Here is a 53,990-nt window from a genome sequence, read left to right on the forward strand (position 1 = left end):
GGAACCAAGCGAAGACATTCGCGCGGTAGCTGGAAAAGCGTACAAATTTAGAGTGCCAGAAATACTGGGATGAATAGGGTACCGAGAAAAGTTTGACACAAACAATAAGCATTCGGAGATTGAATCCTATGTCTCTTAAGGTTATACTTAATAACTGATAATGATTATTATTATTATAAGACTATCATACTATAAATCTCATATTTTTTAAGTGAAGGGATCAGCAGGACTATGACTTATAGAAAGAAAGACAGGGCGCCAAGTAAAATTGATGAACAAAAGAAACATAAGCCCATAAATAGTCTCGTTGTCATCGTCTTAGGACTCGTTGCCTTGCTTTTTGCTTTTGGTTTCTCCGTCGCTTATGGGGCAGCTGATATACAACTCAGTACGGTTTGGAAAGCAATCGTTGCCTTCAATCCTGATATTTCTACGCATCAAGTCATCCGCGAAATAAGAATCCCTAGGTCTTTAGCCGCTGTGTTAGTGGGGGCCTTTTTAGCAGTTGCCGGAACCATCATGCAAGGACTCACGCAAAATCCGCTGGCTTCACCGTCCATCATGGGTGTTACGGATGGGGCTGCCTTTGCGATTGTCTTAGTTCTGGCCTTTGCCTCCAGCCCTTCCAATTTCGTTATATCCTTAATTGCTTTTATCGGAGCGGGAATGGGGGTTGCATTGGTTTTCGCCATTGGAGCTTTATCCAAAAGTGGCTTAACTCCTGTCAAGCTCACCTTGGCTGGGGTTGCTGTAGGAACGTTGCTGCGATCAATCTCATCAGCCATCGCCTTACAGAAGGATGTCGCTAAGAACATGAGCTTTTGGTATGCGGGAGGCTTAGATGGCACAACCTGGACGAGTATTCATATATTAATAGTAGCTGGCTTCATCGGCTTCCTCTTAGCTGGCTTCATTGCCCATTCGATGACTTTATTAAGTCTGGGTGATGAAGTGTCTACAGGGCTTGGTCAAAACACAACGGTAGTCAAAGTCATTGGCGCCATTGTCGTCCTCGTTCTTACCGGCTCAGCCGTGGCTGTTGCCGGAACAGTAGGGTTTATCGGACTTGTCGTGCCACATATCACGCGCTTTTTGATTGGTCACGATTATCGCACACTTCTCCCGGCATCTGCAGTGCTCGGTAGCCTGCTGCTGGTCCTTTCTGACTTAGTGGCACGAATGATCAATAACCCCTACGAAACACCTGTGGGAGCTATCACAGCAGCGATTGGAGTTCCATTTTTCTTATACCTCGCTCGCAGTGAGAGGAGGGGATTATGATGGCAAAAGAAAAGGGCGTAAAAAAAAGCCGTTATACCCAACTCATTATTCTGCTCGTGGTCCTCATCTTGGTCGTCTTTTTTGTAAGTCTAAATTTAGGGGCGATTCGCATTGCACCGCTTAATGTTATGAAGACGCTCATAGGGTTAGGGTCGTCTCAGGATCAACTGGTCCTATTTGATTTCCGTCTACCTGAGATTATCCTTGCTTTACTTATTGGTGCAGGGCTCGCCGTTTCAGGGGCTGTTCTACAAAGCGTGACACGCAATGAACTCGCTGATCCAGGCATCATTGGCATCAACGCTGGTGCAGGTTTTGCCGTTGTGCTCTTTATTTTCCTTTTTGATAAAAGCATGAGCAGTACCAATTTTCTCACTATCTTTGCCATGCCATTATTTGCCTTATTAGGGGCACTACTTGCCGCTTTCATCATTTATACTTTGGCTTGGAAAAAGGGGATTAGTCCCGTTCGCCTCATCCTTGTTGGAATTGGTGTCAATGCCGGTTTTGGAGCGGGTATTACTATTTTCCAATTAAAGATGGCCCCACAGGATTTCACTAAAGCGACCGTATGGCTAGCGGGCGATATTTGGGCCAACAATTGGTTATATGTGTTATCCTTATTACCATGGATTATTATTCTCATACCCTATGTTATCTATAAAGCGCACAGCTTAAATGTCCTTAATCTTGGTGATCACTTGGCCATTGGCCTGGGCACCAGCGTTGAAAGAGAACGGCGGCTCTTGCTTATTCTGGCAGTAAGTTTGGCTGGATTTTGTGTGGCCTTAGGTGGTGGAATTGCCTTTTTAGGATTAGTCACACCACACATTGCCAGGCGACTGATTGGCCCGAAGCACGAGCTACTCTTACCAGTCAGTACACTCTTGGGTGCTTTGCTGCTGTTGCTTGCCGATACGATCGGAAACAACATCTTCTCACCAACAGAAGTCCCTGTTGGTATCGTTGTCGCTGTCTTAAGTGCGCCGTATTTTATTTACTTACTGATGAAAACCGATTGAGGGAGAGATTCGCTTGGTCACACTATCTACACAACAGTTACAAGTAGGCTATGGTGACAAGGTCATCATACAAGATTTATCACTCCATATCCCTGAAGGTGAAATCACCTGTATTATTGGTCCAAACGGTTGTGGAAAATCCACATTATTAAAAACGTTAGCGAGGATTCAGCGCGCAAAATCCGGCTCGATTTTTCTTGATGGGAAGGCCATACAAGATATTCCGACAAAGGAAATTGCGAAACAAATGGCTATCCTTCCGCAAACACCAGGGGCACCCAATGGGTTAACGGTCTATGAACTCGTTTCCTTTGGTCGTTCACCTTATAAAAAAGGCTACGGAAAACTGACTAATAAGGACCGCGACGTCATTGAATGGGCGCTTGAAGTGACGGGAACAGATGAATTCCGGGATCAGGCCATTGATGCCCTGTCAGGTGGTCAAAGACAACGTGCCTGGATCGCAATGGCCATTGCTCAGGAAACCGAGCTCCTCATGCTAGATGAGCCAACAACTTATCTCGATCTCGCCCATCAGCTTGAGGTCCTTAAGCTCCTCGAACGCTTGAATAAAGAAGAGCAGCGCACCATTGTGATGGTTATTCACGATTTGAACCATGCCGCTCGTTTTTCCAATTATATGGTGGCTATGAATAGTGGCGCCATCATCAAAGAAGGGACACCTTTTGATGTCATGACGCCTGAAAACCTCAGACACGTCTTTAATATTGAGGCTGACATCATTCAAGATCCAAAATCAGGAAAACCTGTCTGCCTGTCCTATGACCTCATTGAACAAAAGACATTGGTCAAAAAATAAGCCGGTTGAAGCTAAAAGAGAACAACCCTCTGATGGATTTGTTCTCTTTTTCTGCATTCTAAAGGCACTTGCCTTGCGAGCAGATTGGCACAAGTTCCGATGTCTATAAAGGTGCATCGTCCCGTTGACCTTTCCGCCATAAACCGCTACAATCAGTGACAGATTGTCTTTTAAAGAATGGGTGTTAAGTTTGAAAGGGATTTTATTTAGGAAAAAGCCTGTTGAGCATCTGCTCAATAACCAGGCTAGCACGCAATTCAAGAAAACATTAGGGGCTTTTGACCTTGTCCTGCTTGGAGTTGGTGCCATTGTAGGCACAGGTATATTCATCCTTCCAGGAACAGTGGCCGCAGGGTATTCGGGCCCTGCCATTGTTTTTTCCTTTATTCTCGCTGCTGTTGTTTGCTCTTTAGCAGGCATGTGTTTTTCAGAATTTTCTTCATCCGTCCCCGTGACGGGGAGTGCTTATACGTATGGGTATATTGTCTTTGGAGAATTAACCGCTTGGTTTGTGGGCTGGGCCTTGCTATTAGAATATGGCTTAGCTGTTGCTTCCGTTGCAGCAGGATGGGCTTCTTATCTCAATTCATTATTGGCTGGATTTCATCTCATGCTTCCAAAGGCCGTTTCTGGTCCCTTTAATCCAGCTGATGGGACATATTTAAATGTTCCTGCTATGATCATCATCTTTATCCTTGCTTTTTTATTAACTCTAGGCATCCGAGAATCGACGAACTTCAATACATTGATGGTCATCATTAAAATAGGTGTGATTCTTTTATTCATCGGTGTCGGTATTTTTTATGTTAAGCCAGAGCATTGGCACCCCTTTATGCCCTTTGGAGTAGGCGGAGTTGTGAATGGTGCCGCCCTTGTATTTTTTGCGTATCTTGGGTTTGATGCAGTGTCATCAGCAGCGGAAGAGGTCAAGAATCCACAGCGGAACATGCCCATTGGTATCATTGGTTCCCTACTGATTTGTACATTGCTTTACGTCGCCGTATCACTTGTACTTACGGGAATTACACCTTATGCACATCTCAATGTCAATGATCCCGTTACTTTTGCTATGAAGCTCGTACATCAGGATTGGATCGCAGGCATCATTTCGCTTGGCGCGATTATTGGGATGATCACCGTTATCCTCGTGATGCTATATGGAGGGACCCGACTGCTTTACGCTATTGGACGCGATGGCTTGCTTCCGAAAAGCATGTGCGAGCTGAGCAAGAAACACCAAACCCCTGTTAAAAACACTTGGACGTTTGCTCTGCTTGCCGCAATTTGTGCAGGGGTCGTTCCCTTATCAAAATTAGCAGAATTAGTGAACATGGGAACCTTGCTTGCTTTTACCATTGTCTCAATTGGGATTATCTATTTAAGGAAAAATAAGAACATCCCCACAGGTGGTTTTAAAGTTCCCTTATTTCCGATCTTACCAATTTGCTCATTTCTTCTATGCATCTTTTTAATCACCCAGCTTTCACTTCAAACATGGGTAGCCTGCGGCATTTGGTTTATTTTTGGGCTCATTGTCTACTTCATGTACGGAAGAAAGCATAGTTTAATGAACAGATCTTAAAAGGATAAAAGCGTAGTGTCATAATGACGAGCTACGCTTTTTTGTTCATATGCTTGTTTAATCGATCGCTTTCGTCGACCTTTTTCTTAAAATGAAATAGGCAAAAATAAGAATGAGAAACCAAACCGGTGTGACAAATAGTGCAATACGCGTGTCTGCCGAAAATGCTAATACAACGATAATAAAAACAAAGAAAGCTAGAATCAACCAATTCATCACGGGAGCAAATGGCATTTTAAAGGTGTTCTGACTGGCCTCAACCGGCTTCAATTGACGAAACCTAAGATGAGCAATTAATATCATGGCCCAAACCCAAATGAAGCAAATCGTTGAAATGCTTGTGACTAGGGTAAAAACCTGTTCAGGCAAAAGATAATTTAACAGCACGCCTACCAATAACACAAGGGTTGAAAAAAGCAACGCTGGAGCAGGTACATTTCTTTTATTTAAAGTCTTTAATTGACGCGGCGCCTTGCCTTGGTCGGCTAGCGTATAGGCCATTCGACTTGTACTGAAAATCCCACTGTTACAAGAGGAAGCCGCTGAGGTGATGACAACGAAATTAATAATCCCCGCAGCGATTGGAATTCCAATCAAGGAAAAGACTCTCACAAATGGACTTTGCGCTGGGTCTAGCCCATTCCAAGGATAAATGGACATGATAACAAATAATGCTCCAATGTAAAAAATTAAAATACGGATAGGGATTTGATTGATGGCTTTAGGTATTGTTCGCCCTGGGTCAACAGCCTCACCTGCTGTCACACCAACAAGCTCAATCCCCACAAAAGAAAAGACAACCATTTGGAAGGAAAGAACAAATCCAGATACTCCATTTGGGAAAAAACCGCCATAGCTCCAAAGGTTAGAAAAGGAAGCCGCTGCCCCATTTCCTTCAAAGCCCATGAAAACTAGGATAAAACCAATGATAATCAATGCCAGGATAGTCACAATCTTAATCAACGCAAACCAAAATTCGATCTCACCAAAGGCTTTTACCGTCGCCAAGTTAATAAGAAGCAAAATAAGCACACAGGCAAGAGCGGGCAACCATTGCGGTACACCTGGTATCCAATATTTCATATAAACACCTATAGCCGTGATTTCAGCAATGCCTGTAGCAATCCAACAAAACCAATACGTCCAGCCCGTTATAAACCCTGCCCACGGACCAATAAACTGTTCGGCAAAATCAGCAAACGAGCCTGTTGACGATTGATAAACGAGTAGTTCACCTAATGCCCGCATCATGAAAAAAAGAGCGACACCTACAATAAGATAGACAAGCATAATCGATGGCCCAGCAAGATGAATAGACTTCCCTGCACCAAGGAAAAGCCCTGTTCCAATGGCTCCACCGATCGCAATTAATTGAATGTGGCGGTTTTTCAACCCCCTTTCTAACGTCCTACCCTTTGTTTGTTCCCCCATTATGTATGCACCTCACCTCTCTAGCAAAAGCGTGATCACTTTGCCTCACATGTCACATAATACTCCACCATGCCTCCCTCTCTCGATGACACGATAGACACTATGAGCCCGAAAATAATATCCCTTATCATTATATACAGAAAAAGTGACCCCTAACAGTTCCACACCAGCAAAAAGATAAGCCTGAGCCGGCTTACAAAGAAGATAAAGAAAACTTAACCTTCATCGTTTCAAGCACTCCTGATGTGATTATAATACAATCACATATTAGGGGTGCAAAACGTCAGTAAGGATATCAATTTGCTAGTATGAGAAAAACCAGACGAAAAGCAGGCGCGAGACTCCTGCGGGAAGTGGGAGATCGATAAGACCTTAGCAGTGCGAAGGCGCGAGGTGGCTTACCACTCCCCCGCGGAAAGCGAGCGGCCTAAAGCGGAAATCCGCACCACCGTCCTCACGACCAGAAATTTTATACTTTTTTTCTTTTTAGAAAACTTTGCTTGCACCACTTCGCTGGTACTCCTGATGTGATTTTTGCACATCACACACTTAGGGTGCCCGCAAGCCTCAGGTGGCGATAGTCAAAGCCCGACTTATACTATCTCTTTATGAGCGTCAGCGAAGTTATAAATTCTGATCCTCAAAAAAAGGAGCCCCTTTAAAAGGCTCCCGCTTATAAACTCTCATATTCAAAACAGTAAACTGTCAAGCTTGTGAGAGCAAGCATTCTCTATTAATCAGACTGGGGCAGACAGTCTACTCATAAAAAAGCCAGCACATTCACAATGTCCTTTTAAAAGCTTATATCGTTCGGTATTCATGTCACCTCTTTTAGTTTTATCCCAGCTTCTCTCTATTTATGTGCGACGCATATAGGCGCGGACAGTGATAGGCGCGAAAATCACTACAATAACGGCAGCACCAATCAGGGAAATACTAAAGTCCCACCCAATGGTGCCTGAGTTTGCAAGATTGCGAACCGCCGTGACAAGGTGTGAAATCGGATTGATTTTAACAAACCATTGAAGCCAATTAGGCATTGTATTTGCTGGCACAAAAGCATTTGAAAGAAAGGTTAAAGGAAACAACACAATCATTGAAATCCCTTGAACACTCGATGCAGTACGGGCAATAACACCAAAAAAGGCAAAGATCCAGCTAATCGCCCATGCGCAAACGATGACGAGCAAACCAGCGAGAACCACATAGCCAAATCCCCCGTCTGGCCGATACCCCATGATATAACCCATGGTGAACGTCAATACTGTCGCAATCGTGTAACGGATCGTATCCGCTAATAATGCACCCGACAATGGCGCAATCCGAGCTATCGGTAATGACTTGAAACGGTCAAATACTCCCTTATCCATATCCTCCCGAAGCTGAACACCTGTCACGATAGATGTTGTGATCACGGTTTGAACAAGGATACCAGGAATAATAACAGGTAAATAGCTCTTGACATCCCCCGAAATAGCCCCACCAAAGATGTAGGTAAACATAAGTGTAAATAAGATAGGCTGTAGCGTCACATCAAATAATTGCTCAGGTGTACGCTTAATCTTTAACAAGCCCCGATAAGCCATCGTTAAAGAATTTTGTAAGGATTGTTTAAAACTTGTGGTATTGCGCAGGCGCCGTTCAGAAACCGGCTTAATAGACGTAGAATTCATTGTGCTGCCTCCTTTACTTTCTCTGAATCTCCTTTGACCTCATCTTCCACGCCATGACCTGTGATCGTCAAAAAGACTTCATCTAAGGTGGGCTTTTGTACGCTCAATTCAGCAAGAGGAATTCCTGCGTCACGGAGAGCAATGAGTAGGTCAGTGACCCGATCAGCATCTGCCATTGGTGCAGTAATGATCCCACCCTCTGCAGAAACTGCCGACTGAACTTCAAGTACTCTTTCAATCGTTTGACGTGCACGAGCAATGTCCTGAGCCTCTTGAATTCTCAACTGTAATGAGGAATTGCCCACAGAGGTTTTTAATTCATCTACAGTGCCCTCAGCAACCACTTGACCACGATCAATGACGGCTATCCGATCGGCAAGCTCATCTGCTTCCTGCAAATACTGTGTGGTTAATAAAACGGTAGATCCGGTTTTAACCAAGCGACGAATCGTATCCCACATTTGGTTCCGTGTGCGTGGGTCTAGTCCTGTTGTTGGCTCATCTAAGAAAATGAGCGGAGGCTGGGCAATAAGACTCGCTGCCAAGTCCAAGCGCCGGCGCATCCCACCTGAAAAGTTTTTCAATGGACGCTTAGCAGCTTCAGTCAAACCAAATTCCTCCAGTAACTCGGCAGCCTTTTGACGTGCTTCAGAACGGCTTAACCCAAGAAGCCGAGAGAAAATCACTAAATTCTCAGTAGCACTGAGTGCTTCATCAACAGAAGCATATTGTCCAGTCACCCCGATAATCTGGCGGACAATTTGCGCCTCTTTTACCACATCATGTCCAAATATGCGCGCAGATCCGGCATCTGGTTTTAATAAAGTGGCCAGCATTCGAATCGTGGTTGTCTTGCCCGCTCCATTAGGACCCAGTACACCGTATATCGATCCCGCGCGCACATTGAGGCTGACACCATCCACCGCGCGATTATTTCCAAAGGTTTTGACAAGCCCTTGAGCTTCAACAGCCCATTCCTCTGAAACGGTTCTTTGTTCATTACTCATCCGCTATTCCTCCTATTCTTTGCATCATTAACTATAATGAGAACATATACCTTTTAACATGAACGTCCGACGGGATTTCCCTCCGCCTTAGGTTGGATTTTTAAATTTTTTCAACAGCACCATTCCTTGATATACTGAGGATACAACAGCTTTGTGAACAGAGTATGAACTAAAGAAAAACACAGCCTCTTAGGCTGTGTTGGTAAGAGATGAGCTTCTGAACCTTACTTAGTATACATTTTATAAGGACTATTTACCTTTTAAACCTATTTGATTGATTAAATTCATAACTGAACAGCTATCCCATATCTTTTTCCCATTTTGAAATTATCCTTGATTAGCTGGGGATATAGGTCCTGGCTAAAGTACAATTTAGCAGTTTTTCCCTTGTCATCTGGCTTCACTTGGAATACCATCGTTAACTGCGTGGACGTGTTAGGCGCTAAATGCTGCAGTTGGCTGGCATCAAATTTGCCTTGGTTGGTCTGATAGACGTCTAGTCCATATGCGAGTTGACTTTCAATCAATTTAATAACAGAGAGCGTTTGAGTTGACTTGTTATGAACCTGCAAGGTTACCGACACAGGAATATATTTATATGAACCTGCCTTTTGGAGGGCTCCCTCAGATACCTGCTTTACTCTAACATTAGCATAATCAATAGGAATACTATCATTTTTATGATAGGTTTTAATTGCATAGGTTTTGGCCACGCCAACATTAACTTTGTACACTCTAATCCCCCATACCGCAAGTGCAAGAGCAACAATTACAAGGGTTACTGTTAATTTTTTATTCATGCTTCCTCACCCATCAAATGATAATGATCAATGATTTTGCCATTTTCCATCAGAAAAATTTCATCCGATAAAAACTCGAGTTCCTCCTTATCATGGCTGGCAATCAATATACATTTATCCCTCGCCTTTAGATCAAGTAACAACGTCTTAAACTCTTCTATACCATCAGAATCCAAAGCATTGGTTGGCTCGTCCAATATAATGAGATCGGGTTCTTCCATGATAGCTTGGGCGATACCCAAGCGCTGCTTCATACCAAGGGAATATTTGCGATATTTTCGTTTATCATTCGGATCTAACCCCACCAAGCGAATTGACTCTCTAATTCTTTCGTCATCAATCATCTGATTTAATCGGGCCAGCATTTGTAAATTTTTAAACCCTGTATAGCTATTCAAAAAACCTGGGTATTCGATCAATACCCCTACACTCGGTGGAAAGGACAGCTCTTTTCCTAACACAACGCCCCCTACTTCAACCGTCCCTTCCGTTGGCATGATTAATCCACATAGCGCTCGGAAAAGCATCGTTTTCCCTGAGCCATTTTTGCCTCTGAAACCATATATTGAGCCCTTATGTAGAGAGAGATGAATATCCTTTAGGATCGGCTGATTTTTAATTGTCTTTGATAAATGTTCCACTTTTAAGTATGCCGATGTTGCCATCTTTACCTTCCTCCTAATAAACCTCTGATTTCCTAAATGTATAGAGCGTAAAAGCCGCTATAACAACAAAGCAAACTGCGCAATATATCACCGAAAAGCTTAATGTCAGATGGTGCTCTCTATTAAAGGTATCCTGCTTTAAAATCATAGAATGAATAGCTGGAAGCCACTTGGTACCAAGAAAAGTAGAGAGACTGCTAATGATGATCACACCTAGAAAGGAAACTATGGGTGATAGCCACTGCAAAAGCAATAAAAGGATGCTCGATAACACCAAGTTTGTCAGTATATAACCGAGAAAGATGCGCCAAACCAGTTGCCCAGGTGAAACCGAGTTATTCATTAACGACGCAATATAATGATGAAAATAAGCGGAGCTATGAAACGAAAAATCACCAAGCACTATACTTGATACAGCATAGATGACAATAAACATCCCTGCAAAGAGCAACATATTTTGGATGATAAGCCAACAAACCTTTGACAGCATATATTGAAGCTTAGAATGACACCGCAACACTACATAGGTACGATTATTATTAAGATCTTGATAGAGAAAATCTCCAATCAAAAAGAGAGTAAAAAATTGAATAAAGTCCCAATAATAGGGGAGTTCGTAATCAGAAAGTGTTTTTATATATCCATTATCCTTTAATAACAGATAAACTGTTCCAACGGTATTCCCATTAGCAACGGACTTGACTTCCGCACCCATCATCAAGGAAAGCAAAGCGATCAGGCCATAAAAAACGATAAATTTGTATTTGCCATAAGCCAGACTATAGCTTAGATCGTGGCTCAATAGCCTGTAAAAGGTTCGGCCTCGTGTCATTATATAAAATCCTTTCTTTCATATAAAAGCCCTGTTACCCCATATAATACGAGTGACAAAATGAATAAATATAAACACTGGTAGAATGCCATCATGGGATATAGCCAATCTTGAAGGGAAAGCGTCATTGCTCTTGTAAAAAATGATATAGGGACAACACCCGTTTGATCCAGTCCTGCCAGTGCAATAAGAATGATAAGAACAAGTGCACTATTCTTTAGCCACTGCTTTAAAAATAGAGTAAAAAAGGCAATGGTTAATAATCCCAAAAATTTACTGATAAACACTATGAGGATAACTTTATAGGTCACAACATGGGAAACAACTCCCCGAAACCGTACCTCGTCATGCAATTCATGGCTGATTAGCCCTGTGCGACTTACCCACGTATTATTAAAACCAGCAAAGCACCCCGCCCACAAAAAGGCAATGATTAGAATTAAACAAGTTAACACGAATGATAGACAAATGACAACAATAACGTGACGATGCCATAAATGAAATCGCGAGCCTATCTTGACTAGACATGCCCCTTTTTCTATGCTTTCAATATATTGTGTCAAGACGATGACTATTAGAGGGATTCCAACAGTGATGAACATAAATTGATTCGTGCTGCCCTCCAAACCACCTACATCTGCAATAAGACCAAAGAATCCGCGATCAGTTGAGCCTGCCCCCCTTGTCATCATGGTTAATAAATATAAAACAAACAAACTATACAGACTCCCTAGTAACCAAACCTTTTTAAATAAAAATAATCTTTCAATGGACTGCTGGATGCCTTTAAATCGTTTCATTACGCTGCCCCACCGCAAAATACCAAACAAAACTCCCAACAATGCCCACCAGTAAATAAACCGGAAGTTGCCAGGTCGTTTGGACATCTTTTAAATACAAAGAAGAAATGGGTGTAAAACCTGGAAATGCTGTAAAAACGGAGTCCAAGCCCATATAGACAAGAAACGGAAAAACGACAACAACATATCGATTTTTGATAACTGTTGAAAAAGCCAAAGCAAATGAAGAGAGCATTCCACCAAATAAAAAAATGATAAGGATTCGAATCCAAGTATAGAGAAACGGATGTGAATAAAATAAGGCTGGCCAAAAGGAATCCTGATTAACTAGTGGCATGCCAAAATAATAATTATTTTGAATCAATGGATACGCCGACATCTCAGCTAAAAAATTAATAACCAAAGGAAAAATTGTAACAGCGCCCCCCACGACAAAATTAGTCGAGTAGCGCACAAGAAGATACTTTCTCTTTGCCACCTTTGTTAAAATTCCTTTTATTAATCCAGTATTAAAATCTTCAGCATAGGCATCAGAAAAAGCCAAGGCCGCAAGTAGAGGAAAAATTAAAAGATAAATCGGATACGTGTCTGAAACAAAGAACATCCAACTGACATAAGCACTTCTTGGATAGAGGGCATAATCATTTTTCGTCAAGCCCTGAGGCCATGTTTGAATGACTGGCCAAAGAGCCAGAAATAACCCAAGGAGGAGCAACAGCCAAAACAAGGGTCGCCGTCCAATCCTCCTTATTTCCATGCTTAACATCGCTATCACACCTCTCACTTTAACGCTGAAATTCCTTTTTATCGTATAGTTTTAAACAGATAACCGAAAAAACTGTTATTAAGAAAACAAAATAAAATAAATTAAAGAATTGATCACCAGGTGACAACCAGGTATTGAGTGAAATGTTAGCTCTGCCTACAAAATAGCTAATGTTACCTGGTAATCCACTATCGATTCCTAATAAAATAAGAGAAACAAAAAAGACAAAACTATTCTTTGTTAATAGAGCTTTCAAGAAAACAACCATTACTCCTAAAAAAAGAGTGGCCAAAAATCGTGACATTATAATGTAGCTCCACACCTTTATACTAGATACATGGGGAATATATAGGGGAAAGAAAGCTTTATTTTCTAATAAGAAGTAAATGGTCCCTCCTTTGGTTCCCCAAAGATTATGAAGCTGTCCTGTAGCGAGAAGAGAGGCTACGATACCGCCTATTATCATTAAAAAAGTGAACCCTGCGCTCAACACTAAACAAAGCATAAAGTGTTCATAAAAAAGCCTCCTTTTTCGCTTGATTCGAATAACGATCATATCACTTTCAAACCGATCGATTAATAATGGTAAGCCTAACACCAATAACGGCAGGACACCTATGGTTAATGTGAGAAGACTAGCACTACCTCCCCATCTCATATTAACGAGATAGTCAAAGAGTGAATTGCTGGTGCCGCGCATCATGATGTTGAGGATCATAATGAATACAAAATAAGCGAAGCTTATTATTAACATCCATTTTGATATATATTTTCGCTCAATCATTGTCTGATCAACACCACCTTTTCAATCTACCCACTCTCAAGCTTCTCTTAACACGGATTCGCTTCCGTACATGTATTAGGAGCCTCTTTCTTGACGCCACCATTATATCCTGGCGTTTCTAGTAAAAAACCATGCCCGCTTACTCGTTTGTCACCAGTAAAATCTAGTTGAAATGCTTGCTTAGAAACACCATGGTTAATTTTAAGATGCCTAGCATTAACAAAGTAAATGACTTTATTCTTATGACCATAGCAATCTAAGCTCAGTAACGCTCCCGTGTCTTGAGATACAGTCATTTTAAAATGCCCTGCTAAATCCTCAGATATTGCTTTGGGAATGTCACCTTCAATGAGATAAACAGGCATGCCAAATTTTGTTCCAGAATGATAGTGCCAGCTGGGATAATCGTTATAGATCAATGTATACCACTGACTCTCTATTGTCTCTTGACCAACCTTAAGATAGGTGAAAATATCTGAAGACTTGATTGATTGTTTTGTATAGAGGTGTTTAAGAGGCAATTGTTCGCTCGCTGCTGCATGTTGAAATAACACATTTTCCTGCTGGGCCACCTGCCCCTTCTCAATATAATAAATTTTTGAAAGACTCATTTGCTTCTCGTAATCCACGCTAAATGTCTCTCGCATTTTGTTTTCACGGCTGTCACCCCATTCAACATCCCCCTGAGCATTTTCAATGTTATCCAGGTAATAATACATTTTTCTCACTATGTTAAATTGATCAGGATACTTCTGAGCCAATTTCTTCTCCTCAGAAGTATTAAACGGAAAGTGCTTCTCCAAATCAACGTCTCTATGTACTTCAGCATTTTCCCCAGTCGAACGTGATGACTTCCTCCCTTTCTCTTGCGCTATTTCTTCGGGACTTTCTTTCTTGTCCTTACTCATCATCAATTTAGAAAAGAGCTCAGGATGAGACTGATTAATCTTATATCCCAATAACACCAGCGCCACGAGCGTCACAATCCCTATTGATAGCCATTTTTTTAGCATTATAGCCCCCCCAACACGCCGTTTGTCTCTTCTATATCATGCGGATTGAAATTATCCCCATTTATTTCAAATGAAAAACCTTATTTTAACTCTACTAAATAAAATTCCCACTTTCAATATAAGTTTATCAAATAAAAGGAATAATTAATATTAATTGAAAATATTATAACTAATCATCCAGTATAAAAGTGCGCTAAGATGAATTGACAACTGATGAAGAATTTTTTCCATTCTTCATTTATGGAAGCTGAAGGCATAGACACACGTTCATGACAAGCGGACATTTCCCCAAAAAGTAATACAAGAACTTTGAGTATACTTATTGCTATTTTGAATTGAGGCTGATACTATAGAGGGGTGTTATTTGGAAGGCTAATTTTCTAATACATCTTTGAGTCTTTCCAAGCAGATAATTTTGACCACTTTCTTCGGGAAGTTGAGGCAACGGTGTGCCGGGTCAAATGCCGATTGGCAACCTTTAGTTGCCTTATTGATTGAGTTAAAAGCTCAAATTTTATAAGTTGGTTACTTTACAACCAGTGCAAAAGCACATCAACTTGTGAAACGGTCAATAAGAGTGGTAAAAGTAAATTATTTGCTATATAGACTCTGATCCTATTAGATAAAGTATTAATATTTAATTAGCTTCCACCCTAGCTGATTTGTGATGACTACATAACAATACGCTGATCATAGCTTTTTAAAATATTGATGACTATCTAAAAGCAAGTGTTGTGCGCGAGTAGAGCGTTTTACACTTGCTTTTTTTGTTGTGAAACGTTTTACAAAAGGAGATAGGCAAAGGGATTCCTTCCTTTGCCGCAGAAAAAATCTATGATGATGGGAGATATCGAGAATGGGGAAAGCACTGATTATCGGTTGCGGTGGTGTGGCATCTGTCGCCATTCATAAATGCTGTCAAAACAATGACGTGTTTGAAGAAATTTGTATTGCCAGCCGAACAAAATCCAAATGTGATGCTTTAAAGGCAAAATTAGATGGGGGTAAGACAAAAATAACAACCGCCCAAGTCGATGCCAATAATGTTGATGAACTTATTGCCCTAATCGAAGAGGTCAAGCCAGACATTGTGATGAATTTGGCATTGCCTTATCAAGATTTGACGATCATGGATGCTTGCCTGGCGACGAAAACGCACTATCTTGATACCGCCAATTATGAGCCTGAAGATACGGCAAAGTTTGAATACAAATGGCAATGGGACTATCGCGAGCGATTCGAGAAGGCTGGGATTACCGCCCTTCTAGGTAGCGGTTTTGATCCAGGTGTCACGAGCGTTTTCTCTGCCTATGCACTGAAACACCACTTCGATGAGATCGAGTATATTGATATTTTGGATTGTAACGCTGGGGATCACGGCTATCCTTTCGCAACCAACTTCAACCCAGAAATCAACATTCGCGAAGTGTCCGCAAAGGGAAGCTACTGGGAAAACGGCAAATGGATTGAAACGGAGCCAATGGAGATCAAGCGTGTCTACAACTTCCCTGAGATCGGTGCAAAGGATATGTACTTGCTTCACCACGAGGAAATCGAATCACTTGCATTAAACATCCCTGGCATTAAGCGGATTCGGTTCTTTATGACCTTTGGCGAGAGCTATCTGACTCACCTTAAATGCCTTGAAAATGTTGGCATGACATCCATTGAACCAATCGAGTTTGAAGGCAAGCAAATCATTCCACTGCAATTCTTAAAAGCTGTGCTGCCAGACCCTGCTTCACTTGGACCTAGAACAAAAGGCAAAACAAATATCGGTTGTATCTTCCAAGGAAAAAAGGACGGCAAAGAGAAAACCTACTATCTATACAATGTGTGTGACCATGAAGCCTGCTATCAAGAAGTGGGGTCACAAGCGGTTTCCTATACAACTGGCGTACCTGCGATGATCGGCGCGATGATGGTCATGACGGGCAAATGGAACAAACCCGGCGTATACAACATAGAGGAATTTGACCCGGATCCATTCATGGAGGCTTTAAATAAATGGGGCTTGCCATGGAAAGAGGACTTTAATCCAGAGCTTGTCGACGAGCAGACTGCACAGCAATTAGAGCCGGAGCACGCGCGTTAACATGCGATTTGAAGAACTTCCAACACCATGTTATGTCGTCGATGAAACCCTTCTGGAAAACAATTTACGTCTATTAAACGGTGTGATACAGCGCACAGGCTGCAAGATCGTTTTAGCTCAAAAAGCCTTTTCAATGTATACGATGTATCCACTCATTGGTCAATACCTCAGTGGTACAACCGCAAGTGGCTTATTTGAAGCGCGGCTCGGTCACGAAGAGATGGGAAAAGAGAACCATATCTTTTCCCCTGCTTACCGTGATGATGAGATCGATGAAATCATCGCCATCTGTGATCATATTATCTTTAATTCCTTCTCGCAGATTGAAAAGTATAAAGATAAAGTGCTACAGGCAGGAAAAAAGGTGGGCCTGCGCATCAATCCCGAATGCTCTACTCAGGAAGGACACGCGATTTACGATCCTTGTGCACCTGGATCACGTTTCGGCGTCACCCTAGAGCATTTTCGCCCTGATCTGCTTGATGGGATCTCTGGCCTGCATTTTCATACACTCTGTCAGCAAAACGCAGACGATTTAGAAAAGACATTGAACGCTGTCGAAGAAAAGTTTGGACCATGGCTTACGCAAATGGACTGGATTAATTTTGGTGGCGGCCACCATATTACTAGAGAAGATTATGATATTCCATTGCTTGAGTCCTGCATTCAACATATGCAGGAGCGCTACGGCTTAGATGTCTATCTTGAACCTGGCGAAGCCGTCGCCCTCAATGCGGGTTATTTAGTCACAACCGTCCTTGATACACTGCAAAATGGCATGGATATCGCGATTCTGGATACATCTGCCTCTTGCCATATGCCTGATGTGCTGGAAATGCCTTATCGTCCTCCCCTTCTAGGCTCTGGAGAGGCTGGGGAAAAACCTTTTACGTATCGCCTTGGTGGACAAACCTGTCTTGCTGGGGATACCATTGGGGACTATTCCTTTGATCAACCGCTTAAGGGCGGTGATCGCTTAGTTTTCGGTGACATGGCCATCTATACGATGGTTAAAAACACGACGTTTAACGGCATGCCGCTGCCAGCCATTGCCATCAAAGATAAAGACGGTGACTGTCACATTGTGCACCAATTCGGCTATCAAGATTTTAAAATGCGCCTTGCGTAAGGAAGAAAGACAGGAACTACGAAGGCACTGTGCACCCTCTGCACACTATAAATGCACTATTGGCCCTCGGTTGATTGGAAGGGCAGGTATGAGATTCAGAACCCTTCAGACAGAGTGTGTTCCTCAGCGTCGCTTACTTACGAGTACCTATTACTAGAGGCCTGCGGAAAGGAGATATCGGTGAGCCTCCACAGGGGGTCGCCCGAGGAGGCTCGCCACTCCCCCATATGCCTAAATACTTATAAAATAAGAACCTGGAGCCTTTTTAGTGGCCTCAAGAACTGCTTGGCCCTTTTTTAATGGGTTGGAAAGGGATCATGCCGCGCTATACACCAAAAGCACTCCCTTAATGCCCCTTACCTACACAGAGGGGGACTGATTATGATATTCTCTGGGGAAAAGTTAAGACCTGTAGCTTATGCGTTCCATCACTGAAACACGCATGGCTACAGGTCCTATTTACTTAACAAAAGGCCAACCCTTTTTAACAAAAGCCTCAACCAAATTAATAAATAAAGCTTGAAGTTTCCGAATAGAGAACAAAACCACGTGACAAGTTTCCGAATTAGGGTCTGGACGCAACAAAAGGCCGAGGCAATTTAACAAAAGCCAGCTCCAAAGAAACAAAAGACAGAAGCCTCTTAACATATCCCAAGCATAACGTAACAAATCAAAGCCGAAGTGAACAAATGGCGAGCAAATCCGGGGGGCAAGTTTCCAAATCCAAAGGTGAGCGTAACAAAAGGCTGAGTTAAAATAACAAATTCTATCTCAAAGAAACAAAAGATATAGGATTTTTAACACATGCCATGAGTTTATCCTTAAGAATTAGCAGCGAAAAGTTATACTTCCCTATTATAAGAAAAACCGGGCGAAAAGCATTGCCCGGTCCTTGTCCTTAGTATAGAGCATCATCCAATATGAAAGAGGCTTCGCTGCCTGGTCAAGTGGAATGGAGCGCAAGGCGCGAGATTCGGAACACTCTAAAATCGTGTGTTCCTCGGGCGCCGCTGACTCATGATGCGGAGACTAGAGCCTGCGGGAAGTGGGAGATCGGTAAGACCTTAGCAGCGCGAAGGCGCGAGGAGGCTTACACTCCCCGCGAAAAGCGAGCGGCCTGAAGCGGAAATCCGCACCGTCCTCATGATCAGAAATTTTGTACTTTCTGATCTTTTTATAAAGAGGGTACGTTAAGCGGTGACCTCTTCCTCTAGTGCCATAGATGGACCAAAGAATTCAAAGTGAATCGAGGATTCTTGCACGCCCCATTTTAACAAGCAATTATAAATAGCTTTCATAAAGGGCTCTGGACCACAAAAATAAAACTCAGCCTCTTTCGTATCTAGCACTTGTTTTAACCAAAGAAGATCAATATAGCCCTCTTTATCAAAGGCCTTATTCTCCCGATCTTCCTCGGTCGGTCTTTCATAGACTGTATAGCATTTGAATGTATCGTTTTCCTTGTCAAGGGTACGCATTTCTTCTTTGAGCGCATGGACCGACCCATTAATCGCTGCATGGATCCATGTCAGATTTTGGATAGCCCCTTGCTGTTTCCATGTTTTCGCCATGCTGGTTAGTGGGGTCAAGCCTACGCCTCCACTGATAAGTACAATAGGCTTTTTGCTTTCAAGGTTCAGTGTAAATTCTCCCGCAGGGGCACTTACCCATACACAATCGCCTTCTTGAATCTCGTGATGAAGATAGGTTGAGACAATACCATCAGGAAGTCCCTCACGCCCCGCTTCCCTTTTAACACTAATCCGGTAATATTCAGGGCTATAGGCATCTGACAGACTATATTGACGGATCTGTGTATTCGCTTGTTCGGTCGGTTGGACTCTAACACTTAAATATTGGCCTGGAGAATAAGTTGGAAGTGGACGTCCGTCCTGCGGCTTCAAATAGAAAGAGGTAATGACCTCTGACTCTGGCACTTTTCGAGCAACAATGAATGGTTTATAATCATCCCAGCCTCCACGCTCTTTAATGCCCTCACGCAATGCATTCTCTTCACCGATAAAGATTTTAGCTAACTCTCCATAAGCCTCTGCCCAAGCATTAATAATCTCATCCGTCGCCGCCTCGCCTAATACTTCTTTAATAGCAGCAAGAAGATTCTCACCGACTATAGGATATTGATCAGGGCGAATGCCAATGGAACGGTGCTTATGGGCGATTCCCTCGACCACACCTGCCAAGGTATGCAGCTCGTCAATATGTTTGGCAGCATGATAGACGACATTGGCCAATGCCTCTTGCTGACGATTTTTCTTCTGATTCGTTTGGTTAAATACATTTTTAAGTTCTGGATGCATTTTAAACATCCTTTTATAAAAGGCTTTAGTTATGTCGGTTCCATGCTGCTCAAGTACTGGAACAGTAGATTTAATGATGTCAATGGTCTCTTGATTTAACATTTCAATTCCCTCCGCTTCTTTTTTCATAACTAGTATAGCGCTTAAAGTTGTATTTAAAATACATCTTTTGTTGCATTTACATGGCTTTCTTGTGACGATTTTGTTACTTAAACTGCTCATACCTGCCCGCCAATAGGGCTTGGCATTCGCATAAATCCTTGCATTCCGATATACTTGAACAATAGAAATAGCTTGGGAGTTGAGCAATAGTGAGACTGACACAATATACGGATTATTCCCTGCGGATTCTTATTTTTCTTGGATCGCTTGATGAAGGGGAGCTCACGAACGTTCAAGACATTGCCTCGATTTATCATATATCAAAGCATCATTTGACTAAAATTGTGCATCACCTTGGAAAGCTCGGGCTCGTTCAAACCCTCCGAGGACGCGGCGGCGGCATTCGCTTGGCAAAATCTCCAAAAGACATCAACCTCGGTTGGGTCATCCGGCAAACGGAAGAGGATTTTTACATGGTAGAATGCTTCAATAAAGAACAAAATAGTTGTTTAATCAGTTCCGTCTGTATTCTTAAAGGGGTGTTCAACCAAGCTCTAAGAGCCTACATCACAACCCTTGATCAATATACTTTGGCAGACATTCTCTCCAACAAGACCACCCTCCAGCCCCTCTTTGCTGAAGGCAAAAGCCTGGATTGAGAAAAGAAGGCCTGCTTTATTTTAATAGTGCTGAAGCCTTAAGAGGCCATTGGATAGACAACACACTCCTAATGAAGTGTGTGACTTTTGCTGAATCCAGTGGTTTTTTGTTATTTTTACGTGTAATGTTTAGACCATGATTTAGAAACCCTGCCCGCAATATATAAACCTTCGCAGGTCAAATGGAGTGGAGCGCCACACCGTCCTATAAAAAAGAGACAGCCCTTTAAGCAATGCCTTTTAGGACTATCTCTTAGCATTCTATTTATTCCAGGAGGCTTGCACACCCCACCTAAAATTTTACACACACTGGATTGGGCACATGAACGTCTTTTTGCATAAGGGTTAATTTTCCGGTATCACCATCTCTAGCAAACAACACAAGATTGCTGGAATTTTGATTGGAGGCTACTAAAAACTTCTCAGTAGGATCTAACACAAAGTCCCTTGGCCATTCACCTTCGGTTGACACACGTTCAACAAGCTGGAGTCTCCCCGTTTTCTCTTCCACTGAAAAAATCGCAATACTATTATGGCCGCGATTGCCCGCATAGACGAAGCGTCCATCTGAGGATATATGAATGGCGCTGGCTTGGTTATTTTCTTCAAAATCTGCTGGCACGGCGGAAATGTACTGAACTTCAGTGAACTTCCCGTCTTCGTAGGACAAGACGATAACCTCAGAGCTAAACTCCGTAATGAGGTAAGCAAGTGAAGGGTCCTTCGGATGAAAGACAAGGTGTCTCGGGCCGCTGCCTGGACGTACCGATAAGCGATGAGCCTCCTCCAGCTCCCCACTGTCCTTCACAGTATAAGTCAGCAGCCAATCACAGCCCAGTTCACAAACGGCAAGATAATCGCCATCTGGTGTCAATCCGGCAAAGTGGGTATGGGCCTTCTCCTGCCTTGGATCAGGGCCACTGCCTTCATGCATCATAACTGAAACAGGGGCAGAAATACCTCCTGTCTCCTGATTGACCCGATAGGAGGCTACTGTACCTTTATGATAATTAGTGCTGAACACTAAGTGCCGGTCGTCATCTAAACTCACATGGCACGGCGGAGCTCCGGCCTCCTCTTCCACATTAATCCTTTCTAACCTTCCAGAGTGTTGGTCCATTGAAAAAGCTGCAACGCCTCCGTTTTTATCATCTTTTATAACTGAATAAAGAAAGCGATGGTCCTTAGTCATGTTCAAATATGTTGGATTGTCCAATACTGCTGCAACTTTCACATGCGTTATTTGCCCTGCTGAGGGATCTAATTCAAAGGTGTAAATCCCCTGACTCTCTCCATTTGTATATGTCCCCACATATCCTCTTATCATCGTCTCTCTCCTATCATGATTAATGCTTTCCGTATTTCATATATTAATTAAAACAAATCTAGCGTATAAAAAAAACCTATCTACTCTTCAAAAGTTGAAAAGGGTTATATTAGAAGACTTCAAAAGGGATACGAAGGTTCTATTTGCTTGAGCACTTTACTCTTTTAATTGATAGACTCTTTCAGTAGCTTGATCCCTTTCCATCGAAATCTAAGTGTCTCCCGCACTAAGCCCCTTGTCTGTTGATATTAAAAAACACTTGAGTGCCCTAATAAGGACCAGCCATGTTTTTTCTCATACCTATTAGGATTGGTCATATTATTTTCTTAAAACATATGCTCAATAATGATTTTCAAAAATAGTTACCGTTTCAAGGAATATTCATTTAACCACAAAAAGGCATAGACCTCCGTTTGGAATCCAAGTAAAATAAGGACAAGTATCCTTTTGCTCAAGTATTCATTCGAAGGTCTGTCTCCATAGTTTTTCTTCATTATCCTATATAGAATAGGTTCACCTTATGCCGTATAAGAGATGTATTAGCCATTGATGATTTGTGATCCATATTTTTCAAGTAGGTAGAGTAATCGAAAAATGGTGTATAGTAACAGTAATACCCCATCGACAATATCGGTCTTCAGATAGGAGTGGATAGACGTGTCACGAAAGACTACCATTAAGGACATTGCGAAAGCAGCCTGGGCGCGTTTGCACGATCAACTCACTCGCTCACTCCATTCAGACGCTTGTCATCAACGCCTAATGTTAACGCAGCACTGTAAATAAGAAAAACCGGGCGAAAAGCATGCCCGTTCCTTGCTTGGTATAGAGCATCCGCCAATATGAAAGAAGCTTCATTGCCTGATCAAGTGGATGGGAGCGCAAGGCGCGAGATTCGGAACACTCTAAAATCGTGTGTTCCTCGGGCGCCGCTGACTCATGATGCGGAGACTAAAGTCCAGCGGGAAGTGGGAGATCGGTAAGACCTTAGCAGTGCGAAGGAGTGAGGAGGCTTACCACTCCCCCGCGGAAAGCGAGCGGCCTGGAGCGGAAATCCGCACCGTCCTCATGACCAGAAATTTTATACTTTCTTTTCCTTTTTAAAAAAAGCAGCAGGACATGTTTTTCGCGCTCTTCGTCTGAAGAACCTGGACAGGTACTGCTGCTCGCTATATCATTTAAGTCATCGTCAAATCACGCACGCTCTCCCCTTTTTGCCTTGAATCTATCTGATTCTTTTCCGCCTCTTCCATTAAATACAATCAAAGGCAGCCAATCTGGCATGCTTCATCACTATGTTAAGATGCGAAAGAAGAGGGTTCATTTAGCTTCTGAAGGGCACTGACAGACTTATAAAGTACTTCTAGTAAAGCTTGGTGCATATTGTGCCGCGACTTTAATACACTCTTCCATACTGACGCTTGAAGCGATATTTTTACCCGCTATATCAAATGCAGTCCCATGATCAACAGATGTTCTTAAGAAAGGCAGACCATTTGTTATAGAAATCGTTTTATGAAAGTCGGTCATCTTAGCGGCTATATGCCCTTGATCATGATATAACGACAGTACTGCATCATATTTTCCATTTAAAGCATGGAAAAAGACGGAATCCGCTGGAACAGGACCAACAGCGTTAATGCCATCTTTGATAGCTAACTCAATCCCTGGTTTGATGTGCTCGACTTCTTCCCATCCAAATAATCCCCCTTCACCGCTATGTGGATTTAAACCAGCTACTGCAAACCTTCTGTTTTCAACACCCAACCTTTGCAGCGCTCGATCACAGCGAATCAGGTAATCATGCACTCTTTCCTTTGTCATTTGAGCAATAGCATCCTTTAGTGATAAGTGGCGGGTAAGGAAGAAAATTCTCATCCCATTCACCTCAAACATAGTTAAGGGATCTTCTGACCCCGCCAAGGCCTCAAGCATTTCTGTATGACCAATATAAGGGACTTGGGCTGCTTTTAAGGATTCTTTATTAATCGGTGGTGTAGCTAGAGCCTTTACCTCTCCTGCTAAGGCTAATTCCACTGACTTTTTGATGTATTCAAAGGCACCTTGACCACATTGAGCCGATACTTGACCGTAAACAAGTTCAGCTATATTGATATTGTTTAAATTAATCACGTCTACAGTACCACATTCATAGTGACCCTCTGCTGGTACCTGCACCTCATTGATTTTTAAATCAGCTCCGACAATAGAGATCGCCTTTTCTAGCACAGCTGCATCACCAATAACTAAGGGCTTGCACACATCATAGATCTCTTGCTTAGATAAAGCCTTCATTGTAATTTCTGGACCAATACCTGCTGGATCTCCCATGGGAATTGCAACAATTGCTCTGTCATTTGCCATTTTCTTGTCCTCCTAAATGGTTCTAATTTATAATGCTATAGATAAAAGCTTTATTTAGTGTTTCAATCGTCTTTCATTTCACACTTTTGTTTTTTCAATCAAAGTATTTTGGGTTAATAAATACTTAACACTTGTATAAATGGCCTTCTTATCTCCGGCCATCCCACCTTTGGTTACAAGGGGGATGCCATCTAAATGACCGCCTATAAATTGACCATAAGCCACTAGAGGAAGCACCTCATCTCTCAAACGAATCCCTTCTGCACTCCCTACGGAACACAGAGATGCGGTGACATCACCACCACTCGAAAAGCAACCGCCAATATCCTGATCTGTGCTTTGAATGACAAGACGCGTTATTTTTGCCAGACCATCAGCAATGCGTTTGGCCAAATAGTCTTGGGTTTGCCCTTCCCTTTTCACTATCTCTTCAAGATTTAATTGCTCATCACCAAGGGGAACTGTTGTAATAACAATGATGTCTTGCCTAATGATTTCTTTTAAAGCTCTTTTTACAGTGCTATCGATTTCTTCATCCCAAGACTCCGATGCACTTGCCAATTTTTCAGCATTGACATAAATAGGCTCTGCCTTTATTTTTTCAATTAAATACTGCATTTGTCTTTGACTATTAGAAGTAACACTCCCTACAGTGACAATGATTTTTTTATTTCTAGAACGCTGACTTGTATAGGCTTTAGAGTAGGCCGCCGTTAACGGACCTGGATCCGCAGGAATCATGAGATAATCTTTAATGGATACCATTGCCTGCGCAATCTCTTCAATCTCTTCATTGGTCACCGCATCTATCACGATAATACGATTTTTCTTTTCAATATGCTTCTGAAGTGCTTTGAATATTGCAGATGCCCCAGCCAGTACGGTATCCAGTCCCATGTGAGAGACAGCATAGTGACTTTGTTTCTGAATAATGCTCGGTATATAGGATTGCGTTAGTGGCCTCACAGGATCCTTGGCAACATCCGTTGCCTGAACAGGCACTCCATCAACCAGTAAATAGCCTCCTGAGGAGATTCTCCCTGAATCAGGGTATGATGCGACAACCACAGCAATTGACCTTTCCCCTAATCTATTGAGGACACTCTCCAACTCCACACCGATGTTCCCTCTCACCGTACTATCAATGCGCTTACAAATAACATCAGCCTTCCAATCCTTTAAATGGTCGAGCACTCTATTAACTCGCATTCGAGCGACTCGCTCGTCGGCATACCTGCTATCTGTATCGACGCAAATAGCATTGATCGACGCCGCCAAAATAGGCTGATCATAATACACCATTGTTGCTGCTTGAAAGCCTTGTTTTGAAAGCCTCACCCCTGTTGCATTAGCACCTGTCAGATCATCGGCGATAACACCAATCTTCATTATCCTCTCCCCCTCGAGCGATGACTAAAGTGAGCTGTTCTTTTAATAGTGAAGCATAATGCTCAGGCAAGTCCTGGTCAGTGATCATGCCATCAATCTGAGAAAAATCACAAACCTTTGCCAGTGATTTTTGATCAAATTTACTTGAATCTGTCACTAGCCATGTGGCTCCAGCAGCTTCTATCATGTGTCTCTTTATTAAAGCCTTCTCAAAGGTCGGAGCGGTCACGCCAGCCTTACTATGGACAGCATGTGCACCCAAGAAAAAGAGATCAACATGAACATGATTTAAAATCTGTTCCGTTAAGGGCCCGAATAAAGCACCCGTGTTATTCTGGAGCTCTCCCCCAGAGACAATCACCTTTATCGCACTATCCATGAGTTCAGCGGCGATCTTAATATCATTCGTAATGACCGTTAATCCCTGTTTTTGTTTAATCAATTTGGCAATTTCAAGCGTTGTTGTTCCAGAATCTAATAGAATGGTTGAATGCTCTTGAATGTAACGCGCAGCGCCTTGAGCAATATGCTGTTTCTGAGAACTATTCTTGCCTTCCTTAATATGAAAAGATGTTTCAGTAATCAACGACTTGTTCAGAACCGCTCCTCCATGGGTCCGGATGATCTTCTTTTCGGCCTCTAAGTGACTTAAATCCCTGCGAATAGTCATCGCCGAAACATTCAATTGTGACGCTAATTGATCAATATCCACCTTCTCATGTTTACTCAGTTCATTTAGAATTAAATACCTTCGTTCTACAGGCTGCATCGTCATCACCTTGTTCATTTCAAACATTTCTTATTCGCATTATGTTCATTTAAAACATATTTGTCAATAAAAAATTTTATGATTTATTTAAAAATACTACTCATTCCAAAGCGAGATAACGCTTCTCTTAATTTTGAGGTAGACTAACTCCCTCTAAAATGAACCATAGCAAAGGCCATACCTACTGCTTTCCATGATAGTTCCCGATACAATTCAAATAACCGATAAGCAGCTTGGCTTTCACCGCTACATTCGTGTTCCTGATATGTTTTTTAAAATCACCTGTTTAAAGCTGCCCCTTTGGCAAACCTCAGGGTAGCGAAAGTCAAAACCTGAATGTTATGCGCTCATCCTTAGAGAGCGTCAGCAAAAAGTTGTCATAGCACATAAAAAAGATGACCCCTGCTCCAATAACAGAAACCATCTTCTTAAACTCCACTGTCTTTAAAATTTATAGTTCTGACTTTATAGATCATCAAAAGAAAGCCTTTATAAATGAAAGGTTTGAGAGGTCAGCATACAGAGGAGATCCAACGCATAGATTGTTAGTCGTCTATTATGAATGGATTACAACGATGAAAGAGTGATTGGTTTTAATTTTGGGCAATATGATCATCTATATCTGGGCTCCCAGTATCATTTAAAACCATTGGTTTAATCTTTGTTAAAAACAAGAGTACCGATAAAATGGCGAAAACCATTGTACAGCCACATAAAGTAAGCGCAGCTGCAAAACCAAAATATTGAGCAACAAAACCTGTGATAGCTGGCGAGGCAATTGAAGCCACAGCTCCAGCAGTATTCATAATGCCACCTAATGATCCAGAAGTCCCTTTTGGTGCTAGATCCTGAGGAATAGTCCAAAGAATTGCTGTTGATGCTGATTCAGCAATCATCGCGATGACTAAGAGCCAAGCTGCTACGGTTACGGACTGCACAAAGGCGGCAGCCACAACTACAACTGCTATGAGTTGGGCGATCACAAGCATTGTTTTCTTCACCTTATTTACATCCAATCCTTTTCTAATAAGATAATCACATAATATCCCAACGAGCGGTTGAGCCAGCATCCCTCCAATCCAAGGAAGGGTCGCATAAAAAGCAACATGCCCCAGATTCATATGTCGTTCCGTGATTAAATAGCTTGGCATCCATGTCAGATATAGGTAATAAACATAGTCTTGAAAAAACTTAATAAAAATGATAGCCCACGTATTACGTTGTTTTAACAATTGACCAAAAACACGTCTATCATTTTTTTCAACAGGCGCATTGCTAACCTTTTGCAGCTTCTTTTCATTAAAAGTAAAGAACCAAAGCACAACCCAAATTAAACTACAAATCCCTGTAATAATAAATGCAATCCGCCAATCTGGATGAGCCTGAGTTCCCATCCAAACCATGAGACCAATCATGATGCTAGGCGTAAGCGCATAGCCCAATCGCAATCCAGCTAAATAAATCCCTGTAGCTGTTCCCCGTTTTTTCTCTTCAAAGTATTCCGAAATGATCTTTGTCGCTGCAGGAAAGTTAGCAGCTTCACCTATTCCAACCATTAACCTGCTCGTAAATAAGAGACCAAAGCCTCGAGCAAATCCTGTTAAGGCTGAAGCAAGTGACCAAATCACCCCCGCTATGCCATAAACCTTCTTTGTTCCTACTTTATCCGATAGAAAGCCTGCTGGAATATTAAATAAAAGATAGGTCCAGCCAAACGATGAAAGAATTATTCCCATAGTCCCTAAGCTGAGATGCAAATCCCTTTGAATAAATGTATTCGCCTCAGATAGACTTGAACGATCAACAGCATTTACCAAGGTTCCTGAAAATACAAGGAAAAGTACCCAAATCTGTGCTGGTCTAAAATAGGCCTTCATTCTGTCCCCTACCTTCTAATAAGTTTCAATCATGCGACCCGATTGGAAGCGTTTGCAAAATAGGCAAATAACGCTCCCTTCCTGCCTTAAAAGAAGTATAATTATGAGTTTTAGAAAAACAATGGGCCACTCTATCTCATCGAAATACTTGATTCTATTAAAACATTCAGAGTGACCCACGCATTTACCACCCATAACTTTACGAACTAGGAAATGGGATATTGAGATCATCACCCAGACGCATTAATTCATTGATGACTTCATCGGATAACGAAAGCTTTTGATGAAGGTGATTGACAAAGCTCCTAAAACGCCGTTCACCTGGATATAATATTTCTTCATTTTCTGCTTGTCTCGGTGATTGTTTTATTTCTGCTAATAATTGATGAAGGTTAGAAAGGTAAACCTCTCTATCTAGCATTTTCTCAATGTGAATGAGAATAAAACAATGTCCAGTATTTGTCGGTCTGCCGTCATCATTATACATATTATTGATATGAGGCCCAAAGGCTGCACCTGTTAAAATACCTGATAAAATTTCAACGGCTAGCGCTAAGGCATAGCCTTTCGGTCCACCCAGAGGTAAAAGTGCCCCTTCTAAAGCTGCTTCCGGATTTGTTGTCATGCCTCCCTCTCGATCTATAGCCCATCCTGCGGGAATCGACTTGCCCATTTTTTTGGCTAAGATAATTTTGCCACGCGCGACCACACTTGAAGACATATCGATGATAACAGGCGCGCCTGATCGTGTCGGAAAGCCAAAAGCAATCGGATTTGTTCCAAGATAGGGCTTCTTTCCTCCCCAGGGAGGCATCGCAGAAGGCGTATTGGTCATTGCGATTAAAGCCATGCCTTCCCTGCAAGCTTTTTGACAATAATATGCTGCTGTCCCAAAATGATTACTGTTGCGAATAAAGATGCCTAATATCCCGTGTTCTCTAGCCATGGGTATGGCTTGATTCAAAGCATAATCTGAAACGAGATGACCTAAGCCATTATCCCCATCTACTTTTAATAAGCCACCTTTTTTCTCAATTTTGATGTCAGGGCTTGCCTTGATTCGCCCCTCTTTCAGTCGCTTAGCATAAATGCCAATACGACTGAGACCGTGACTAGGCGTTTCTTCTAAATCTGCGCGAATTAAAGACTCACTGACAACAGTGGCGCCGTGCTTTGACAGGCCCAATGCCATAAAAATATTTTTACTAAATGCTTTTAAGTGAGCAATAGAATATTCCCTTTGAGTCATATCATTCCCCTACCTCAGGTTAAAACGTATCAGGCGCTAGGATAAAGCTTTGTCATCACAAACTCCTTATGTCCAAGTGCTTCAGCTGCAGTGAATCTCCCGTTAACCGTCCGAGTCAAGCACTCCATCAACATGTCTCCTGCATCGGAAAGAGTAATGTCCCGAGAAAGCAAACCGCTTACATCGACATCGATATGCTCACTCATCGTTTTTGCTGTAATCGGGTTAGCTGTTAATTTAACTACCGGTTCTATGGGGTTGCCTACAACATTCCCTTGACCTGTTGGGAAAAAGTGAATAACGGCACCACCTGCAGCCATTAATGTGACGCATTCTGCAGCAGCAGAAGAGGTATCCATAAAATACAATCCCTTACCATTTGCCGGTTTTTCTGCGGGCTTTAGCACCCCAATAATCTCTTTTGTTCCTGTCTTTTCTATATTTCCTAAGGCCTTCTCCTCAATCGTAGATAACCCCCCGGTGATATTCCCCTGTGTCGGCTGTGAGCCTAGCAGATCCACACCCTGCGAAACGATAAAATCAACATAGGAATTGTAGGTTTCCATAAACTTCTCTTTCAAAGCAGGCGTTGCCATGCGATTAGCAATGAGGTGCTCACCACCGGTTAACTCTGAAGTCTCTCCAAAAAACACGGTTCCTCCTGCATCAATGACTCGATCGACGACCTGAGCAACGGTTGGGCAGGAGCCTAGACCTGTCGTTGTATCCGATTCACCACATTTAATGCTTACTGTTAAGTCTTCTAGTTTAATAGGTTCTCTTTGTAACTCAGAAGCCCATTGTACAAATTCTTTGGCCTTCCAGGAGGCTTGGCGGATCGTTTCAAGATCCCCATTACGCTCGATAGAAAAAGCGGCAACTGGCTTTCCTGTTTCGGCTATACCATCCGCTATTTTTTTCGTCCAATTCTCTTCTATACCTATAACCACAACCGCTGCTACATTTGGATTAGAGCCGATCCCGATCATTGTTCGAAAATGCAAAGCCAGATCCTCGCCATATTGCAAGCGACCGTAAGAATGGGGAAGCGCCAACGTTCCTTGAATATTGTTTCCAACGGCTTCACATGCCGCATTGGAAATGTCATCTACTGGAAGAATCACTACATAATTTCGAATCCCAACAGCACCATTTTCTCTCCGATATCCTGTTAATGTTTCCATCTTTACCACCTCAATGTTTTTAGATTGTGAGTATGGACATAGTCGCCTACCTTAAGACCGTTCGGGGCAAATCCAATGGGAACTTTATATTCAATTACCTTAGCCTCTTCTTCCACATTCGCAATGGCTATTTTGTGTCCCAAAGGAATTGCAGCCTTTGCACGTACATCGATCGTCGTGTTATCATCCATGAACACGCCTTGAACTTTTTCATTAGCAGCAATGTCCTGAACGGCAACACCAACATGATCCCCTTTGTAATGAATAAGAAATTTGTGCATGTCTATCCCTCCCGAATGATAATAAAATTATATTTAAAGCAAGCACTAGGCTTGTTTTAAAACATGGAATTTGCTAAATGGTACGGTGACCCAACCACTATAGGAAAAAAGGCAAGCTTTACAGCACCTTGTGTTTAACCCGCGCCTTCAATATACCTTTAGAAATTGCCCGATAAAGAAAACGTAGCTGCACCGTTTCACTGGTAATTTCTGAGGTGATTTTTCAAAGCACATGCTAAAGGTGCCACCAAGCCTTAATGGTCCAAATCAAGGTTTGTACTTGCTGATGCTATACCGATTGTTGCCAGCCTATAATGAACATAGTCTGATCCTTTATACACACTTTCAAAGTAACACTAGGGAGAGCGCTGCCTCCCTTTTTTCTATCGTCTTATTGCGATTTTATCAAAGCCTTTTCAACACTTTCTAAGTGTTTCAGCATCCTGCGGATGGCTTGATCGGGGTCCTTTTTAGCAATTGCCCGAATGATGTCCTGGTGCTCTGAAATTGACTTAAGCGACCTACCTGGTATCTGAATAGATTTCCTTCTACTTTCCTTCAATAAATCTATGAGGTTATACATAAGGCGTTTTAAAACAGAGTTACCAGAGAACTCTGCAAGCAAGAGATGAAATTCTTGGTCAGCTTTAGCAATATAATCAAAATCATTATTTTTCTCAGCAACTTCATAGGCATTGTTTGTGACCAGCCACAATCGCTCAAGCTGCTCATCCGTTATTCTTTCAGCTACTGACTCGACACTTTTTGTCTCAAGGAGCTTCCGGATTTCAAATAATTCTTCAATTTGACTATCCGTAATAAAGACCGAAGCCGCCCATTGTTCCATAGAAGTATGCTCATTCGCTACGAATACGCCCTGCCCATGCTTAATCTCTACATATCCCAGGGTGGCTAGAATTTTATAAGATTCACGAATCGTATTCCGACTCACATTAAGCAACTCTGCTAATTCCCTTTCGGAAGGCATTTTCTCCCCCGATTTTAGTTTATGTTCAATAATTAAATCCTTAATATAATCAACGACCTTTTTTGAAATGGTTGTCTTTTCAAACATCTTAGGTTCATACATACGAGTCAGTCCTTTTTAAGTTATACGGCACAAAGTGACCTGCGCCCATCCAGTACCTTATTCACTTCAGTAGCAACCAACAGCGAGGTTCTAACTTGTGATTCCTCGGTTAGACCCGCAATATGCGGTGTGAGTATTGCTTTATTCGTTTCGATTAATGGATGATGGTTTGAAGCGGGCTCTTGCTGTAGAACATCCAAAATCGCCTTGGAGATCTGTCCCGCTTTCAATGCATCGGCTAGATCTGATTCATTCACTATTCCACCACGTGACGTATTGATCAAACAACAGGAAGGCTTCATGATGGCAAATTCACTTGCCGTCAACAAATTTTTTGTTGCTTCTGTTAGAGGAACATGAATACTTATGTAGTCAGATGCCTGAAGCAGTTCCTCAAATGTGCTTAATTTAATCCCCACCTCAGCAATAGGGAAATCGTATGCCATGATAAAAGGATCATAGCCAATGACCTGCATGCCAAATGCCGTTGCACGTTTAGCAATGCGCCCTGCAATTTCCCCGACACCAATGAGACCTAAAGTCTTTCCATATATTTCACGACCCGTAAACTGTTTTCTATTCCAATTCCCTTGCTTTACATCCCGGCTGGCCTCACTAAATGTACGGCTTACTGAGAGCATCGCCCCCATAACATATTCTGCAACGGAAATCGCATTGGCATTTTTGGCATAGACTACAGTCAAATGGCGCTGTCGACAAGCCGCCAGATTAATATTATCAAGTCCTACACCTAGACGCCCTATCACTTTTAAATGCGGAGCATGACGAAGAAGTTCCTCATCCACTTGCGTTTGATTACGAACAATCAATCCATCAACATCCTTTAGTTTTGCTAAAAGGCGCTTTCGGTCTCTCCATAACTCCTGATCATAGTCAACAGCACATTCGTTCCCAAGTGCTTCAATGCCTTCCTCCCACATCAATTCCGTGATTAATACCTTCATCATTTTTAACCTCCAAATACTTTTAGTAAAAGCCCTTTCATTTGGTTGGAGGTCAGAGGTCCAACCACTTACAGCCTATATTGAATCACATTTCTCATACTCAGTCAACCCATTAATTTAAAAAACTCCTATTATAATAAATATTAAAACAATTAGCATTAAAACGATGCCTTCGAATTTGTAAAATAACTATCAGCACTGTCTAATTGATACCAATGTATTCACTTTGAATGATTTTATGAATACATAACTGCTTTAGAAAACAACGTATCAGCAATAACACCATAATAAGGGTGTCGGAATCGGTGATATTCTCCACGTTCCAAGCACCCTATCGTATCATTCAAGTTCAACCATTTGACTTAGAATACATCTCAATTCTTTTGTGTCAATCCATTCCCATTGATCTAAAACCTTGCAGTGCATTAAATGCCACTCTATCTTTCAGGTTTTAACCCTACAAATGCTCACACACTTACTTTTAATGCTTCACCTTTGAATAGCGTCTTACGCGCAGAAGTGCCTGCTCCGCATGGCCTGCAAAATTTTCAAGCTGGCATAATCTTGCGGCATATTCACCAATATAAGCGCTGGCTTCAGGGGTGACCTTTTGATAGGTTACTGTTTTGATAAATTTCCCTACCCAAAGCCCACCTGTATATCGAGCGGCTCCTTTTGTCGGTAAAGTATGATTTGTACCAATCACTTTATCCCCATAGGCTACATTTGTTTCCGGACCCAAGAAAAGGCAGCCATAATTGGTCATATGCTCTAAGAAGTAATCCGGATTCTTTGTCAATACCTCAACATGCTCATAGGCAAGTTTATCAGCCTCTGCCACAGCCTCTTCAATATCCTCGACAAGCAATATTTGACCATAATCATTCCAAGAGATGCTTGCAACGTCGGCCGTTGGTAATACCGTCAGCTGTCTCTTAATCTCTTTAATAGTTTCATAGGCTAGAGCTTCAGAAGTGGTTATCAGTGCGCAGGGCGATGTCGGACCATGTTCGCCTTGTCCCAAAAGGTCTGTTGCGATCATTTCGGCATCTGCCGTTTCATCGGCGATCACCAATGTTTCAGTTGGGCCTGCAAATAAGTCAATTCCTACACGTCCATATAATTGGCGTTTGGCTTCGGCAACAAAAGCATTACCAGGGCCAACAATCATATCGACCGGCTTTATGGATTCAGTGCCAATTGCCATTGAAGCCATGGCCTGAATACCACCTAATAAGTAGATTTCATCCGCTCCCGCTAAGTACATCGCCGCTATTGTTGCGTTGGGAATCTCTCCATTGATCGGTGGTGTACAAGCTATCACTCGTTTAACTCCTGCTACCTTAGCTGTTAAGACACTCATATGTGCGGAGGCAACCATGGGATAGCGCCCACCTGGAATATAACATCCCACACTATTCACTGGAATATTTTTATGCCCTAAAATGACTCCCGGACTATTTTCCACTTCAATATCATTTAAAGATGCCAGTTGCGCTTCTGCGAATTTACGAATATTATGCTGAGCAAATTTTATATCATCAAGAACATCTTGAGGTACTTTTTCGACTATTTCCTTGATTTGCTGATCAGATAACCGAAAGGAATCTGGAGACCATTTATCAAATTTTTCCGAGTACTCCCTTACCGCTTTATCTCCGCGATTCTCAATGTCTTTAATGGCTTCGGATACAATTTTAGAAATCTCTACATCCTTTTTGGAGACATCCTCTTTAGATGTACCTGCTTTTATAACCTTCATCGTAAGCCCTCCTCCATAATGAATACGTATACAATTTTGTTGAATACGATTACACCATACCACATGATGAATACGTATGCAAATTTTTGATTTTGAAGAAAACTCCTTCAACTGAGCGCATGTTGGGTCTATCCAAACAAAGCTTTCTCTCTCGCATCAGGAGTTATAAGCCCTTCTAAAATGCCAAACTAAGTTGTTTTTCTTTCAACCAATCTTCCTTGTACTTCTATATTTCCTGATACACCTGAGTATTCTTTGATTTCCGCCATCATATAACGCACGGTTTGCTCTACCATTTCAACAATGGGCTGTTCCCAAGTTGTTAAGCTGTTTGTCGGCCAAGCCGACATGTCAATATTATCGAATCCTATTACTTTTGTTGTTTCAGGAATAGATATACCATTTTCCCGAAGGGCCCCTAACACGCCTAATGCCATAATATCATTTGCAACGAAAATACCCGAGGGGACCTTATTTTCAGTGACCATTTGTTGTCCGGTTGTGTACCCGCCGGCAAACGTGTAATCCGATGTATATTTTTTATAATGAACATGATGCTTCTTTAGTACTTCTACAAACCCCATTTCCCGTTCTCTACTCGTTGAAGTATCATGATTTCCTGATATATACACCATGTCCTCACAACCTTTTTGGATTAAAAATTCAGCAATGTGTCGACTCGCTTCATAATTATTTGTACAAACAGAGAAGAAATCCTTCATTCCCGCTTTGCGATTAAAAAAGACGAGTGGGATCTTATTTGCTTTAAAGTCCTCCGTCACCTTTAAAGACAAGGTGGCATCTGTGATAATAACTCCCGCTACTTTATAGTTTAAAAGGGTCATTATGTCATCCTTTTGAATTTCATCATTGTTCGTGTGGACAAACAAAATACTATAGCCCAAGCGTTTAAAGGCCGTAGCAAATTCCTTTAAAACATGTGGATAAAACGGATTTTTTACACCCTTCATGACCAGTCCAATAATTTTTGTCCTGTTTGTTATTAAACTGCGCGCGAATTCATTTGGACCATAGCCCAATTCCTCAGCAGCAGCTAATACTTTCTTTTTGGTCCTTTCTGAAACCATAGCTCCTTCGAAAAACACTCTAGATACCGTGGATTGGGAAACTCCTGCTAATTTGGCCACGTCCTTAGCTGTAACTCCTTTTCTCACGATCACTTCACAACCTCTTTCAAAGATTATTGCCGCATCTCTCAAGTAATATATAGTCCCAATGGAACAAGTAATCAAACCCTGCTCTAGCAACACAACTATCTTCTCTCATTATATAATAATCTTAAGCAAAATGGATAACTTCCTTTTCCCTTTTATGTACAAGCACTTCTATATCCCTTGACAAATTAAACAGGAATGGGTAATCTATAACAAAATTAATGAATACGTATTCAAAATAAAATAGTGCCACAACCAATAAAGGGGGTTAACAAATCAGAAAAAAGGTATTTTTTTCACCTATTATGAATACGTATTCAAAAGTGTTAGATTGAAGATTAAGAAGCACCTTGTTCCCGACACACGCACGGTCATTGCATTGAGAGAAAAATGCTACCGATAACAGTGCAGGATTTATTGACTTACAAACAAAAGAAAGCACTTACAGATTAAATCTATGAGTATATTGGACACAGTCAGCAAGAAGAGGCTATATTTCTATAAACTGAGGTGAATAAAATGGTTAAAGCAGGCAGGGTCCGCTGGATGGTTATGTTCTTAGTATTTTTAATTACTACAGTGAGTTATCTAGACAGAACGAATCTTTCCGTCTCAGCTCCCGTCATTACAAAGGAATTACACATTACACCGATACAACTGGGTGTTATATTGAGTGCCTTTTCATGGGCATATGCTCTCGCCCAAATCCCCGCTGGTTTTATAGCTGGTTGGCTCCGACCCCGTAAAACCTTTCTTTATGGACTTCTAGCTTGGGCTATTATTTTAATTTTGACAACAACAGCGACTTCCTATGGCGCATGGATTTTTTTCCGTATTCCTTTTGGCATAGCCGAAGCTATCACTTGGCCTGCAGCATCGGTCCTACTCAGCCGCTGGTTCCCTCGAGTAGAGTATTCTCAAGCCATGTCTCTACAAAATCTAGGGCTCGTAATCGGCGCCGCTGTATCGCCCCCTATCGTTTCATTCATTCTCATTCATTGGGGCTGGCAAGTTGCTTTTATTATCACAGGACTTATCGCTGCTTGTTTAGGCATCTTTTTCTATCTCTTTGTGAAGGATAATCCTGAAGAAGATAAGAAGGTCAGTGCAGCTGAATTAAAATGGATTCAAAGTGATCAAGTTGACATCTCAGATGATACCCCGGCACCGAAAGGATTCTTCTGGAAATTAACAAAGCTTCCCACTTTATGGTCAATTGGCATCGCAAATTTTGGACTGGATTTTATTAATTTTATGTTCCTGACCTGGTACCCTTCTTATTTGAGTGAAAAATATCATATGTCATTAAGTAAAATGGGGATATTAGGAATGGAGCCCTATATTTTCGGGCTATTTACAGTTTTAGGCGCAGGTGCTTTCGTTCGGCGCTTAGTAGACCGAGGAATGGATTCTGTTAAGGCCAGAAAATGGGTGATTTCCTCCGGACTTATTTTAGGAACAATTGCTTTATTTGTCGCCTCTTATGTTACCAATATGTATTGCTCTGTTACTGCAATGTCACTAGGCTACGCCTTTGTTATGTCCATCCTCGGTCCCATGTGGTCTGCACCAGCAGAGATTGCAGGCAAAAAAGGCGCTGGGTATGTGAGTGGTTTTGTTAACTTTATAGGAAATATTGGGGGTATTCTCTCGCCAATTTTAATGGGATTTGTTTTAGAAAAAACAGGCACTTTCACACCTGCTGTCTTTACTGCCTCAGGCATAACTTTAACCTGTCTCATTCTCTTTTTACTCCTGTACCATGTCAAGAGAGATCAAGAAAAAATGGTTCAATTTCATCAGTCCCATAAAGCTGCCTCCCAACCACTTGCTAAACACAATCATTAATTATTGATGACAGCATGAAGAGCCATTGTCCGCACTATGCTTGAGCAAAGCTGACCAACAATGGCCGTGCTAAAAGCAGTCTCCACGGGAAGCTTCTCATGGACACTGCTTTTATTTTGTATATGAAGGGGAATAACAATAACAATAGACTCTACCTCTTTTTAATGCGCATCGTTAAAAAAGAGCCTCTCCTTATTATTTGCAGACTATTTCCCTACCATTTTACCGTGCATAAAGTATGATTTTTATGTTCAAAGGCACATATAACAAAATTTGCTTTACAACGACTCTATTTCATATAATATAATGGAATTGTTACCCCTTTTTTATATCCCAACCCAGTCTAATCGTCATAATTATAGTTATTTTTTAAACATTTCGACCAATCCATTTCAAATGCAAGAGATTCACTATCAATGCTAAAATTATATAACAAGGTTTATATCTTAAAAAGTTATAGAGGTGAATTAATGAATAATAACAACATGAGAAGAGATATTAAAACGTTTGCCTTAACTATGACTGGACTGGGTTCTATTATTGGCTCTGGATGGTTATTCGGAGCTTGGAGAGCTGCTGAGGTGGCCGGACCAGCCGCTCTTATTGCATGGATTTTAGGCACACTCATCATACTGTTTATTGGACTCACGTACGCAGAACTTGGAACCATGTTTCCAGAAGCAGGTGGTATGGTGCGCTATGCACAGTTTTCCCACGGGTCGTTAACAGGATTTATTTCTGGTTGGGCGAACTGGATTGCAATCGTTTCCGTTATTCCAGTTGAAGCAGAGGCCTCTGCGCAATACATGAGCTCCTGGCCGTTCGATTGGGCAAAGGCGTTATACAACGGACAGGACTTATCAGCCACAGGACTTCTGATCGCAGCGGTCTTGGTCGTTGTCTATTTCCTGTTTAACTACTTCACCGTTAAGCTCTTTGCTCGCGTCAATACCACTATTACGATTTTCAAATTTATTATTCCGGGATTAACCATCCTCGGACTTTTAATCGCTGGCTTTCACAGCAAGAATTTCACCCATTACAACGGATTTATGCCACATGGGTGGGCTGGCATTTTAACCGCTATCGCAACTTCTGGTATTGTCTTTGCCTTTAACGGCTTCCAAAGCCCTGTTAATATGGCTGGAGAGGCCCGCAATCCACAGCGTTCTATTCCCATCGCTGTTATTGGCTCAATTCTTATGGCCGGTGTGATCTACATTCTTTTACAACTTGCATTTATCGGTGCAGTCAAGCCAGATATGTTAACTCATGGATGGGAGCATATTCAATTAAATTCTCCTTTTGCGGACCTTGCCTTAGCATGGGGATTGAACTGGCTGGCCCTTCTATTGTTTGCTGACGCCTTTGTTTCTCCATCAGGAACAGGAATGACTTATACTGCAACCACAGCACGGATGATCTATGGGATGGAGCGCAATGGCTATTTCCCAAAGGTCTTTGGCTTTGTTAATCCAAAGGTTGGCGTGCCACGTGCAGCCATGTGGCTCAATCTTGTCGTTTCCTTTATCTTCTTATTTCTGTTTAGGGGATGGGGCTCACTTGCTTCAGTCATATCTGTTGCGACCTTAATTTCTTATGTTACAGGCCCGATTTCTGTCATGGTCTTCAGACGTTACGGTGATGATATCGTCAACCGCCCGCTCAAGATCAAGGGTATGCAAATCATCGCACCAATAGCCTTTATCATGGCCTCCTTGATCTATTACTGGGCGCAATGGCCGCTCACAGGTAAAGTCACCTTGATCATGGTCATTGGCTTACCGATTTACTTCTTCTACCAAGCCAAAGCCAATTGGAAGGGATTTGGACAGGATCTAAAGGCTGGACTTTGGCTAGTGATCTATCTGATCTACATGGCTTTCATTTCTTGTATCGGCAGTTCAAAATTCCACGGTCATAACATCATTCCTTACGGCTGGGATTTCATCATCATCATTATATCAGCTTTAATTTTCTATTTCTGGGGTATCCGCAGTGGCTACTTAACAAAGGACCTGAAAAATGGCTATCAGCCAAATCAGGGTGAAATGGATGCTGGTCGATAAAAAGAAAGCAACTTTTATCTAGAAAATCACAGGTTAAGGCCGCTACAAATACAGGATGACAAAAACCAAAACGAGAACCTAACCGTTCTTGCGATCACATTTAGCTGGATAACAGAAAGAGGCTGCTCGAATGAGCAGCCTCTTTTCACTATTTCTTCCATGTCATGTTCCAACTGAACTGCCATTAGCGAAAACGATTTGGCCTGAAATATAATAAGAATCATCAGAAACAAGCAATACATAAATAGAGCTAATTCAAAGGTTGTCCAGGTCACCCCATAGGAACCTCGGTTCCAAGACACATAACCCTTTCTGCTGTAAAGGGTGAAGGAATAAGCGGTGTCCAAGTAGGCCTAGTCGCTACTGCATTCATCCTTATACCTTGATTCGCCAGAAAAAGTGCTAGAGACCCATCAATTGAACTGGTCAAAGTGCCTTTTATTGTGAGTTCAGCCCTTCCCCTTGATTAAATTGATCAATCCATCGTGCAGAATGAAGATAAGCAGGATAACCATTACAAGTATCCCACTCTGTGCTATGTACCTCAAACTGATTTATGAGACCGATCATTAAAAAACGGGCTTTTAATGACTTTACTGGGAGTATTCTTATTATGTACATGAATAAAAAGTGTCAGGTCGTAATAGGATGTAAAAGCTTTTGTTACCGTCCATTTTGACAAAAACCTGACATTTACTGTCTTTTCCACTTGAGTTAATCTAGGCATTTGCTATAATTTAGTCAGACATTAGCACTTTAGACTTATTTGCAAGCAGGTAACTCCTGCACAATGCCTTGTGTCATCAGGTTTGTTTGCAGGATTTCCTGAGGCAACCTCATCACTATTGGTTTCAAGCAGTGACTTTCGACTTCAGTCTAAAGAGCCATAGCGAACTGATAACGATTCCTTTTTAAAACACTTTTAGATCACCGGGTGCATTAGGAATAAATGGCTTTATCAGGAAGGATAAAGGAGGTTGCATGCTCTTGCATGACGTTTTTCACATCATTAACACCATTAATACAGAGCTGCCTCAATACATCACCCTCTTTGGAAAGAAAATCTACATTCTTTTATTTATTGTTATATTTGCCAAAACCGCTTATGTCGTTCTAACCTTTTTACCGGGGGATGCCACCTTATTTGCTGGAGGGACTATCGCAGCCAGTGGAGAGCTCCATTTTCATATTCTATTTGTGCTCTTTTTTCTTGCGACGGTGGCCGGCGATGCCCAAAACTATTTGATTGGTAAACTTGTAGGTCAGCTTCATAAAAGTAAAACATCCTTTTCTATAAACAAATTTATCTCGCCACATGCTATTAATAAAACGGACGCCTTTTTAACTCAGTACGGCAAGCTTGCGATTATGTTTTCCCGCTTCGTACCTTTACTCAGCACTACCTTACCCTTCATCAGCGGGTTCACTGGGTACTCTTTTAAACGGTTTATTTCATACAATGCACCGGGTGCAGCTATATGGTCCTTTACCTGGGTAGGCGCAGGTTATCTGATTGGTAATATCGCCTGGGTACAGCGCCATATGTTTATTTCACTGCTATGCATTACACTGCTCAGCCTCGTGCCCCCAGCAATTGCCTTTATCATTGAATATACCAAAAAAGTCACAACGGCCACGGAAGTTACAGAATCATAATCCCTGTGGCCGCTTTTTTATTTGTTTCTCTAATAGGATGACGAAAAACGCCCTCCCCTATCCAAGGGATGGCGTTTGAAGCATTTACACAAGGCTGTAAAAGTCACTTCAGCAAGGGTATTCTACCCCGATACTTTTCTACTAAGCGTTGATTGTGGACGTCCGCACCATCTATGTTTCCACTTAAAAAGACAGGTGGCTCGGTGCCGCGGTCGGCCAAGATGGTGACGGCCTCTGCTAAGATAGCGTTGATAATAACTGCGCCGACAACCGTTGACGTTGGGCCAAAAGGGACACTCACCTTATCATACGATAGAGCAGCATCTCCTTTTGTTGAATAGTTATCAATCACTAGATCAACAGAATTAAATAAGTGCTTGCCACTGTTATGTCGCGAGGGCTGACTTTGAGAATATTCCAATGATGTGATGCCAATGACAAAGGCTCCCGCCGCTTTTCCTGCTTGCGCCACATCAACAGGAACAGGATTACGCCCAGAAGTTGAAATAACAAATAGAACGTCATCCTTGCGAATATCCTGATCCTTCATAAATTTAGCCGCTAAACCATTTTCCCTTTCCAACTGTGAGGAACGTAGAGCTCCCTCATGAAGCATTAAGGGTTCATATAGAATAGGGTGAATGGGAACGAGGCCACCTGCACGATAGCAAACCTCCTCGGTTAGTATGTGTGAATGTCCACACCCAAACAGTTGAATAATACCGCTCTTTTGAATAGCGTCTGCTACTTTTTCAGCGGCTTCTCTCAACCGACTCATTTCGTGCTTTTCAACAGCGTTAATCTTTTCTCGTGCTATATCAAAGTATTGTGATAACATGGCTTCCTACCCCCTAACTGAGCTGACTATTTTCTCCACCTCTTCTGGAATGGTTCTCCCCGTTACTTTATCAATGGTTGAACCAAAAATGTGTGGCATGAATATGGAGATACCCGTCTCACGAACAGCAGTGACGATAGCTACAATATTATCGGCTGAGATTCCCCCTGCAGGCTCTATCGAGGGGATGCCTTTTGCCGCCGCGACCTTACATAAGTAGACCAGCTCTTCTAAATGAGTCAGTCCCTTTAACGGCATAAACTTGATCGATTCCACATTCATAGAAACTGCCAAGTCCACAAAATCCTCAACCTTCATGTCATGGTTCGCTAATTTGATGTACCCCACTCTACCCGCCGGTGCAACGAGGCCGTTGACAAGCTGATCAAGGCCTTTCGCTTTTAAATAGCCCTGCGCATAGCCTGATCTTTCAAAGGGTTGATTAAGATGTCCTGGGTCAGAGCCTGCAGCAATATGCAGGACCTTTTCCCAGTTGGCAGGATTGCCATTGTCCCCTAAACCAATACTGACAACAGGGGCCACCCCTTTTAATGCTTTGACATGTTCGATCCCCTCTTCTGGGTGAGCAAAATCGGAGGAAACAATACCGGGAACAACAAAGCCCTTTCCCGCTTCTAAAATTTCTTCCGCATTCTGTTTATCCTTTGCAAGAAAATTAAAAAGTAAAAATCCATCCCATTTATTCAGTTGCTTTAAATGCATCTTTGGCACCCTCAATCAGCTTAATCATATTTTCAATGGCTACTTCAATAATTCTTTCCCCTTTTTCTCGTGTTGCCAGGGTAGCGTCACCTAGCACAGCCGTGGAAGTGAACGTTTCCCAGGGGGTGGGCGTCACATCAGCACTCATTGGGATTTGTGGATCCTCTGGAAGTGCCCTTGCCATATCCACATAGTCCTCTGCTAGATACAGCATGTAGGATGTTTCAATTTCACAGGCATGGAAGTAACTTGAGTGTGCGGATTTTGCCTCCCTGACCTCCTCTGTAACCTGTTTCACTCCCGGATAAAAAAGATAAAGAAGCTTAAAATCAGGAAACTCAGCAAAAAGCTTGCGCGCTGCTTCCTTCATGGCAACGGCATTCCCCAAATGTCCATTAATCATGGCAAAAACACGAAAGCCTTGTTCATACAGACTCACACCGATATCATAAATAAAACTGATCAATGATTCATTTGTGATAGTAATACTTCCCGGGAAATTTTTTAAACTCCAGACTTGACCATAGGGCAACGTCGGCAGAACAAAAGCTCCAGTTTGCGCAGCCACCCGCTCGGATAACCTCTCTGCTAGCAGGTTATCCGTCCCAAGTGGCAGATGAGGACCATGAGCTTCCACAGCTCCAATCGGTAATATGGCGACTAAGCTTTGAGCAATCTTGTCTTTGACATCAAATGAATTTTCATGTTGAAAGATCATGATGGTGCCCTCCCCTTATTTTTTAAAAGTAAAGCATCGTGCTGGATTATCAACGAAAAATTTCTGAATTAATTTCTCCCCATCAAAGCCTTGACGGTTAGCATCATCTATAAAGCGTGGCACCCATTTAGCAATGATATATTCCAGACCTAGACCGTGATCATAATGCTTATAATACGTCTTTCTAGCCGTATCGCCGCTGACAAGGATTTGATCCTCATAACCTTTGTTAACAAGCTCTAATATGCACTGAATACGTGTGCTTTCTGGAGCATATTTGATCTTGGCAATCCCATCAAAACTTAAAAAAGCGCCGGTTTTAGCCACCTGTTCGTGATAATAGGGATCGGGATTTCGATCCATATGACCGAAGCTCATATACTGAAGATCGACACCTTCACTCTTTAATAACTCAATTTGTTCAAGCCCCATGGTTCCTGCTTCCGTATGCGAATGCATAGGCGCCTTCGTCTCATGATGTGCCCGGGCAACAGCACGTAATGTTTTTTCCTCTAAAGGGGTAATACGGTTATAGCCTGTGCCAAATTTCACTTGTCCCGCTTTGAAGGGCGTTCCTTCCAATCCCTCTTCTACCTCACGAATGACAAATTCCGTTAAAGCATTGATGCTGGACTTCTCGATCCACTCAGCATATGTTGTATAATTTCCGATAATTGGCTTGAGCTCTTCTTTAATTTGGGCATCCCATAGAAAGCTCTTATTAAAGCCGGCTGTCCCCACAATATGAAGATCTAGTTCATCTGAAATAGCCTTCACCGCTTGAACATCACGGCCATAGTCAACGGCAGTCGCATCCACAATTGACCGTCCGCCATACTTTTTAAAATCCTGCACATCCAGTTGTGATTTTTCCTTATCATCGAGCAAAAGATCATCCTCGCCTCGCTCTGCCCAATACGCTGGACGGCAAACGATATGTTCATGGGAATACGTAAATCCTAATTCTCCTGGCTGGATATCACCTTTTAATGTCCGAATAAAACTCATGTTGATCGTCCTCCATATAAGCAAGTTTAAAAAGGAATAGGGCAAGAATCTGCCCTAAACTTAATGCTAGGTTATAAGATTAAAAGAGTAGGTGAGCAAAGATCTTCACAATTGGCCCAAGAATGAACATATCTGAATCAGCTGCCCACATCGCTGTATCTGGGATGGTCGTACCAATTAAGAAATGAACCATAAAATATTGCCCCCAAGCAACAATGGTTGATGTGACAAAGCCGCCAATCAACGCTCCCCTTACACCACCCGTCGAGTTACCAAATACACCCGCGGTCGCACCGTGAAAGAACAGCACGATCATCGTTGGTACAAAAACATAAGAAACAGTGTTGCCGATAACAACCAACCAAATTAACGAACCAAAGAAGGCCCCTAAAAATCCAAGAATGACAGCATTGGGCGCGAAGGTAAAGACCACCGGGCAATCAAGTGCAGGTACGGCACCAGGCACAATTTTGGTAGCGATACCATTAAAGGCTGGAACAATCTCCCCGATAAACATCTTTACACCTAGTAAGACAACCGCGATTCCTCCGGCGAAGGTGAAGGACTGAATGATCGAATACATCGGAAAGTTTTGTCCTGCAGCTTGCTTGATCAAAGCATGAGAGCCAGGTGTTCCTTTTATAGAAATGATGATAGCACCAATAAAGAAGAGCACACCCATGGTTAATGCCGTAATGACATTGGAATCTCTCAGAAATTCGAGCCCTTTTGGTAATTTGATCTTCTCTGAATCATTCGCTTTATTGCCAAAGACCTTTCCAAGTAAAGCAGCAAGAATGGCAACACTTGCAGAGCTATGCCCTAATGCAATGGTATTGCCGCCTGTTACCTTCCTCATAAAGGGTTGGACAAGGGCAGGCTGGAACGTCCAATACAGACCCATGAAAATCGATAAGAAGGCTACTAACTTGATAAGAGAAACATGGCTCGGACCGACAGCTTCAACAATGACCCCGGCAAAGATGGTCGTTGTCCAAAACATGATATGTCCTGTCAAATAAATGTATTTAAACCTCGTAAACCGAGCCAATAAAACGTTGATTAAAAAGCCTAAAAACATGGCTAATGTAACAGCAGAACCAAATTTCACATTAAAGGCTGTTTGGCCCATGTACTGACCTAAACTATCTGCCTTTAATCCAAAAACTTCTGCCCACATAGGCTGGAAAATATTTAACGCCCCTGTAATGATGCTGGCACCAGCATTGATGATCAGAAAGCCGATCATCGCCTTGAAGGTACCGGTAATCGTTTGACTCAATGTCTTTTTTTGTAAGACCAAACCGAGTACTACAATAATCCCAATTAGAAACGCCGGCACACCAAATATATTATTGGCAATCCAAGTCAATACTTGCATCGCTTGACCCCCTAAGTAAGAAAATAATTAACTAAAATGGCTTTCTAGTGCTTCTTTTATCTCATTTAAATCAAAATAGTTGTTAACAATGACTATTGTTGAAGGATGTCCAGCTAATGATTCTGCTAATTCATTACTCGTAATGATAAGATCCGGTCTTTCACTTGATGCACTGGATACATCGGTATTCTCCACATCTGCTTGAACGCCCATTTGGCGTAATACTGTGTCGACATTCATTCGTAAAATCAAGCTTGTTCCTTGCCCTAATCCACATACACATAAAATTTTCATGAATGAATTCCCCCTAGTAAGCTTTCCATTTCGGAATAGGCTGTCATTTCCATTAACTTCTTCACGTTTTCTGGATTGTTTAATAATGCCATCAATTTTTGTAAAATCTCGAGATGTTCGTCACTAGAAGAAGCCCCGAGAGCAAAAACGAGATGCACCGGATCATTAACAGCGCTACCAAAACGGACCGGATGCATGAGCCGCAAAAAGGAAACGGATGCTTCCTTAACTCCATCCTCCGGGCGTGCATGTGGCAGTGCAATTTGCGGAGCAAGGACAAAATATGGACCATTTTTATGGTAGGACTGAACCATCGCCTCCACGTACTGTTCCTCTACCAAGCCTTCCTCAACGAGCAGGTTCCCCGCCGTTTGAATGGCTTCATCTGGAGAGGTAACAGCTGCGTCTAATTCAACAAGATTCTTCTCTAAAAATTTCATTCCGGATTCCCCTCACTGTTGCAATAGCTTCTCCTTACATGGAGTAGGCATTGACGAGATCAAAAATAGCTTCTGAAGTTGTTGCCGATAAGATTTTTTGAACATTTTCTGGATTTGAGAACATCGATGTTAACTGTGACAGCGCTTTGAGATGAGCTTCTCCATCAATGGCTGCGAGTACCATCACAATTTGAATGTGATGGTTCCTTTGTTCCGAAAATGGGACAGGCTTAGCGAGCCGCAGCAAGCTCATGCTCAGACTGTTGACCCCATCTTCTGGGCGCGCATGTGGAATCGCCACTTTCGGGGCAATCACAATGTAGGGGCCCATCTTATTGATATTGCTAATCATGGTTTGAATATAGGCTTCAGTAATGAGCCCGTCTTGAAGCAAGGGCGCTGCCGCCTGCTGTATCGCCTGCTTCCAATCGGCCGCTTCATCTTGCAATTGAATATACTTCATTTGCAGGATACTGCTTAAAGAAGGCTTTCCAAGTTCCTTCACGACTTTCTCAGGTTTATAAAGATAATGTTTTAACTCTTGGAGAAGCACGTCTTTATCCAATACATTTGCATGTCTCTGAATAATTTCCATCAATGCCTCAATCGAAGGACTTTGCTTGGAATCCTTATCAAAATGGACATTCACTTTCTTTAATAAGCTTTCCATTTCCGCCTCAGTTAAAATGGGATTAACCACAAAAACAGGCTTATCTTTTTCCTCTAGCGGAATGGTGGAGACAATAAAATCAACCTCATGGTCCTGCTTTTCATATTCTCTTAGAGAAACGCTCCCAATGATATCAATAGTTGAAAATAGTCCCTCCAATTGGTGCAAAAGTAATCTAGAGGTTCCCACTCCATTTGTACAAACAAGAAGCGCTTTCTTTCGAGTGGCAGGCTTGGCTCCTACTTTTGTCATCCAGCCACCAAAATGCATGGCAATAAGGGCAACCTCATTTTCATTGACCTCCTTGCCAACAACCGCCTCAAGATGAGCGATCACCTTCTTGGTTAACAAGAAAATATCATGATACTTTTCTTTAATGGACTCGGTTAGACCACTTTCAAACTCCAAGCCATAGCGAATGCGATAATAGGCTGGCTTAACATGAAGGAGCAAGCTTTCCTCGATCTCTTGCCGCTCTGTAAAGTAAACACAGGCATACTTTTGAAAATCAGTCACCATCTGTGTGGTGACCTTTGCAAGAATCTCTGAATCACTGCTGTTTCTCGCAGGCAATCCCTCTGAAAATTGCACACGTGAGCTGAGCAGATGCCGCGTAATATAAAAAATTTCATCCTCAGGCAAATCAATATCAAAAAGTGCAGAAAGTCTGTCACCGATTCTTTGGGCCGCTTCATACTGTTCTGTTTCTCGCAACACGTTTTTCTCAATGGGATCAATGGTAATCTGCTTGCCCTGAGCGACCCGTCGACAAAATAATAAAAGCCGAAAGGACAGGCTGTACAAAATCTCATCAGTAAACTGTATATTTAATTTTTGTTCACTTTCTCCGACAATTTGCTGAATCACTGTTAATTTCTCAAAAGTAAATGCGTCTATCTGTATTTAAACGCATTGGAATCTTGGATAAAAAGGCCTGCCAATCTCCATTAGGTAGCACATGCTGAAGAAAATGGACAATAGCCTTGCGTTTATCCTCTTCATCTCCCAAAATTACATAACCTGATTTTCTTTCAAACGCTAACTTTAAGTGAAAGCGCTCCAGCTCTGCCTTTAAGCCTTTTAAATCTTCAAGTGTCGTATTGCGGCTGACACGAATTTTTTCCGTAAGATGCTCAAGATACAATGGCCGATCCCGGGCCATCAAATAAATAGCCAGCCATGCTTTGCGCTCCTTCACGGAATAATCATAATGCCATGTGCTCAAGGTCTCTAGTTTATTCGGTACCTCTCTTGCTGCTCTTTTTTCAAGAAGGAAACCTGCAGAGCGAACATTCTGTATTGGATAAATATCGTTTTCCTTTAACCAATCATTGATTTTGCGAATATCGTAATAAACCGTTCTTCTAGAAATATTGAACTTCTCAACCAATTCTTCCGCCTTAACATAGGTCCCGGCTTTAATTAAATAGGACAGGATGGCAGTACTGCGCTGATCTAATGACATTAGACAAATACCTCCTTTGCACAGAGTGTGTACAAAAAAGTATTTTTATTCTTTTAGCAATTGCTTGAATATACTATAACCCGTTATCCATTAAATGTGGAGACCAAATACCGCCCCGCGCTTTGTGCAAAATCGGGACTAAATTTTGTTCATTCCCTCGTGCAAGATTGGACCGTGCGCCAAAGGGTCACGGACTCCCCCCACGCTTAAGTAAATGTATTGCTCCTTCAGAACACTTCTTTCTCTTTATCTCAGGTTACTCTGATTCAAAAACCCAAAATTGTGGAATAGAGATATAAACATTGATTATAAACTAGAATTTGTTTAAACATCCCCTACTCCCAGGATATGAGCGTTTATATTCCCTTTGCCAAGGGGCCCGTTTAACAGGTGCAATCAACCCTTTCCCCATTTATATTTTACGAAATATAATTTAATGAAATTAAATTGTTGACAATATAAATAACCAGGTGTATTATAAGGCTATCGAGGCTAGCCTATAAACTGAAATGAAAAAATTTAAAGGAGCGATGGATGATGTCAAACGTTTTATTTACATCAACTGCAACAGCTTTAGGTGGAAGAGAAGGACACGTGAAGTCTCCAAATGGAGTTATCGATATTGATCTAGCCATGCCTGGCACACCGCGTGCTAAAAAATTACCTGATGCAGCCAATCCAGAACTATTGTTTGCCGCAGGTTACTCTGCTTGCTTTGATGGCGCACTTCAACTGGTGGCAGGTAAAGAAAAAGTGAAATTTGACTCTGAAGTTACCGCTAATGTAAGTCTATTGAAGGATGAGTCTGATGGTGGCTTTAAGATTGGCGTTGTTTTACATGTTAAGGGAACAGGGATTGAAAAATCTGTATTAGAGGATCTTGTCCATAAAGCCCATGAGTTCTGCCCTTATTCAAAAGCAACCCGAGGCAATATTGACGTGACACTAGAAGTTGAAGCTTAAATTCTACATTTAATTCTTTTGCATTGGAATACTCAAAAATGCTGGGAGCACCAATCACAAAAAATCTTCCCTGACAATATTGGGGAAGTTCCAGAGTATACACAAATTAACAAAGCTTGGTGCAACCCATTTCATATAGATTCCAAAAATAGAAAACTTGTTTTACCATGCTTCCGCTGCCTTCAAAAGGGCAGCGGATTTTTCCTTTTCAAATAGCATCTGTACTCCCCACCTAAAAAACATAGCTGCTGTTTCTACTCAGCCGCTTTATTATAAGAGCACTAAGAAAAGGGCACCCGTATCCCTTGTTTAAGTGAAAGATTAAATAAGAGCACCGCTCGTTGCAACGTCTTTCGTTATGTTGAAGGTACCCTATGTTAAAACGATCCTCGCTTTCGTTCATTCGAGGGAATCCTCTGTTCACCTCATCACTCTTTTGTTTCGTGCAGGTCGCAATTTGAAAACTTCATCTTGCTATATCATGTTAATAGAAAAAATTGTGCAGGCATGCGGAAAACAAGCAGCCTAGAGCGGAAACAAGCACAATCCCATTCCATTGATAACCCAAAATTCAAGAAAAACCAGGCTTAAAAGCGTGCCAAGTCCTTGGATTGGTACAGAGCATCATCCAATATGAAAGAGGCTTCATTGCCTGGTCAAGTGGCTGGGAGCGCAAGGCGCTCGAGGAACACTCTAAAATCGTGTGTTCCTCGAGCGCCGCTGACTCATGATGCGGAGACTAAAGTCCTGCGGGAAGTGGGAGATCGATAAGACCCCGTAGCGCGGCGAGCAGCCTGGAGCGGAATCGCGCACCGTCCTCATGACCAGAAATTTTATACTTTCTTTTAAGAAAAACCTTTAATCCCAAAAACAGATTAAAGGTTTTGAATGACATCCTGTATTCTTATCTAGAGAGAGACTTATTGCTATTTAAACCGAGTGCTTCCGCAGATGAAGCCTGAACATTATGCAAAAGCTCTGGATCTTTCATGAGTGATACGCCATATGAAGGAATCATTTCTTTTATTTTTGGCTCCCATTCTTTCTTACGATCTGGGAAGCATTTTTCTAAGACCTCAAGCATGACATGAACCGCTGTCGAAGCCCCTGGAGAAGCTCCAAGCAATGCGGCTACAGACCCATCAGCCGCTGTTACAACTTCCGTACCAAACTGCAAGGTTCCTTTGCCACCTGCCTCAGTATCCTTGATGACCTGTACACGCTGACCTGCGACGACGATATCCCAATCCTCTGCCTTGGCTTCTGGAATGAATTCACGTAATTCTTCCAAGCGCTTTTCATTGGACAACAGCACTTGTTGGATCAAATATTTGGTCAATGCCATCTCTTTTACACCCGCAGCAAGCATCGTTAACACATTATTCGGTCGAATTGAGCCGATCAAATCAAAATAAGATCCTGTTTTTAAAAACTTGGGTGAGAAACCAGCAAATGGGCCAAACAACAACGATTTTTTATTATCAATATATCTTGTATCTAAGTGCGGTACAGACATTGGAGGCGCGCCGACCTTTGCTTTACCATATACTTTAGCATGATGCTGTTCGATAACCTCAGGGTTGTTACAAACCATAAATAATCCGCTTACTGGAAATCCACCAATATGCTTAGACTCAGGAATACCAGTTTTTTGAAGCAAAGGCAGACTGCCACCGCCGCCGCCAATGAAAACAAACTTGGCCGTATGGCGTTCTACTGAACCGCTATTGAGATTGCGTACCTTTACTTCCCACAAGCCATCACTCGTCCGCTTAATATCCTTAACACTATGCTTGTAGTTCACTTGAACCCCTTGATTCTGTAAGTGCTCAAACAACATGCGGGTTAACGCTCCAAAGTTGACATCCGTTCCAATATCGATTTTGGTTGCCGCTATGGGGTCATTTACTGTCCGACCTTCCATAATCAATGGAATCCATTCCTTTAATTTTTCAGGGTCATCGGAAAATTCCATCCCTTGAAATAGGGGATTATTTGACAACGCTTCAAATCGTTTCTTTAAAAAGGCAACATTTTCTTCCCCTTCGACCAAGCTCATGTGAGGCAGCGGCATGATAAAATCCTCTGGATTTTGAATCAAGTCACTGTTAACAAGATAAGACCAAAACTGTCTTGAAAGCTGAAACTGTTCATTAATATTAATTGCTTTACTAATATCAATGGACCCATCGGGCCTTTCAACCGTGTAGTTCAGCTCGCACAGCGCGGAATGCCCTGTCCCCGCATTATTCCATTCGTTTGAGCTTTCTTCTCCTGGCTTTGCCAGCTTTTCGAATACTTTGATTTCCCACTCCGGTGCTAGCTCTTTCAGTAATGATCCCAAAGTCGCGCTCATGACTCCAGCACCAATTAAGATAACGTCTGTTTTTGTCTGTATGCTGCTCATAATAAACCTTCCTTATCGCCTATATTTGCAAAAAGAGCAGACGCTCATGCTTAAGTCCTCACAAAAAAGCAAGGCGTCGCCTTGGAACACACCTTATCTGTAGCAATTATATCACTTTAATATATTAAAGTTTATCTATAGATCAAAATATCTACTATCCTCTAATAATTATAAACTATTTGAAGCAGGTAAAAAAGTGTGAAGTCCTTCCACTTACCACAACAGATTAGAGCAATCTCCAAAGCATTAAGAGGATTGCCCTAATATCGCTACAGCGGCAACTTGTAACCCTTTAAATATCGATGCTATTGCAACGATTATCTCACCTCCATAAAGAAGGGCTCCTACAGTCGCAACGACAATAGCCGTAGTAATCAATACTTCTTCTATACTTTTTTGTGATTTTGTGCCCATAATCTAACTGCATCAATTGGGGGTATCGTGCTCAAAATTAGAATCAGGCGATGATTGATGCTTGGTACAAGGGCAGGAAATTATTTCTAAAATTATAGACACCCCAATGGGGATACAACAAAAGGGCATACAGAAAAAAAGGTCTCTGTAAAATTATTACGCCAAAAAGAATAGGTAAGAAAATTAGTTTTTTTAAACTCATAATCAACTTATCTATGGTAAAGACGGTGAAAAATATATGGTTCGGAGTACAAAGCTAATCAAGCTATGGCAGTCATAAAATAAATGTATGTAGAAGAATTGTTATTGAAATCTCTTTATTTTATTTAGACAAGTATTTTAATCCATCCATTTTCTGATCTTTTAGGAACAAACGGTATTCACTTTCATGTCCCAGAATATTATATATCTTCTGCTGTGATTTTGGATGTATCGATGTATATTGGTACAATAGAGGAAATAAAAAATAAGGGAGTTTAGTATGAGTAAAGATATAAATTCTATTGTTAAAGAGTTAGAATTAAAGACTATGGAAGAGGATAAGGAAGTCATTGATTATTTAAGGGGGTTAGATACCGATACATTAAATAGATTAAAGATAATTTATGACGCACCAAGAAGATTAACCCTTACCTCTAATCTAAAAAACAACTTTATTGCTGTATTACTGTCAACTTTAGTAAACGGTATATTACTTATTACTCTTGGTTATTTCACTGGTTTAAAAATTATTGTTATTGATATCTTAGGCTTTCTTTTAATTATTACTGCAGTGGGTCTTCGATCACGTATAATTAAGTTCGCAAAAATAGAAAAGAGGAAAAGCCATCGGCAACTCCGAATAGGTAAGTGACCAAACAAAACCCAACAAGGAGTTGAAACGAT

Annotated in this window: 47 protein-coding genes; 12 read left to right on the plus strand and 35 right to left on the minus strand. The window is 41.9% G+C overall.

Going from position 1 to position 53,990, the window contains the following annotated elements:
- Positions 1-231: 231 nt before the first annotated feature.
- The 4 genes from IEW82_RS17125 (at position 232) to bcaP (ending at position 4,705) form a co-directional block, all read left to right on the plus strand.
- Entirely contained in the window at positions 232-1,281 is a 1,050-nt protein-coding gene (locus tag IEW82_RS17125) for a FecCD family ABC transporter permease (protein ID WP_188697519.1), read from the plus strand.
- A complete protein-coding gene (locus tag IEW82_RS17130; RefSeq protein ID WP_188697692.1) occupies positions 1,281-2,303 on the plus strand; it encodes a FecCD family ABC transporter permease in 1,023 nt (340 codons plus the stop codon). Before IEW82_RS17125 ends, IEW82_RS17130 begins: the two co-directional genes overlap by 1 nt.
- A gap of 13 nt (positions 2,304-2,316) precedes the next feature.
- Complete coding sequence (locus IEW82_RS17135; protein ID WP_188697522.1) at positions 2,317-3,123, plus strand: ABC transporter ATP-binding protein; 807 nt, start codon at positions 2,317-2,319, stop codon at positions 3,121-3,123.
- 190 nt (positions 3,124-3,313) lie between these two features.
- The gene (gene bcaP / locus IEW82_RS17140) at positions 3,314-4,705 is read left to right on the plus strand and encodes a branched-chain amino acid transporter BcaP (RefSeq protein WP_188697525.1); all 1,392 of its coding nucleotides are present in this window, start codon (positions 3,314-3,316) and stop codon (positions 4,703-4,705) included.
- A gap of 57 nt (positions 4,706-4,762) precedes the next feature.
- Here bcaP and IEW82_RS17145 read toward each other — a convergent pair whose 3' ends face one another.
- The 10 genes from IEW82_RS17145 to IEW82_RS17190 form a co-directional block, all read right to left on the minus strand.
- Positions 4,763-6,136, minus strand: a complete 1,374-nt coding sequence (locus IEW82_RS17145) for an amino acid permease (RefSeq protein ID WP_188697528.1) — start codon at positions 6,134-6,136, stop codon at positions 4,763-4,765.
- Positions 6,137-6,993: 857 nt separating this feature from the next.
- On the minus strand, positions 6,994-7,809 hold the full coding sequence (locus IEW82_RS17150) for an ABC transporter permease (RefSeq protein WP_188697531.1): 816 nt from the start codon (positions 7,807-7,809) through the stop codon (positions 6,994-6,996).
- Entirely contained in the window at positions 7,806-8,816 is a 1,011-nt protein-coding gene (locus IEW82_RS17155; RefSeq protein WP_188697543.1) for an ATP-binding cassette domain-containing protein, read from the minus strand. Before IEW82_RS17155 ends, IEW82_RS17150 begins: the two co-directional genes overlap by 4 nt.
- A gap of 284 nt (positions 8,817-9,100) precedes the next feature.
- Positions 9,101-9,616 carry a DUF4352 domain-containing protein gene (locus IEW82_RS17160; RefSeq protein ID WP_188697546.1) on the minus strand — a complete coding sequence of 172 codons (516 nt, stop codon included), beginning with the start codon at positions 9,614-9,616 and terminating at the stop codon, positions 9,101-9,103.
- Entirely contained in the window at positions 9,613-10,281 is a 669-nt protein-coding gene (locus IEW82_RS17165) for an ATP-binding cassette domain-containing protein (RefSeq protein ID WP_188697561.1), read from the minus strand. Before IEW82_RS17165 ends, IEW82_RS17160 begins: the two co-directional genes overlap by 4 nt.
- A 13-nt stretch (positions 10,282-10,294) precedes the next feature.
- Positions 10,295-11,113: a DUF2705 family protein gene (locus IEW82_RS17170; RefSeq protein WP_188697563.1), complete on the minus strand. Its 819-nt coding sequence runs from the start codon at positions 11,111-11,113 to the stop codon at positions 10,295-10,297.
- Entirely contained in the window at positions 11,113-11,913 is an 801-nt protein-coding gene (locus tag IEW82_RS17175; RefSeq protein ID WP_188697566.1) for a hypothetical protein, read from the minus strand. The genes IEW82_RS17170 and IEW82_RS17175 overlap by 1 nt, the downstream gene beginning before the upstream one ends.
- A complete protein-coding gene (locus IEW82_RS17180) occupies positions 11,900-12,679 on the minus strand; it encodes a hypothetical protein (protein ID WP_188697569.1) in 780 nt (259 codons plus the stop codon). The genes IEW82_RS17175 and IEW82_RS17180 overlap by 14 nt, the downstream gene beginning before the upstream one ends.
- Before the next feature lie 19 nt (positions 12,680-12,698).
- Positions 12,699-13,463 carry a hypothetical protein gene (locus IEW82_RS17185; RefSeq protein WP_188697571.1) on the minus strand — a complete coding sequence of 255 codons (765 nt, stop codon included), beginning with the start codon at positions 13,461-13,463 and terminating at the stop codon, positions 12,699-12,701.
- A 47-nt stretch (positions 13,464-13,510) separates the two neighbouring features.
- Positions 13,511-14,476, minus strand: coding sequence for a hypothetical protein (locus tag IEW82_RS17190; RefSeq protein WP_188697573.1), 966 nt, complete (start codon positions 14,474-14,476; stop codon positions 13,511-13,513).
- A gap of 856 nt (positions 14,477-15,332) precedes the next feature.
- Here IEW82_RS17190 and IEW82_RS17195 point away from each other — a divergent pair.
- Both IEW82_RS17195 and nspC read left to right on the plus strand, forming a co-directional pair.
- On the plus strand, positions 15,333-16,571 hold the full coding sequence (locus tag IEW82_RS17195; protein ID WP_188697576.1) for a saccharopine dehydrogenase family protein: 1,239 nt from the start codon (positions 15,333-15,335) through the stop codon (positions 16,569-16,571).
- 1 nt (position 16,572) lies between these two features.
- Positions 16,573-17,700 carry a carboxynorspermidine decarboxylase gene (gene nspC, locus IEW82_RS17200; protein WP_188697578.1) on the plus strand — a complete coding sequence of 376 codons (1,128 nt, stop codon included), beginning with the start codon at positions 16,573-16,575 and terminating at the stop codon, positions 17,698-17,700.
- Between the two features lie 1,190 nt (positions 17,701-18,890).
- Here the strand turns inward: nspC and hmpA are convergent.
- Positions 18,891-20,120 (minus strand): NO-inducible flavohemoprotein, encoded by a 1,230-nt coding sequence (gene hmpA / locus IEW82_RS17205; RefSeq protein ID WP_188697581.1) that lies wholly within the window; start codon positions 20,118-20,120, stop codon positions 18,891-18,893.
- 209 nt (positions 20,121-20,329) lie between these two features.
- Here hmpA and IEW82_RS17210 point away from each other — a divergent pair, with 209 nt between their 5' ends.
- A complete protein-coding gene (locus IEW82_RS17210; protein ID WP_188697583.1) occupies positions 20,330-20,779 on the plus strand; it encodes an RrF2 family transcriptional regulator in 450 nt (149 codons plus the stop codon).
- A 292-nt stretch (positions 20,780-21,071) separates the two neighbouring features.
- Here IEW82_RS17210 and IEW82_RS17215 read toward each other — a convergent pair whose 3' ends face one another.
- The 13 genes from IEW82_RS17215 to IEW82_RS17275 form a co-directional block, all read right to left on the minus strand.
- Positions 21,072-22,106: a lactonase family protein gene (locus tag IEW82_RS17215; RefSeq protein ID WP_188697587.1), complete on the minus strand. Its 1,035-nt coding sequence runs from the start codon at positions 22,104-22,106 to the stop codon at positions 21,072-21,074.
- 539 nt (positions 22,107-22,645) lie between these two features.
- Positions 22,646-22,792 (minus strand): hypothetical protein, encoded by a 147-nt coding sequence (locus IEW82_RS17220; RefSeq protein WP_188697590.1) that lies wholly within the window; start codon positions 22,790-22,792, stop codon positions 22,646-22,648.
- 664 nt (positions 22,793-23,456) lie between these two features.
- Positions 23,457-24,470, minus strand: a complete 1,014-nt coding sequence (gene pdxA, locus IEW82_RS17225; RefSeq protein ID WP_188697594.1) for a 4-hydroxythreonine-4-phosphate dehydrogenase PdxA — start codon at positions 24,468-24,470, stop codon at positions 23,457-23,459.
- A 78-nt stretch (positions 24,471-24,548) separates the two neighbouring features.
- Positions 24,549-25,859, minus strand: coding sequence for a four-carbon acid sugar kinase family protein (locus IEW82_RS17230; RefSeq protein WP_188697597.1), 1,311 nt, complete (start codon positions 25,857-25,859; stop codon positions 24,549-24,551).
- A complete protein-coding gene (locus IEW82_RS17235; protein ID WP_229672746.1) occupies positions 25,834-26,646 on the minus strand; it encodes a DeoR/GlpR family DNA-binding transcription regulator in 813 nt (270 codons plus the stop codon). The genes IEW82_RS17230 and IEW82_RS17235 overlap by 26 nt, the downstream gene beginning before the upstream one ends.
- Before the next feature lie 575 nt (positions 26,647-27,221).
- Positions 27,222-28,505 (minus strand): MFS transporter, encoded by a 1,284-nt coding sequence (locus IEW82_RS17240; protein WP_188697601.1) that lies wholly within the window; start codon positions 28,503-28,505, stop codon positions 27,222-27,224.
- Positions 28,506-28,704: 199 nt separating this feature from the next.
- Complete coding sequence (locus IEW82_RS17245; RefSeq protein WP_188697605.1) at positions 28,705-29,754, minus strand: Ldh family oxidoreductase; 1,050 nt, start codon at positions 29,752-29,754, stop codon at positions 28,705-28,707.
- Positions 29,755-29,783: 29 nt separating this feature from the next.
- Positions 29,784-30,938 carry a UxaA family hydrolase gene (locus IEW82_RS17250; RefSeq protein WP_188697607.1) on the minus strand — a complete coding sequence of 385 codons (1,155 nt, stop codon included), beginning with the start codon at positions 30,936-30,938 and terminating at the stop codon, positions 29,784-29,786.
- Positions 30,939-30,940: 2 nt separating this feature from the next.
- Entirely contained in the window at positions 30,941-31,219 is a 279-nt protein-coding gene (locus IEW82_RS17255) for a UxaA family hydrolase (RefSeq protein WP_188697611.1), read from the minus strand.
- Between the two features lie 391 nt (positions 31,220-31,610).
- Positions 31,611-32,309: a FadR/GntR family transcriptional regulator gene (locus IEW82_RS17260; protein ID WP_188697615.1), complete on the minus strand. Its 699-nt coding sequence runs from the start codon at positions 32,307-32,309 to the stop codon at positions 31,611-31,613.
- A gap of 20 nt (positions 32,310-32,329) precedes the next feature.
- Complete coding sequence (locus IEW82_RS17265; protein WP_308422171.1) at positions 32,330-33,277, minus strand: hydroxyacid dehydrogenase; 948 nt, start codon at positions 33,275-33,277, stop codon at positions 32,330-32,332.
- A 478-nt stretch (positions 33,278-33,755) separates the two neighbouring features.
- Entirely contained in the window at positions 33,756-35,036 is a 1,281-nt protein-coding gene (gene hisD / locus IEW82_RS17270) for a histidinol dehydrogenase (protein ID WP_188697618.1), read from the minus strand.
- A 188-nt stretch (positions 35,037-35,224) separates the two neighbouring features.
- On the minus strand, positions 35,225-36,217 hold the full coding sequence (locus IEW82_RS17275; RefSeq protein WP_188697621.1) for a LacI family DNA-binding transcriptional regulator: 993 nt from the start codon (positions 36,215-36,217) through the stop codon (positions 35,225-35,227).
- Positions 36,218-36,730: 513 nt separating this feature from the next.
- Here IEW82_RS17275 and IEW82_RS17280 point away from each other — a divergent pair.
- The 3 genes from IEW82_RS17280 (at position 36,731) to IEW82_RS17290 (ending at position 41,784) form a co-directional block, all read left to right on the plus strand.
- Complete coding sequence (locus IEW82_RS17280; RefSeq protein WP_188697625.1) at positions 36,731-38,059, plus strand: MFS transporter; 1,329 nt, start codon at positions 36,731-36,733, stop codon at positions 38,057-38,059.
- Between the two features lie 470 nt (positions 38,060-38,529).
- Positions 38,530-40,128 carry an APC family permease gene (locus IEW82_RS17285; protein WP_188697627.1) on the plus strand — a complete coding sequence of 533 codons (1,599 nt, stop codon included), beginning with the start codon at positions 38,530-38,532 and terminating at the stop codon, positions 40,126-40,128.
- A 987-nt stretch (positions 40,129-41,115) separates the two neighbouring features.
- A complete protein-coding gene (locus IEW82_RS17290) occupies positions 41,116-41,784 on the plus strand; it encodes a DedA family protein (protein WP_188697629.1) in 669 nt (222 codons plus the stop codon).
- Between the two features lie 103 nt (positions 41,785-41,887).
- Here the strand turns inward: IEW82_RS17290 and IEW82_RS17295 are convergent, their stop codons facing one another.
- The 9 genes from IEW82_RS17295 to IEW82_RS17335 form a co-directional block, all read right to left on the minus strand.
- Entirely contained in the window at positions 41,888-42,622 is a 735-nt protein-coding gene (locus IEW82_RS17295; RefSeq protein WP_188697633.1) for an SIS domain-containing protein, read from the minus strand.
- A gap of 6 nt (positions 42,623-42,628) precedes the next feature.
- Positions 42,629-43,354 (minus strand): KDGP aldolase, encoded by a 726-nt coding sequence (locus IEW82_RS17300; protein ID WP_373285735.1) that lies wholly within the window; start codon positions 43,352-43,354, stop codon positions 42,629-42,631.
- A complete protein-coding gene (locus IEW82_RS17305; RefSeq protein WP_188697638.1) occupies positions 43,323-44,063 on the minus strand; it encodes a creatininase family protein in 741 nt (246 codons plus the stop codon). The genes IEW82_RS17300 and IEW82_RS17305 overlap by 32 nt, the downstream gene beginning before the upstream one ends.
- A 15-nt stretch (positions 44,064-44,078) precedes the next feature.
- On the minus strand, positions 44,079-45,071 hold the full coding sequence (locus tag IEW82_RS17310; protein ID WP_188697641.1) for a phosphotriesterase family protein: 993 nt from the start codon (positions 45,069-45,071) through the stop codon (positions 44,079-44,081).
- A 79-nt stretch (positions 45,072-45,150) separates the two neighbouring features.
- A complete protein-coding gene (ulaA, locus tag IEW82_RS17315) occupies positions 45,151-46,452 on the minus strand; it encodes a PTS ascorbate transporter subunit IIC (protein ID WP_188697645.1) in 1,302 nt (433 codons plus the stop codon).
- A gap of 27 nt (positions 46,453-46,479) precedes the next feature.
- Positions 46,480-46,746, minus strand: a complete 267-nt coding sequence (locus tag IEW82_RS17320; RefSeq protein WP_188697648.1) for a PTS sugar transporter subunit IIB — start codon at positions 46,744-46,746, stop codon at positions 46,480-46,482.
- A complete protein-coding gene (locus IEW82_RS17325) occupies positions 46,743-47,186 on the minus strand; it encodes a PTS sugar transporter subunit IIA (RefSeq protein ID WP_188697650.1) in 444 nt (147 codons plus the stop codon). Before IEW82_RS17325 ends, IEW82_RS17320 begins: the two co-directional genes overlap by 4 nt.
- A 34-nt stretch (positions 47,187-47,220) precedes the next feature.
- Positions 47,221-48,723, minus strand: coding sequence for a BglG family transcription antiterminator (locus IEW82_RS17330; RefSeq protein WP_188697674.1), 1,503 nt, complete (start codon positions 48,721-48,723; stop codon positions 47,221-47,223).
- A gap of 10 nt (positions 48,724-48,733) precedes the next feature.
- Positions 48,734-49,321: a BglG family transcription antiterminator gene (locus IEW82_RS17335; protein WP_188697677.1), complete on the minus strand. Its 588-nt coding sequence runs from the start codon at positions 49,319-49,321 to the stop codon at positions 48,734-48,736.
- A gap of 537 nt (positions 49,322-49,858) precedes the next feature.
- On the opposite strand from IEW82_RS17335, the gene IEW82_RS17340 reads away from it, so the two are divergent.
- Positions 49,859-50,284, plus strand: coding sequence for an organic hydroperoxide resistance protein (locus tag IEW82_RS17340; RefSeq protein WP_188697700.1), 426 nt, complete (start codon positions 49,859-49,861; stop codon positions 50,282-50,284).
- 904 nt (positions 50,285-51,188) lie between these two features.
- Here the strand turns inward: IEW82_RS17340 and IEW82_RS17345 are convergent.
- Both IEW82_RS17345 and IEW82_RS17350 read right to left on the minus strand, forming a co-directional pair.
- Positions 51,189-52,691 (minus strand): malate:quinone oxidoreductase, encoded by a 1,503-nt coding sequence (locus IEW82_RS17345; RefSeq protein ID WP_188697681.1) that lies wholly within the window; start codon positions 52,689-52,691, stop codon positions 51,189-51,191.
- Positions 52,692-52,937: 246 nt separating this feature from the next.
- On the minus strand, positions 52,938-53,105 hold the full coding sequence (locus IEW82_RS17350) for a hypothetical protein (RefSeq protein ID WP_188697685.1): 168 nt from the start codon (positions 53,103-53,105) through the stop codon (positions 52,938-52,940).
- A 481-nt stretch (positions 53,106-53,586) separates the two neighbouring features.
- On the opposite strand from IEW82_RS17350, the gene IEW82_RS17355 reads away from it, so the two are divergent.
- Entirely contained in the window at positions 53,587-53,958 is a 372-nt protein-coding gene (locus IEW82_RS17355; RefSeq protein ID WP_188697689.1) for a hypothetical protein, read from the plus strand.
- Positions 53,959-53,990: the final 32 nt, after the last annotated feature.

The organism is Pullulanibacillus camelliae (genome assembly GCF_014642655.1).
GTDB lineage: Bacteria > Bacillota > Bacilli > Bacillales > Sporolactobacillaceae > Pullulanibacillus > Pullulanibacillus camelliae.

What these genes read in the sequence shown, in the direction of transcription:
- IEW82_RS17310 (WP_188697641.1), bottom strand. Translation starts at nt 45,071, where the DNA reads ATGAGTTTTATTCGGACATTAAAAGGTGATATCCAGCCAGGAGAATTA.
- IEW82_RS17145 (WP_188697528.1), bottom strand. Translation starts at nt 6,136, where the DNA reads ATGGGGGAACAAACAAAGGGTAGGACGTTAGAAAGGGGGTTGAAAAAC.
- IEW82_RS17220 (WP_188697590.1), bottom strand. Translation starts at nt 22,792, where the DNA reads ATGTCCTTAATGGTAGTCTTTCGTGACACGTCTATCCACTCCTATCTG.
- IEW82_RS17305 (WP_188697638.1), bottom strand. Translation starts at nt 44,063, where the DNA reads ATGATCTTTCAACATGAAAATTCATTTGATGTCAAAGACAAGATTGCT.
- IEW82_RS17175 (WP_188697566.1), bottom strand. Translation starts at nt 11,913, where the DNA reads ATGAAACGATTTAAAGGCATCCAGCAGTCCATTGAAAGATTATTTTTA.
- nspC (WP_188697578.1), top strand. Translation starts at nt 16,573, where the DNA reads ATGCGATTTGAAGAACTTCCAACACCATGTTATGTCGTCGATGAAACC.
- IEW82_RS17130 (WP_188697692.1), top strand. Translation starts at nt 1,281, where the DNA reads ATGGCAAAAGAAAAGGGCGTAAAAAAAAGCCGTTATACCCAACTCATT.
- IEW82_RS17165 (WP_188697561.1), bottom strand. Translation starts at nt 10,281, where the DNA reads ATGGCAACATCGGCATACTTAAAAGTGGAACATTTATCAAAGACAATT.
- IEW82_RS17155 (WP_188697543.1), bottom strand. Translation starts at nt 8,816, where the DNA reads ATGAGTAATGAACAAAGAACCGTTTCAGAGGAATGGGCTGTTGAAGCT.
- IEW82_RS17250 (WP_188697607.1), bottom strand. Translation starts at nt 30,938, where the DNA reads ATGGAAACATTAACAGGATATCGGAGAGAAAATGGTGCTGTTGGGATT.
- IEW82_RS17215 (WP_188697587.1), bottom strand. Translation starts at nt 22,106, where the DNA reads ATGATAAGAGGATATGTGGGGACATATACAAATGGAGAGAGTCAGGGG.
- IEW82_RS17340 (WP_188697700.1), top strand. Translation starts at nt 49,859, where the DNA reads ATGTCAAACGTTTTATTTACATCAACTGCAACAGCTTTAGGTGGAAGA.
- IEW82_RS17150 (WP_188697531.1), bottom strand. Translation starts at nt 7,809, where the DNA reads ATGAATTCTACGTCTATTAAGCCGGTTTCTGAACGGCGCCTGCGCAAT.
- IEW82_RS17355 (WP_188697689.1), top strand. Translation starts at nt 53,587, where the DNA reads ATGAGTAAAGATATAAATTCTATTGTTAAAGAGTTAGAATTAAAGACT.
- hisD (WP_188697618.1), bottom strand. Translation starts at nt 35,036, where the DNA reads ATGAAGGTTATAAAAGCAGGTACATCTAAAGAGGATGTCTCCAAAAAG.
- IEW82_RS17180 (WP_188697569.1), bottom strand. Translation starts at nt 12,679, where the DNA reads ATGTTAAGCATGGAAATAAGGAGGATTGGACGGCGACCCTTGTTTTGG.
- IEW82_RS17320 (WP_188697648.1), bottom strand. Translation starts at nt 46,746, where the DNA reads ATGAAAATTTTATGTGTATGTGGATTAGGGCAAGGAACAAGCTTGATT.
- ulaA (WP_188697645.1), bottom strand. Translation starts at nt 46,452, where the DNA reads ATGCAAGTATTGACTTGGATTGCCAATAATATATTTGGTGTGCCGGCG.
- hmpA (WP_188697581.1), bottom strand. Translation starts at nt 20,120, where the DNA reads ATGTTAAATCAAGAGACCATTGACATCATTAAATCTACTGTTCCAGTA.
- IEW82_RS17345 (WP_188697681.1), bottom strand. Translation starts at nt 52,691, where the DNA reads ATGAGCAGCATACAGACAAAAACAGACGTTATCTTAATTGGTGCTGGA.
- IEW82_RS17235 (WP_229672746.1), bottom strand. Translation starts at nt 26,646, where the DNA reads ATGAACAAGGTGATGACGATGCAGCCTGTAGAACGAAGGTATTTAATT.
- IEW82_RS17245 (WP_188697605.1), bottom strand. Translation starts at nt 29,754, where the DNA reads ATGACTCAAAGGGAATATTCTATTGCTCACTTAAAAGCATTTAGTAAA.
- IEW82_RS17350 (WP_188697685.1), bottom strand. Translation starts at nt 53,105, where the DNA reads ATGGGCACAAAATCACAAAAAAGTATAGAAGAAGTATTGATTACTACG.
- IEW82_RS17280 (WP_188697625.1), top strand. Translation starts at nt 36,731, where the DNA reads ATGGTTAAAGCAGGCAGGGTCCGCTGGATGGTTATGTTCTTAGTATTT.
- IEW82_RS17255 (WP_188697611.1), bottom strand. Translation starts at nt 31,219, where the DNA reads ATGCACAAATTTCTTATTCATTACAAAGGGGATCATGTTGGTGTTGCC.
- IEW82_RS17160 (WP_188697546.1), bottom strand. Translation starts at nt 9,616, where the DNA reads ATGAATAAAAAATTAACAGTAACCCTTGTAATTGTTGCTCTTGCACTT.
- IEW82_RS17125 (WP_188697519.1), top strand. Translation starts at nt 232, where the DNA reads ATGACTTATAGAAAGAAAGACAGGGCGCCAAGTAAAATTGATGAACAA.
- IEW82_RS17190 (WP_188697573.1), bottom strand. Translation starts at nt 14,476, where the DNA reads ATGCTAAAAAAATGGCTATCAATAGGGATTGTGACGCTCGTGGCGCTG.
- IEW82_RS17265 (WP_308422171.1), bottom strand. Translation starts at nt 33,277, where the DNA reads ATGATGAAGGTATTAATCACGGAATTGATGTGGGAGGAAGGCATTGAA.
- IEW82_RS17260 (WP_188697615.1), bottom strand. Translation starts at nt 32,309, where the DNA reads ATGTATGAACCTAAGATGTTTGAAAAGACAACCATTTCAAAAAAGGTC.
- IEW82_RS17295 (WP_188697633.1), bottom strand. Translation starts at nt 42,622, where the DNA reads ATGTTATCACAATACTTTGATATAGCACGAGAAAAGATTAACGCTGTT.
- IEW82_RS17335 (WP_188697677.1), bottom strand. Translation starts at nt 49,321, where the DNA reads ATGTCATTAGATCAGCGCAGTACTGCCATCCTGTCCTATTTAATTAAA.
- IEW82_RS17185 (WP_188697571.1), bottom strand. Translation starts at nt 13,463, where the DNA reads ATGATTGAGCGAAAATATATATCAAAATGGATGTTAATAATAAGCTTC.
- IEW82_RS17195 (WP_188697576.1), top strand. Translation starts at nt 15,333, where the DNA reads ATGGGGAAAGCACTGATTATCGGTTGCGGTGGTGTGGCATCTGTCGCC.
- IEW82_RS17285 (WP_188697627.1), top strand. Translation starts at nt 38,530, where the DNA reads ATGAATAATAACAACATGAGAAGAGATATTAAAACGTTTGCCTTAACT.
- IEW82_RS17230 (WP_188697597.1), bottom strand. Translation starts at nt 25,859, where the DNA reads ATGAAGATTGGTGTTATCGCCGATGATCTGACAGGTGCTAATGCAACA.
- IEW82_RS17240 (WP_188697601.1), bottom strand. Translation starts at nt 28,505, where the DNA reads ATGAAGGCCTATTTTAGACCAGCACAGATTTGGGTACTTTTCCTTGTA.
- IEW82_RS17170 (WP_188697563.1), bottom strand. Translation starts at nt 11,113, where the DNA reads ATGACACGAGGCCGAACCTTTTACAGGCTATTGAGCCACGATCTAAGC.
- pdxA (WP_188697594.1), bottom strand. Translation starts at nt 24,470, where the DNA reads ATGGCAAATGACAGAGCAATTGTTGCAATTCCCATGGGAGATCCAGCA.
- IEW82_RS17325 (WP_188697650.1), bottom strand. Translation starts at nt 47,186, where the DNA reads ATGAAATTTTTAGAGAAGAATCTTGTTGAATTAGACGCAGCTGTTACC.